Origin of the sequence: Luteibacter sp. (genome assembly GCF_036500425.1) — a bacterium.
Taxonomy (GTDB): domain Bacteria; phylum Pseudomonadota; class Gammaproteobacteria; order Xanthomonadales; family Rhodanobacteraceae; genus Luteibacter.
Window position 1 is genome coordinate 1 of record NZ_DASYCB010000029.1, and the last position, 57,671, is coordinate 57,671.

46 protein-coding genes (1 of these 46 running past the window's edge) are annotated in these 57,671 nt (G+C 65.5%); 16 read left to right on the plus strand and 30 right to left on the minus strand.

Annotation, left to right across the window (positions count from 1 at the left end; translation table 11 throughout):
* Nucleotides 1-110: 110 nt before the first annotated feature.
* The gene (locus VGN46_RS07230) at nt 111-467 is read right to left on the minus strand and encodes a DUF6249 domain-containing protein (protein WP_331642187.1); all 357 of its coding nucleotides are present in this window, start codon (nt 465-467) and stop codon (nt 111-113) included.
* A 120-nt stretch (nt 468-587) separates the two neighbouring features.
* Here VGN46_RS07230 and VGN46_RS07235 point away from each other — a divergent pair, with 120 nt between their 5' ends.
* A complete protein-coding gene (locus VGN46_RS07235) occupies nt 588-1,157 on the plus strand; it encodes an RNA polymerase sigma factor (protein ID WP_331642189.1) in 570 nt (189 codons plus the stop codon).
* On the plus strand, nt 1,154-1,552 hold the full coding sequence (locus VGN46_RS07240; RefSeq protein WP_331642191.1) for a hypothetical protein: 399 nt from the start codon (nt 1,154-1,156) through the stop codon (nt 1,550-1,552). The genes VGN46_RS07235 and VGN46_RS07240 overlap by 4 nt, the downstream gene beginning before the upstream one ends.
* Before the next feature lie 3 nt (nt 1,553-1,555).
* Here VGN46_RS07240 and VGN46_RS07245 read toward each other — a convergent pair whose 3' ends face one another.
* On the minus strand, nt 1,556-2,341 hold the full coding sequence (locus VGN46_RS07245; protein ID WP_331642193.1) for an AMP nucleosidase: 786 nt from the start codon (nt 2,339-2,341) through the stop codon (nt 1,556-1,558).
* 200 nt (nt 2,342-2,541) lie between these two features.
* On the opposite strand from VGN46_RS07245, the gene VGN46_RS07250 reads away from it, so the two are divergent.
* Nucleotides 2,542-3,486 (plus strand): DegV family protein, encoded by a 945-nt coding sequence (locus VGN46_RS07250; RefSeq protein WP_331642352.1) that lies wholly within the window; start codon nt 2,542-2,544, stop codon nt 3,484-3,486.
* Nucleotides 3,487-3,488: 2 nt separating this feature from the next.
* Nucleotides 3,489-4,127 carry a DUF4124 domain-containing protein gene (locus VGN46_RS07255; protein ID WP_331642195.1) on the plus strand — a complete coding sequence of 213 codons (639 nt, stop codon included), beginning with the start codon at nt 3,489-3,491 and terminating at the stop codon, nt 4,125-4,127.
* Here the strand turns inward: VGN46_RS07255 and VGN46_RS07260 are convergent, their stop codons facing one another.
* Nucleotides 4,128-4,910, minus strand: a complete 783-nt coding sequence (locus tag VGN46_RS07260; protein ID WP_331642197.1) for an SDR family oxidoreductase — start codon at nt 4,908-4,910, stop codon at nt 4,128-4,130.
* A 150-nt stretch (nt 4,911-5,060) separates the two neighbouring features.
* On the opposite strand from VGN46_RS07260, the gene VGN46_RS07265 reads away from it, so the two are divergent.
* Entirely contained in the window at nt 5,061-5,276 is a 216-nt protein-coding gene (locus VGN46_RS07265; RefSeq protein WP_331642199.1) for a hypothetical protein, read from the plus strand.
* A gap of 6 nt (nt 5,277-5,282) precedes the next feature.
* Here the strand turns inward: VGN46_RS07265 and sppA are convergent, their stop codons facing one another.
* Together sppA and VGN46_RS07275 are read right to left on the minus strand one after the other, a co-directional pair.
* On the minus strand, nt 5,283-7,208 hold the full coding sequence (gene sppA / locus VGN46_RS07270) for a signal peptide peptidase SppA (protein ID WP_331642201.1): 1,926 nt from the start codon (nt 7,206-7,208) through the stop codon (nt 5,283-5,285).
* A gap of 52 nt (nt 7,209-7,260) precedes the next feature.
* The gene (locus VGN46_RS07275; protein WP_331642203.1) at nt 7,261-8,646 is read right to left on the minus strand and encodes an MATE family efflux transporter; all 1,386 of its coding nucleotides are present in this window, start codon (nt 8,644-8,646) and stop codon (nt 7,261-7,263) included.
* A 91-nt stretch (nt 8,647-8,737) separates the two neighbouring features.
* Between VGN46_RS07275 and VGN46_RS07280 the strand changes: the two genes are divergently transcribed.
* The 4 genes from VGN46_RS07280 (at nt 8,738) to VGN46_RS07295 (ending at nt 14,416) form a co-directional block, all read left to right on the plus strand.
* Nucleotides 8,738-9,901, plus strand: coding sequence for a DUF3667 domain-containing protein (locus VGN46_RS07280; RefSeq protein WP_331642205.1), 1,164 nt, complete (start codon nt 8,738-8,740; stop codon nt 9,899-9,901).
* 370 nt (nt 9,902-10,271) lie between these two features.
* The gene (locus tag VGN46_RS07285; RefSeq protein WP_331642207.1) at nt 10,272-12,446 is read left to right on the plus strand and encodes a primosomal protein N'; all 2,175 of its coding nucleotides are present in this window, start codon (nt 10,272-10,274) and stop codon (nt 12,444-12,446) included.
* An 88-nt stretch (nt 12,447-12,534) separates the two neighbouring features.
* A complete protein-coding gene (gene tal / locus VGN46_RS07290; protein WP_331642209.1) occupies nt 12,535-13,491 on the plus strand; it encodes a transaldolase in 957 nt (318 codons plus the stop codon).
* Between the two features lie 214 nt (nt 13,492-13,705).
* Nucleotides 13,706-14,416 carry a TylF/MycF/NovP-related O-methyltransferase gene (locus VGN46_RS07295; protein ID WP_331642211.1) on the plus strand — a complete coding sequence of 237 codons (711 nt, stop codon included), beginning with the start codon at nt 13,706-13,708 and terminating at the stop codon, nt 14,414-14,416.
* 90 nt (nt 14,417-14,506) lie between these two features.
* On the opposite strand, the gene VGN46_RS07300 is transcribed toward VGN46_RS07295, so the two are convergent.
* The 7 genes from VGN46_RS07300 to rpoH form a co-directional block, all read right to left on the minus strand.
* Nucleotides 14,507-15,904, minus strand: a complete 1,398-nt coding sequence (locus tag VGN46_RS07300; RefSeq protein ID WP_331642213.1) for a coniferyl aldehyde dehydrogenase — start codon at nt 15,902-15,904, stop codon at nt 14,507-14,509.
* A 99-nt stretch (nt 15,905-16,003) separates the two neighbouring features.
* Entirely contained in the window at nt 16,004-17,434 is a 1,431-nt protein-coding gene (locus tag VGN46_RS07305; protein WP_331642215.1) for an efflux transporter outer membrane subunit, read from the minus strand.
* Nucleotides 17,421-18,593 carry an efflux RND transporter periplasmic adaptor subunit gene (locus VGN46_RS07310; protein WP_331642217.1) on the minus strand — a complete coding sequence of 391 codons (1,173 nt, stop codon included), beginning with the start codon at nt 18,591-18,593 and terminating at the stop codon, nt 17,421-17,423. Before VGN46_RS07310 ends, VGN46_RS07305 begins: the two co-directional genes overlap by 14 nt.
* Nucleotides 18,583-21,786 (minus strand): efflux RND transporter permease subunit, encoded by a 3,204-nt coding sequence (locus VGN46_RS07315; protein WP_331642219.1) that lies wholly within the window; start codon nt 21,784-21,786, stop codon nt 18,583-18,585. Before VGN46_RS07315 ends, VGN46_RS07310 begins: the two co-directional genes overlap by 11 nt.
* A gap of 95 nt (nt 21,787-21,881) precedes the next feature.
* Nucleotides 21,882-23,252 (minus strand): HAMP domain-containing sensor histidine kinase, encoded by a 1,371-nt coding sequence (locus VGN46_RS07320; RefSeq protein ID WP_331642221.1) that lies wholly within the window; start codon nt 23,250-23,252, stop codon nt 21,882-21,884.
* Nucleotides 23,230-23,913: a response regulator transcription factor gene (locus VGN46_RS07325; RefSeq protein WP_331642223.1), complete on the minus strand. Its 684-nt coding sequence runs from the start codon at nt 23,911-23,913 to the stop codon at nt 23,230-23,232. The genes VGN46_RS07320 and VGN46_RS07325 overlap by 23 nt, the downstream gene beginning before the upstream one ends.
* 77 nt (nt 23,914-23,990) lie before the next feature.
* Complete coding sequence (gene rpoH / locus VGN46_RS07330; protein ID WP_331642225.1) at nt 23,991-24,851, minus strand: RNA polymerase sigma factor RpoH; 861 nt, start codon at nt 24,849-24,851, stop codon at nt 23,991-23,993.
* A gap of 346 nt (nt 24,852-25,197) precedes the next feature.
* Here rpoH and VGN46_RS20330 point away from each other — a divergent pair, with 346 nt between their 5' ends.
* The gene (locus tag VGN46_RS20330) at nt 25,198-25,596 is read left to right on the plus strand and encodes a type II toxin-antitoxin system PemK/MazF family toxin (RefSeq protein ID WP_414675234.1); all 399 of its coding nucleotides are present in this window, start codon (nt 25,198-25,200) and stop codon (nt 25,594-25,596) included.
* 409 nt (nt 25,597-26,005) lie between these two features.
* Here VGN46_RS20330 and VGN46_RS07335 read toward each other — a convergent pair whose 3' ends face one another.
* The 6 genes from VGN46_RS07335 to VGN46_RS07360 all read right to left on the minus strand — a co-directional run bounded on the left by VGN46_RS07335 (nt 26,006) and on the right by VGN46_RS07360 (nt 31,486).
* The gene (locus VGN46_RS07335; RefSeq protein WP_331642227.1) at nt 26,006-26,410 is read right to left on the minus strand and encodes a hypothetical protein; all 405 of its coding nucleotides are present in this window, start codon (nt 26,408-26,410) and stop codon (nt 26,006-26,008) included.
* A gap of 25 nt (nt 26,411-26,435) precedes the next feature.
* Nucleotides 26,436-27,134, minus strand: coding sequence for a uracil-DNA glycosylase (ung, locus tag VGN46_RS07340; protein WP_331642229.1), 699 nt, complete (start codon nt 27,132-27,134; stop codon nt 26,436-26,438).
* Complete coding sequence (locus VGN46_RS07345) at nt 27,131-27,970, minus strand: response regulator (protein WP_331642231.1); 840 nt, start codon at nt 27,968-27,970, stop codon at nt 27,131-27,133. The genes ung and VGN46_RS07345 overlap by 4 nt, the downstream gene beginning before the upstream one ends.
* Nucleotides 27,971-27,983: 13 nt before the next feature.
* Nucleotides 27,984-28,964, minus strand: a complete 981-nt coding sequence (gene ftsX, locus VGN46_RS07350; protein WP_331642233.1) for a permease-like cell division protein FtsX — start codon at nt 28,962-28,964, stop codon at nt 27,984-27,986.
* A complete protein-coding gene (ftsE, locus tag VGN46_RS07355; protein ID WP_331642235.1) occupies nt 28,961-29,638 on the minus strand; it encodes a cell division ATP-binding protein FtsE in 678 nt (225 codons plus the stop codon). The genes ftsX and ftsE overlap by 4 nt, the downstream gene beginning before the upstream one ends.
* Nucleotides 29,639-29,719: 81 nt before the next feature.
* A complete protein-coding gene (locus tag VGN46_RS07360) occupies nt 29,720-31,486 on the minus strand; it encodes a DEAD/DEAH box helicase (protein WP_331642237.1) in 1,767 nt (588 codons plus the stop codon).
* A 418-nt stretch (nt 31,487-31,904) separates the two neighbouring features.
* Between VGN46_RS07360 and trxA the strand changes: the two genes are divergently transcribed.
* The 3 genes from trxA (at nt 31,905) to VGN46_RS07375 (ending at nt 35,727) form a co-directional block, all read left to right on the plus strand.
* A complete protein-coding gene (gene trxA / locus VGN46_RS07365) occupies nt 31,905-32,231 on the plus strand; it encodes a thioredoxin TrxA (RefSeq protein WP_331642239.1) in 327 nt (108 codons plus the stop codon).
* A 154-nt stretch (nt 32,232-32,385) separates the two neighbouring features.
* On the plus strand, nt 32,386-34,173 hold the full coding sequence (gene rho / locus VGN46_RS07370; protein WP_331642241.1) for a transcription termination factor Rho: 1,788 nt from the start codon (nt 32,386-32,388) through the stop codon (nt 34,171-34,173).
* Between the two features lie 183 nt (nt 34,174-34,356).
* On the plus strand, nt 34,357-35,727 hold the full coding sequence (locus tag VGN46_RS07375) for a glutamate--cysteine ligase (RefSeq protein WP_331642242.1): 1,371 nt from the start codon (nt 34,357-34,359) through the stop codon (nt 35,725-35,727).
* Nucleotides 35,728-35,838: 111 nt separating this feature from the next.
* Here the strand turns inward: VGN46_RS07375 and VGN46_RS07380 are convergent, their stop codons facing one another.
* The gene (locus VGN46_RS07380; RefSeq protein ID WP_331642244.1) at nt 35,839-37,260 is read right to left on the minus strand and encodes an OmpP1/FadL family transporter; all 1,422 of its coding nucleotides are present in this window, start codon (nt 37,258-37,260) and stop codon (nt 35,839-35,841) included.
* A 229-nt stretch (nt 37,261-37,489) separates the two neighbouring features.
* Here VGN46_RS07380 and VGN46_RS07385 point away from each other — a divergent pair, with 229 nt between their 5' ends.
* Nucleotides 37,490-37,792, plus strand: coding sequence for a YcgL domain-containing protein (locus VGN46_RS07385; RefSeq protein WP_331642246.1), 303 nt, complete (start codon nt 37,490-37,492; stop codon nt 37,790-37,792).
* Nucleotides 37,793-37,860: 68 nt separating this feature from the next.
* Complete coding sequence (locus VGN46_RS07390) at nt 37,861-41,319, plus strand: ankyrin repeat domain-containing protein (protein ID WP_331642248.1); 3,459 nt, start codon at nt 37,861-37,863, stop codon at nt 41,317-41,319.
* A 36-nt stretch (nt 41,320-41,355) separates the two neighbouring features.
* On the opposite strand, the gene VGN46_RS07395 is transcribed toward VGN46_RS07390, so the two are convergent.
* From VGN46_RS07395 to VGN46_RS07430, 8 genes are all read right to left on the minus strand, one after another.
* Nucleotides 41,356-43,164, minus strand: coding sequence for a monovalent cation:proton antiporter-2 (CPA2) family protein (locus tag VGN46_RS07395; RefSeq protein WP_331642250.1), 1,809 nt, complete (start codon nt 43,162-43,164; stop codon nt 41,356-41,358).
* A 109-nt stretch (nt 43,165-43,273) separates the two neighbouring features.
* Nucleotides 43,274-44,263: a porphobilinogen synthase gene (hemB, locus tag VGN46_RS07400; protein WP_331642252.1), complete on the minus strand. Its 990-nt coding sequence runs from the start codon at nt 44,261-44,263 to the stop codon at nt 43,274-43,276.
* A 182-nt stretch (nt 44,264-44,445) separates the two neighbouring features.
* Nucleotides 44,446-45,216, minus strand: coding sequence for a heme ABC transporter ATP-binding protein (locus VGN46_RS07405; RefSeq protein WP_331642254.1), 771 nt, complete (start codon nt 45,214-45,216; stop codon nt 44,446-44,448).
* Nucleotides 45,213-46,250: an iron ABC transporter permease gene (locus tag VGN46_RS07410; RefSeq protein WP_331642256.1), complete on the minus strand. Its 1,038-nt coding sequence runs from the start codon at nt 46,248-46,250 to the stop codon at nt 45,213-45,215. The genes VGN46_RS07405 and VGN46_RS07410 overlap by 4 nt, the downstream gene beginning before the upstream one ends.
* On the minus strand, nt 46,247-47,083 hold the full coding sequence (locus tag VGN46_RS07415; protein ID WP_331642258.1) for a heme/hemin ABC transporter substrate-binding protein: 837 nt from the start codon (nt 47,081-47,083) through the stop codon (nt 46,247-46,249). Before VGN46_RS07415 ends, VGN46_RS07410 begins: the two co-directional genes overlap by 4 nt.
* On the minus strand, nt 47,080-48,153 hold the full coding sequence (locus tag VGN46_RS07420; RefSeq protein WP_331642260.1) for a hemin-degrading factor: 1,074 nt from the start codon (nt 48,151-48,153) through the stop codon (nt 47,080-47,082). The genes VGN46_RS07415 and VGN46_RS07420 overlap by 4 nt, the downstream gene beginning before the upstream one ends.
* Nucleotides 48,154-48,166: 13 nt before the next feature.
* Nucleotides 48,167-50,485, minus strand: coding sequence for a TonB-dependent hemoglobin/transferrin/lactoferrin family receptor (locus tag VGN46_RS07425; RefSeq protein WP_331642262.1), 2,319 nt, complete (start codon nt 50,483-50,485; stop codon nt 48,167-48,169).
* A gap of 154 nt (nt 50,486-50,639) precedes the next feature.
* A complete protein-coding gene (locus VGN46_RS07430) occupies nt 50,640-51,734 on the minus strand; it encodes a sn-glycerol-3-phosphate ABC transporter ATP-binding protein UgpC (protein ID WP_331642264.1) in 1,095 nt (364 codons plus the stop codon).
* Between the two features lie 224 nt (nt 51,735-51,958).
* Here VGN46_RS07430 and glk point away from each other — a divergent pair, with 224 nt between their 5' ends.
* Nucleotides 51,959-53,002: a glucokinase gene (gene glk / locus VGN46_RS07435; RefSeq protein WP_331642266.1), complete on the plus strand. Its 1,044-nt coding sequence runs from the start codon at nt 51,959-51,961 to the stop codon at nt 53,000-53,002.
* A gap of 167 nt (nt 53,003-53,169) precedes the next feature.
* On the opposite strand, the gene VGN46_RS07440 is transcribed toward glk, so the two are convergent.
* From VGN46_RS07440 to secB, 3 genes are all read right to left on the minus strand, one after another.
* Entirely contained in the window at nt 53,170-56,184 is a 3,015-nt protein-coding gene (locus VGN46_RS07440; protein ID WP_331642268.1) for a DEAD/DEAH box helicase, read from the minus strand.
* Between the two features lie 119 nt (nt 56,185-56,303).
* Nucleotides 56,304-57,341 carry an NAD(P)H-dependent glycerol-3-phosphate dehydrogenase gene (locus tag VGN46_RS07445; protein ID WP_331642270.1) on the minus strand — a complete coding sequence of 346 codons (1,038 nt, stop codon included), beginning with the start codon at nt 57,339-57,341 and terminating at the stop codon, nt 56,304-56,306.
* Between the two features lie 3 nt (nt 57,342-57,344).
* Nucleotides 57,345-57,671 carry the 3' portion of a protein-export chaperone SecB gene (gene secB / locus VGN46_RS07450; RefSeq protein ID WP_331642272.1) on the minus strand. 165 nt of this gene lie beyond the right edge of the window, so the window shows 327 of its 492 coding nt (coding positions 166-492); its start codon lies off the right edge, out of view — the gene reads right to left on this strand; the stop codon is at nt 57,345-57,347.

Sequence of the window (57,671 nt, forward strand, 5' to 3'; positions counted from 1 at the left end):
CAGCCGCGCCACCTTGCAAAACTCCCCAGATCGCCGCCCGCTCCCTCGGGCGGCTTTTTTTCGTTTTGCAACGACGCGACGGCGGAAGCGCGCTCCTACACATGCGTCGCTTAGGTGCGGGGGATCAGGGGCGTCGCGGTCGGGATGCGGCGGGAGATGGCGTAGTAGATGAGGTTGCCGATGCCGGTGCAGGCGGCGAGGATGGCGACCACGCCGGGGTTCAGTTCCTGCCAGCCGGCGGCCTGGATGATGCCGAAGCCGGCGGCGACGAGGACCAGGACGCAGCCCCAGCGGAGGGCCGAGTGGCGGCGCTGATTGACTTCTTCCTCAAACCACTGCCGCTGAAGGTCGCCGGTGACGCCGGCCTGGATCATCTTCCCGCGGAAGCGGGCTTCGACGATCCATTTGATCACCAGGGCGATCGAGACGAACAGGCTGATGGGGACAAGGACTTCTACGGCATCCATGGCGGGGCTCCAGTTAAGAGGTGGGTGTTGGCATCATGGATACGGGCAAGCCATGACCGGTTGCACTGCAACCGTTCGCCCGGTCGGTGTATCTCCTATCCGCATGGAACATGCCGCGACATGAATGAGGACCGGATCCTGGTGGATGCCGTACTGGCGAATGCGCCAGGGGCGTTCACGCGCCTGGTGCGGACCTACCAGGGCCTGTGCTGGCATATCGTGCAGCGCATGGTGCGCCACCCGGATGATGCGGCCGAGCTATGCCAGGAGGTGTTCCTGCGCGTGCACCAGACCCTGCACCAGTTCCGCCACGAGAGCCCCTTGCGGGCCTGGATCGGCCGGGTGGCGTACCACGTGGCCCTGCGCCACCTGGAACGGAAGCGCATCGCCATCGTGGACCTGGGCGGGGACGAGGACGGCATGGCCTTCCTCGAGAACCTCGGCGATGGCGCCGACCTGGAAGAACGCATGGGTCAGGACCAGGTCGATACCCTGCTCCACGCTGCTATCGACGCGCTGCCACCCGTGCAGCGCACCGTGCTCACGCTTTACCATCTGGATGAACTCTCGATCGCCGAGATCGCCCAGGTAACGGGCATGGCCACGGGTACGATCAAAAGCCATTTGTTCCGGGCTCGCCTGCGCCTGCGCGGCGAACTGGAGCCCCGCATGGGAGTCACAGCACCATGAAAGACATCGATTTCCGCACCGACCGCGCCGCCGAGGGCGAGTGGCAGGCCCAGCAACGGGGCGATGGCCCGTATGCCGCGGTGGCACGTGCGGCCCGCCAGGGCATGGAACCCGCGCTGCCTGCGGATTTCGCCGAACGGGTCGCCGCTACCGCCCAGGCCCGGGCGCGCGCCTTGCGCCAGCCGGCTCGGCTGGAGACCTGGCTGATCGCCGGGTTACTCGTCGCCATGCTGGGCGGCGGCGTGGCGGCCATGGCCGCGGATCCCCGGGTACTGGAGGCGCTGAGCCCACGGGGTGCCCTGGCCCAGCCATGGCTGCTCGGCCTGGCCGCTTGCGCGGCGGTCACGCAAGGCGTGGCCTGGCTGCTGCGCCCGGCCAGGTGGCCGCGCGGCTGAGGCTTACTCGTTCTCGCTCTCGAAGCGCAGGTGCTTCACGCTGCGGCCGTGGCGGCGCACCAGTTTCAGGGCTTCCACACCCACCTTGATGTGCTTCTCGACGAAGTTGGCCGTGACCGTGGCATCGCTGGCTTCGGTCTTCACGCCCTCGGGGATCATCGGCTGGTCGGAGACCAGCAGCAGCGCGCCGCACGGGATGTGGTTGGCGAAGCCGGCCGCGAAGATCGTGGCGGTTTCCATATCGATCGCCATGCTGCGGGTCTTGCGCAGGTATTCCTTGAACGCCTCGTCGTGCTCCCAGACCCGGCGATTGGTGGTGTACACCGTGCCGGTCCAGTAGTCGTGGCCGAGGTCACGGATCATGGTCGAGACCGCGCGCTGTAGCTGGAAGGCTGGCAGGGCGGGCACTTCCGGCATCAGGTAATCGTTGGAGGTGCCTTCGCCGCGGATCGCCGCGATCGGCAGGATCAGGTCGCCGATGGCGTTCTTCCGCTTCAAGCCACCGCACTTGCCGAGGAACAGGGCGGCCTCCGGCTCGATGACGCTGAGCAGATCCATGACCGTGGCAGCGTTAGGGCTGCCCATGCCGAAGTTGATCAGGGTGATGCCATCGGCCGTGGCGTTGGGCATGGGCCGGTCGCGGCCACGCACTTCGACGCCGTTTTCTTCGGCGAAGCGCTCGACGTAGTGGCCAAAGTTGGTCAGCAGGATGTGCTTGCCAAAGCCATCCAGCGGCGTGCCCGTATAGCGCGGCAGCCAGTTGGAGACGATTTCGTTCTTGGTTTTCATGGGGAGCCCGGTGCGATTGCGCCGGCGGAAGGCGGGACCCAGGGGGCCTGGCCGGCGCGGTTACCGGCGACGCCACGCCGGCAAGATGCCAAATTCATTCGCGCAAGTGTAGCATCCGGCGCTGCGGGGTGGGCAGGGCGCAATGGGTGCCCGGGACGCCGCCAGGCCTTGCCGGGCCTGACTGGATGGGGGAAGACCCGATGCGGATCGGTGTGGCAATTGATGCAGCGGTCGACGTGCCGCAGGACTTCGTGGAACGTAATGGCATCGCCGTGATGCCGATCATCGTCAAGGTGGATAACCAGAAGTTCAAGGACGACCGCGACCCTTCGGAGATCCTTCGTTTCCGTAGCCAGAACCTGGGCAGCAAGAGCCACTCGGCCGAGACCGAAGCCAGCACGGTTGAGGATGTGCAAAACCTCTTCCTCGACCGCCTGGTGAAGGACTACGACTGCGTGGTGTGCCTGACGATCATGGCCACGCGCAGCCCCATCCACGACAACGTGATCAAGGCGAGCTTCGCCATCCTCAAGAATTACCGGCCCGTGCGCGAGGCCGCCGGCATCTCCGGCCCGTTCCTCATGCGCGTCGTCGATACCCGCAACATCTTCGCTGGCGCGGCTCCTGCCGTGGCCGAGGCCGTGCGCATGATCCAGGCCGGCAAGTCGCCGGCCGAGGTGCGGGAACGTGCGGCGCATATCGCCGATTGCTCGTACGGTTACATGCTGCCGCGCGACCTGAACTACCTGCGCTCACGTGCGCGCAGCAAGGGCGATCGCAGCGTCAGCTTCCTAAGCTCCATGCTCGGTACCGCGCTGGATATCAAGCCGATCTTGCGCGGGTACCGCGGTGAAACCGGGCCGGTAGGCAAGGTGCGCGGCTTCGAACACGGCGCACAGGTGTTGTTCGACTACGCCTCGAAGCGCATCCAGGCAGGGCTGCTCGTGCCCTCACTGTCGCTGAGCTATGGCGGCGATCTCGACGACATGCGCAACCTGCCCGGCTACACGTCGCTGGTGCGCAACTGCGGCGATGCGGGCGTCGAGATGCTGGAAACGCCCATGAGCATCACCGGCATGGTCAACGTGGGCGAAGGCGCGATGACGCTGGGGTTTGCTTCCGAAGAACACGTGGCCGAGTTCTGATCATGCGCGCTGGTTGTGTTGCCGCGTTACTGCTCGCATGGCCCCTGGCGGGCGTGCGGGCGGAAACCGTGTACAAGTGCGTGGCCGGCGGCCAGACGATCTACCAGCAAACGCCTTGCGCGAAACAACAGCAACAAGAGGTGCTGCAGCTCACCGACTCAGCACCTGCCGACGGGCGCGTGGCACCCATGCCCACACCTGCACCCGGCCAGCTCACGGTGACCGATGAAACACCACCAAGGCCACCTGCGCCGTTGCCCACGCTTTACCTCTGCGTGCGCGCGACCGACGGCAAGACATACACCAGCAGTAATGGTCACCCGGATCAGTACGCTGCGCCGCTAGGCGTGCTCGGTGCCGTCGACAATGGCCTGGCCAACACGTACGGCAACCGTCATGCCGCCGTCTCGTCGTTTCCCGAACTCAATCGCGGCAAAGGCAATGCCGCCGCGGTGGCGACCAGCAACTACGTCTGGGTGCAGGACCAGTGCCGCGCCATGTCGCCGGCCGAAACCTGCGCCGCGCTTCGCAATGACAACGACGCCAATCAGAAAGCCATGCGCAACGCCTTCAAGAGCGAACGCGCACCCCTTGACGCCAAGGATGCGGCGTTACGCGCGCAGCTTCAGGGTTGCGGTTAGTCAGAACCCGTAGCGCAGGAACCCACCGTCCACGCCAATCACTTCCCCGGTGATATAGCTGGAAGCAGGCAGGCACAGGAACGCCACCGCACCAGCGACTTCTTCCGGCTCACCAACACGACCCATCGGCGTGCGGTCCAGCACTTCATCAAGGTAATCCGTATCGGCCAACGCGGGATCGGTACGTTGCGTGCGGATGTACCACGGCGCCACCGCATTGACGCGGATGCCGTCTTCACCCCATTCGCAGGCGAGGTTGCGCGTGAGCTGGTGAATCGCTGCCTTGCTCATGCCGTACGGTGAACCGGTGCGTACGTGCTGGATGCCGGAGACCGAACCGATGTTGACGATAGCGGCATTCGTGTGTTCCACGAGATGCGGATGCGCTAGCCGGCACATCTCGTAGGTGGAAAATACATTGAGTTCGAAGATGCTGCGGTAGTCGTCTTCCGTATACGCAAGCGTGGATTTGACGATGTTGCCGCCGACGTTATTCACGAGGATCGACAGCTCGATCTCCATGTCGTTGACCCAGTCGAAGACGGCAAGGCGGTCTTCGTGATCGGTCAGGTCGGCAGCCATGGCGAGGATATCAACCTCGGGGCATTCATCGGCGAGCTCTTGTGCGGCTTCGTCGAGTGCATCCTGGTCGCGCGCGACCATCAGCACATCGGCGCCGAGGATGGCGAGTTCGCGGGCACAGGCAAAACCGATACCCTTGCTCGCGCCGGTGACCAGGGCCGTACGGCCATCGAGCCGCCAGGCGGCCAGTCGTGGATGCATCTGATAGTCCTCCATGCCGCGATCCTACCGTATGCTGGGGGCATGGATGCCACGACCCCGCTGGGCGCAGGTCGACGGTTTCTACGACGCCCGATTGCGTTGACGCCCGCGTGGCGGGAGACTCGCGCCCTACCTCATAAGGACCGACGCATGATCCGCCTAGCCCTGCCGCTGGCCTTGATCGCCACCTGTGCCGCCTGCTCCAAACCGCCGCAACCCGACCAGGCACCACCTGCACCCCAGGCACGTGTCGAAACGCCCTGGGACAGCATGGAGGCGCAGAAGAAGAAAGCGCAGGACGTGCAGAAGGTCGTGGATAAGCAGGCTGAGGATCAGCGAAAGGCGGTCGAGGCGCAGTCGCAGTAAGCCGCGTTACCGAGGCGAACAGAAGCAGTAAGCATAAACATGCGGCTTACCCGCCTCCGCACCGCGGAACAGCGCGAACTCCGGGGCCAGCTTCGGCAGCTCGGCCACCCATGACGGCAAGTGATAGCCCCACGACACAACAACACGTGCCTCGGTGCTGTCGCCGACGCTGGTGAGGAAGCGTTCAAACGCGCCCATCGGCTTCTCGGCGTAACGCACGTTGTAGTCCTTGCCGAGCCCGGCCTGCTGCGCGGCATCGCGCACCGCATCGTCCAGGCTGCCCAGCCGGTCGACCAGCCCGCGCTGCAATGCCTGCTCGCCGGTCCACACACGGCCCTGGGCGATGTTGTCGATGGCAGCGAAATCCTTACCGCGCGCACGCGCCACGCCACCGACGAAATCGCGGTAGCCCTTGTCGATAATGCTCTGGATGAGGATGCCGACCTTGGGATCGAGCGGGCGCGTCATGTCGAACGCACCTGCCAGCGAGCTCGTGCCGACGCCATCGCTCTTCACACCCAGCTTGGCCAGGGTATCCGGCACGGTGAAGAACATGCCGAAGATACCGATCGAGCCGGTGATCGTGTTCGGCTCGGCATAGATCCGATTGGCGTTCATCGAGATCCAGTAGCCGCCGCTGGCAGCCACGTCACCCATCGAAACGACCACCGGGATCCCGGCCTCGCGGGTGAGCTCCACCTCGCGACGAATCTGCTCGGCGGCGTACACCTCGCCACCCGGCGAGTTCACGCGCAGCACGAGGGCGCGCGTGCGCCGATCATGGCGCACGCTGCGGATCAGCGCCGCCGTGGAATCGCCACCAATCGTTCCCTGCGCCTGCTTGCCGCCGGTAATCTCGCCTTCGGCCACCACTACAGCGACCCCGGGTGAGGTTTGCAGCATGTCGACGGTGTTGAGGCCGCGGTCGGACAGGTAGGTGCCCAGGTCCACGTTGCGGAAACCGATGTCCTTGCGGCCAGCCGGCACACCATCCTTGCGCAGCATGCGGACGAGGTCCTGGTCCGTCGCGATGCCATCGGCGAGCTTTTCGTCCACCGCCAGCTGCGCGAGGCTGCCCTTGGCATCACGTACACGCTCGGCGAGGCCATCGATATCCGCGCGAAGTTCGGCGGCATCAATATGGCGCAGCTTCGCGACCTCATCGATCCAGGTGGTCCACAGACCACCCAGCCAATAGGCATCCGCTTCCTTCGATTCGGGTGAGGCATGGTCGAGGATGAACGGCTCGGCGGCGCTCTTGAACTGGCCGACGCGGAACAGGTGCACCTGCACGCCGATCTTGTCGAGCAGATCCTTGTAGAAGAGCCGGTAATTCGCGAGACCGGTAGCGATCACGCCGCCCTGAGGATCCACGTAGATCTTGTCCGCGTGCGCGGCCAGGTAGTACTGGCCCTGCTCGAGATTCGCGCCCCAGGCGATCACCGGCTTGCCGGCAGCACGGAAGCGATCGAGCGCGCCACCGACTTCGCGCAGCGCGGCGAACCCGCCCGCTTGCAGTTTGTCGGTGCGCAGGAGGATGCGCGTGATCCGGTCATCCTTCGCCGCGGTGTCGATCGCACGGACGAGGTCACGCACCTGCACCTGCTTCACCCCATCGCCCGACATGCGCGAGAACGCGCGCGAGACCGGGTCGGCGCTGTACTGCTCGACGAGGGCGCCATCGGGCGCCAGCACCAGGACGGTCTTGTCTTCGATCTTGTCCGCGCGGCTGCCAATGAACACCAGCAGGAAGAAGATGCCGATCACACCGAAGAAGAGCACGTTGAGCACGACGAGCCGCGTGATGTTCAGGCCGCGACCCAACCCACGCAGGAACCGGCCAAAGCCGTTGCGACGGGGCAGGGGCACCGGCGGCACGGGCGACGGGCGTCCGGGCAGGGGCGGCGGCGAGGTGTTCAGCGGATCCGACATCGTAGGCTTTCCTAGCGGGTTACGCGCAGCGTAGCGCGTTGCCCGGCCGGCATCACGTGTGGAAAGGCACGGGCGCGGTGCCGACGTCTTCGGGCCAGGCGGCCCGGCCGCTGGTTCGCCAGAACCTTGCGAAAAGGAGGACCGCGGCCACGCTGAGGCCGGCGACCAGGCCCATCCACATGCCGCGAGCGCCAAGGCCGCGGTCGAAGGCGAGGAACCAGCCCACCGGCATGCCGACGATCCAGTAGGCGAACATGGTCAGTGCCATCGGCACCCGGGTGTCCTTGAGACCGCGCAAGGCGCCGTTGGACGCGACCTGAATGCCATCGGCGAACTGGAAGACGCCGGCCAGCAGCATCAGCTGCGCGGCGGTCGCAACCACGGCGGCATCGCTGGTGTAGAGGCGCGCGATCGACGCGGGCAACAGCACCATGATCCCTGAGGAAAACAGCTGCGTCACCAGCACCAGAAGCAAGCCCGAAAGGCCCGCATAGCGCACCCCCTGGGCATCGCGCCGACCGGCGGCATTGCCCACGCGCACCGTGATCGCCATGGAAACGCCGAGCGGGATCATGAAGGCGACCTGCGCCACGTTGAGCGCCACGTGGTGGGCCGCGGAGACGGTTTCACCCAGCCGGCCGATCATCAGGGCCACGGCGACGAACAGCCCCGCTTCCATCAGCAGGGTGACCGCCATCGGCAGGCCTACGTGCAGCAACTGGCGAATCTGCACCCAGTCCGGCGGCGCCATGCGCCGGCGCAGGTTGAGATCACGGTAATTGCGGTGCAGCAGCACGTACGTGGCAAAGCCAATCAACTCGAGCCACAACACCGTAGCCGTGGCGATGCCGCTACCACGCGCGCCCATGGCCGGCAGGCCGAGCTTGCCGTACATAAGCACGTAACCCAGCGGCGCCAGCACCACGGTGCCGCCGAGACTGAAATACATGGACGGGCGCGGCATCGAGAGGCCGTCGGAAAGTCCGCGCAAGGCGAAATACACCGTGAGTGCGGGCGCCGCGAAGGCGATGGCGTGCAGGAACGCCGTGACATCCGCGCGCATCGATTCCACGACATGGAACAGGCCCATGAGCGGTGAGGCGTGCCAAACGGCCACGCCAAGCACCAGGCCGAGCACCAGCGCGATGTAGAGCGCCTGGTGGAATACGGGGCCGATCTCGCCGCGCCGGTTCGCGCCATCCAGTTGGGCGACGGTGGGCGGTACGGCCATCATGGTGCCGATACCAGCGACGATCGCCAGCACCCAGATGTTCACGCCCGTGACCACCGACGCCTGCGTATGCGCGCCCTGGTGGCCGGCCAGCACCGCGTCGACCACATTGGGGCCAACGGAAGAAAGTTGCGCGGCGATGATCGGCAGGGCCAACCGGGTGGTGGCGCCGATCTCGCGTCGCGCGCGGGCGCGGTCGATGGGCATGGGGGGAATCGGGACCAAGGGGCCGCCCATTGTAACCGGGCCCATGCCATCATCCGCACCCAGAAGGGGACAAATACGGGGAAGTGAGCGGATGAACGAACTCAAGCCGTCGCCGGCATTGCTGTGCGCGAATTGCGAAGCGCCGCTCCAGGGCGAGTTCTGCCATGAATGTGGCCAGTCGATCCACAGCGTGCTCAAGCCTGTGTCGCACATGCTCGAGGATGCCGGCGACATCTTCTTCCATATGGACGAGCGCATCGTCCATACCGTACCGCCGCTGTATACGAAGCCCGGCTTCCTTACCCTGGAATACTTCTCGGGCCGCCGGGTGCGCTATATCGCGCCGTTCCGGCTGATGTTCGTGTTCTGCCTGCTGTGCTTCTTTTTCATGCACCTGGCGATCAACGGCATCAAGATGGGTGCGAGCGAGAACGGCGAGCGCGATACGTTCGGCCAGTTCGCCGAGGCGGCGACCGCCGATGACGTGCATGAGCTCTACCGGAAGGAGATGCGCACGCTGATTGCCACCCAGTCCGACCTCGCCACCCCGGACGTGGTCAAGACGGGCTTGGGAACGGTGCAAGGCATGGTCCTCAGTGCCGCCAACAAGCGCCTGGCCGAGCTCAAGGCCCCTTCCATCCTGCCACCAGGCAGTGGCGGCGAGGACGATGTAAAACCCTCCCGGTTCACCGTGTTGGGCGACAGTTCGGGGGAGTTTCAATTCCACCTCCGCTGGGCGCCCGATGCGGTCAACGCCCGCCTCAACGCCGGCCTTGCGCGTCTCCAGAGCAATGTAGCGCTGGCGATCAACCCGGGACCGCAGCAGTCGGAGGCGATCCACCGGATCGTGGAAGGCATCTTCGGCGTCCTGCCCCAGACCATGTTCATCATGCTGCCGGTGTTCGCCCTGCTGCTGAAGCTCTTCTATCTGTTCCGGCGGCGGCTCTACGTCGAGCACCTGATCGTGGCCCTGCATAGCCACGCCTTCCTGTTCTTCGCCTTGATGATTCTCACCCTGCTTGGCTTCGCGAAAACCGCGGTCGCCGGGCATGTCCCCATAGCAGGCAGCGTGATCGGCCTGGTCACCTTCGCCATGCTGTTGTGGATGCCGATCTATCTCTTACTGATGCAAAAGCGCATCTACAGACAGGGATGGGGAATGACTATCCTTAAGTATGGATTGATAGGCATGGTCTATTTCTGGCTTCTGATCTTCGCCCTCACCGCTGCCGTCATCATCGGCATTTCCCACTAGGATTTTTTCCTAAGTAGCAAGCGGTTGTGCACAGGCCGCGAGGTCGCTTCGCCTTTGTCAAGGTTTTGCGGACGTCCGGTGAAGCGACTCGGTGTCTCATTTTTAACTTACTGATTTCACGCTATATTTCAGCTTGGTTAAAATGTGTTCAAGATGACCGGCAGGGCCCCACCAAGCCGCTGAAGGCCCGCCATCCGAAGCTCATCCACAGACTTATCCACAGGACTTGTGGATAACCCGGAAAGCCTCTGAAGCACGGGCACTTAGCCCAGATTCCTCTTCTGGGGGACGTCATTCCCTTTCAAGTCCTCGCCACACTGGTTAATCATTGACCAGCGAAATCGGTGGACCCCGTTAAACTAGGCCTCGCATGTCAGCCGTTATTCGCGTCGCCCTACCCGTTCCCCTGCTCACCCTGTTCGACTACCTGCCACCCCTGGCGGGGGTCGCCACGGCGGGCTCACGCGTGCGCGTGCCGTTTGGCCGGGGTGAAATGGTAGGCATCGTCGTCGACCCGGCAGCCGAGGCGGCGGTCGGGGCGAAACGCCTGAAGCGCGCGAGCGAGGTGCTGGATGACGCGCCCTTGCTCGATGCCGAACTGCTGGCGACCCTGGCCTGGGCCGCCGACTATTGGGCAGGTGCACCCGGCGAAGCCGTCACGAATGCCCTGCCGCTGGCGCTGCGTGAGCCAAAGCCGCTGCCACCGACCGGCCGCGAAGTCTGGGCGCTGACCCTGCAAGGTCGCTCGGCTCGCGACGCGCGTAGCCGCAAAGGCGGTTCCGCCGCCCTGCTGGAGGCGCTGCATGACGGGCCGCGCGCCGCCGATGAGCTGGGCTTCGCCCTGCCCGACTGGCGCGCCGCGGCGCGCCGCCTGATTGAAGCGGGGCTCGTCGAGAAGCTGGAGCTGAAGGAAGGCACCCTCCCGGCTTCGCCGGCCCCCGGCCCAGCGCTCAGCGAAGAACAAGCCGCCGCCGTCGCCGCCATGGCCGAAGGCATGGGTACGTTCCAGCCCTACCTGCTGGATGGCGTCACCGGCAGCGGCAAAACCGAGGTCTATCTCGCCCTGATTGAAAAGGCGCTCGCCGCTGGCCGGCAAACCTTGTTGCTAGTCCCCGAGATCGGGCTCGCGCCACAGACAGTCCGCCGTCTGCGCGAGCGGCTGGGTATCGCGATCGAGGTGCTCCACTCCAACCTGGCCGAAGGCGACCGCGCCCGGGCGTGGCTGCGTGCCCGCGATGGCAGCGCGAAGGTGATCATCGGGACCCGTTCGGCGGTGTTCACCCCCCTGCCCAACGCGGGCCTGATCATCGTGGACGAAGAGCACGACCCTTCTTATAAACAGCAGGAAGGTTTCCGCTACCACGCCCGCGACCTCGCGCTGGTCCGCGCGCGTGCGCATGGCGTGCCCGTGGTACTGGGCTCAGCCACGCCCTCGCTGGAGAGCCTGGCCAACGTGGACGCCGGTCGCTACAAGCGCCTGGTGCTGCGGGGGCGCCCCGGGGCGTCGCAGCCGACCCGGGTCCAGATCGTCGACATGCGCGCGCAACGCCTTGACCACGGCCTCTCACCGACCCTGGTGAACGCCGTGGCCGCGTGCGTGGGTCGCGGTGAGCAGGCGCTCGTGTTCCGCAATCGCCGTGGCTACGCGCCGGTGCTGCTCTGTTACGACTGTGGTTGGCACGCGGATTGCCCACGTTGCGAGCGGCCCATGACCCTGCACGCTGGCCGCCGCCGGCTCATCTGCCACCACTGCGACAACACCGAGGCACAGCCCGCGACCTGTCCGGCCTGCGGGTCCGCCAATCTCAGCCCGCAAGGCCAGGGCACGGAGCGCCTGGAAGAGGCGCTGGCCGAACGCTTCCCCGACGTGCCGGTCGTGCGCATCGACCGTGAAACCACGCGACGGCGCGAGGCCTTCGGCGAGATCCTGGACGGCCTGCGTGAAGATAAGCCAGCGATCCTGGTGGGCACCCAGATGCTCGCCAAGGGCCACGACCTGCCTAACCTGACCCTCGTCGCCATCGTCGGCGTGGACGAAGGTCTGCACAGCGTCGATTTCCGCGCGAGCGAGCGCCTGGCGCAGTTGGTCGTGCAGGTCGCCGGCCGCGCGGGTCGCGCCGCGCGCGCCGGCAGCGTGCTGTTGCAGACCCACCACCCGGACCACCGCATGCTGCATGGGCTGCTGCGCGGTGGTTACGCGACCGTCGCGGCCGAATTGCTGGCCGAGCGCCGCCTGCTTGAGCTCCCGCCGTTTTCGCACCAGGTGCTGCTGCGCGCGGATGCCCACGGCCGTGCCGAAGTGGATGCCTTCCTCCACGAGGCGCACCTTGCCATTGGCGCACCCGGCGACCTGCGCCTGTCTGGCCCCATGCCCGCACCCATGCCCCTACGCGCCGGTCGCTATCGTGGGCAGCTCCTGGTCGAGGCCTCGACGCGGGCACGGCTCCACGCGTTCCTGCGGCCCTGGCAGCATGCGCTGATGGGCTTGGCATCGGCCCGCAAGGTGCGCTGGTCCCTTGATGTGGACCCTATCGACCTATATTGAACAAGGTGACCGATACCATCGGATGCCTATCCCCGCTGCCGCCATGGCGCGACAATTCTTTTCCCCACAGGTAACGGAAGCTGCAAACGTGACCAGCCAACTCGAACAACTGCGCAAGCTGACCAAGGTCGTCGCCGATACGGGCGATATGTCGGCCATGAAGACCTTCAAGCCGGAAGATGCGACCACCAATCCTTCCCTGCTGCTGAAGGCGGCCAGCATTCCCGAGTACGCCCCGTACATCGACGAGGCCGTGCAGTGGGCCAAGGCCCAGAGCAACGACCGCTCCCAGCAGCTGATCGATGCGGGCGACCGCCTGGCCGTGCTCGTCGGCCGCGAAATCCTGAAGATCGTTCCAGGGTTCGTCTCGACTGAAGTCGATGCCCGCCTGTCGTTCGATGAAGAAGCCTCGATCGCCAAGGCCAAGCGCCTGCTCTCGCTCTACAAGGACGTGGGCGTCGACACGAAGCGCGTGCTGATCAAGCTGGCTTCCACCTGGGAAGGCATCAAGGCCGCCGAGAAGCTGCAGAAGGAAGGCATCAACTGCAACATGACCCTGCTCTTCAGCTTCGCCCAGGCCCAGGCCTGCGCTGAAGCCGGTGCGTTCCTGATCTCGCCGTTCGTCGGCCGTATCTTCGACTGGTACGTCAAGAATACCGATAAGAAGACCTATACGCCGGAAGAAGATCCGGGCGTGCAGTCGGTGCGCACCATTTACGATTACTACAAGACCCACGGCTACAAGACGATCGTGATGGGTGCCAGCTTCCGCAACATCGGCCAGATCCAGGCCCTTGCCGGTTGCGACCGTCTCACCATCTCGCCGGACCTGCTCAAGCAGCTCGATGAAACCGATGCCGCCCTGCCGGCTGCGCTGAAGGACAACGGCAAGAAGGCCGAGCCGCCGGCGAAGGGCTTGACCGAAGCGCAGTTCCGCTTCGCCAACAACGAAGACGCGATGGCCACCGACAAGCTCGCCGAAGGCATCCGCAACTTCGCGAAGGACCAGCGCAAGCTGGAAGAACTGCTCGGCGCGAAGCTGTAAGCCAACGCGTTCGCCGTGTTCTCAAAGGGCCCTACGGGGCCCTTTTTCTTGCCCGCCTTTTGTAGGAGCGCGCTGGTGTGCGATGGGACTTGCCGCGAGCACCCATCGCCCCCGAAGAGGGGATAAACGCGCAATCTCAGCGCGCTCCTACAACCTTCGCTTTGCTTCCGGGCACCCACGGCATCTGCACGTGTGATCACGGGAGCACCACGCCATGGCAACCATTTCGTCCACCACCCGGCCACAACGCTGGCAGGACAAGCTCCGGCCCGGTGCCTTGCTGCGCTCCGCCCTGGCCCGGCGCGGGTCCATGCAGGCGCATCTCGGCCCCGAGTGGCAGGCGAGCCTGCGCACGATCCACGAAACGCGGGAGATGACCGCGATCCTGCTGACCGACGCGGCAGCGCTGCAGATCATGATCGCCGTGCGGGCGGCGGCGCGCCTGGGCGGCGCCATGGCCGAAGCCGGTGTGTTCAAAGGCGGGAGCGCGCGGCTCATCTGTGAAGCGAAAGGTCAGGCTCCCCTGCGCCTGTTCGATGTGTTCGAAACGCAACAACACGCCTCCGACGTGGCAGCGACTGAGGTGCGAACCTACTTCGGGACGGTGCACGGCAGCATGAGCCTCGTGGAACGCATCCTCGCGCCGTACCCAAATGTCCACTTCCACCCCGGCTGGTTCCCCGCGTCCACCATCGGCGTACCGGACGAACAGTACAGCTTCGTCCATCTCGATATGGATCTCGTGTCGAGCACGAACGCCGCGCTGGACTACTTCCTGCCACGCATGCTCACCGGCGGCATTCTTATCGGCGACGATTACTACGACCCCGGCGTTCGCCAATGTTTCGCTGAGCACTGCGGCCAGGGTGGCTGGACTGTCATGGAACTGCCCTGGGGCCAGGTAATGGTCATCAAACACATGTAGGAGCGCGCTGAGATTGCGCGTTTATCCCCTCTTCGGGGGCGATGGGTGCTCGCGGCGACGTGGATCGCGCGCAAGCGCGCTCCTACAGGGTTAGCGGCGAATCTTTAAGGAGAGGATGCGTTCGATGGCTTTGCCGTAGGGCGGGCGTAGCATCGCGGTGATGTCGAAGCGGGACTGGCGGTAAACCGAGCGCGCGTGGCTGAAGGTGCGGAAGCCATCGAAGCCGTGGTATGCCCCCATGCCTGAAGGGCCGATGCCGCCGAACGGGAGGTTATCCTGCGTGAGGTGGACGACGGTGTCGTTGAGCGTGACGCCGCCCGCGACGATATTGGCGAGTACGTGTTCCTGGTCAGCGCGTCCGTTCCCGAAGTAATAGAGGCTCAGCGGACGCGGACGATCATTGACGTAGGCGATCGCATCATCGAGGCGGCCGTAGGAAACCATCGGCAGGATCGGTCCGAAGATTTCCTCGCGCACTACTGCCATATCCTCCGTGGCGTTGAGCACGAGCGTCGGCGCCATGCGCCGGCTGTCCAGGCTTTCGTTCGTCGGATTCAGTTCACGAACCGTCGCGCCCTTCGCGCGCGCATCTTCCAGAAGTGCTTCCAGGCGAGCCTTGTGCCTGTCGTTGATGATCGATGTGTAGTCCGGGTTGCCGCGAAGCGTCGGAAACATGCGTGCCACGTTGCGCGCCAGGGCCTCGGCGAACGCATCGACCGACGCCTTCGGCACCAGGGCATAGTCAGGCGCCACGCAGATTTGCCCGGCATTGAGCGTCTTGCCGAACAACAGGCGCCGTGCCGCGAGATCGAGATCTGCATCCCGGCCGATGATCGCGGGTGACTTGCCACCGAGCTCCAGCGTGATAGGAACCAGGTTCTCCGCCGCCGCGCGCATCACATGCCTTGCCACCGAGGTCGCGCCGGTGAACAGAAGGTGGTCGAACGGCAACGCAGCGAATGCTTCACCGACGCCCTGGTCACCCGTGACGACGGCGACCTCGCTCGCGTCGAATGCCTTGGCGACCATCGCCTGCATCAATGCTGACGACGTCGGCGTGAATTCGGAAGGCTTGATCATCGCGCGGTTCCCCGCGGCAAGGATGCCCGCGAGCGGTGCGAAGGTGAGGTTGAATGGAAAATTCCACGGTGCAATGACACCGACGACGCCCTTGGGTTGGTAATCCACCCATGCGCGTGCGCCGAGGAGGGCGAGGGGTGCGGGTGAGACGCCACGATAGTCGCGCCGCATCCACGCCCGCACGTGGTGCTTCGCGTGCTTCAGCGGTTCGATCGAGGCGGCCACATCACTGACCAGGGAACCCTGGCGTGAGCGGTGGCCGAAGTCGTCGCTCAGTGCATCGGCGATGTCGCTGGCATGGTCGACCAGCGCGCCAATGGCACGATCCAGGCGATCGATGCGGATACCGGCCGGCGGGGTACCGTCGCGGCGGTGGGCGGCGTGCTGCTGGGCAAGGGTCGTTTCCATGCCCCGATCATAACGGCGACAACCCTGTAGGAGCGCGCTTGCGCGCGATGGGTGCTCGCGTAAAGCCCACCGCGCGCAACCGCGCTCCTACAAGGGACATCAAGAGACCGAGGGCGCCTGCCAGCCGCCGCCTAGCGCGCGGATGAGGGCTACGCTGGCGCGGAGCTGGCGGGTCTCGAGGTCGATCACGCTGCGGCGCGCGTCGAGCTCGGCGGTCTGCGCCTGTACCACGTCGAGGTAGCCTACGGCGCCCTCGCGGTAGCGGTTAAGCGAGAGATCCACCGAGCGCTGGGCCGCGTCGGCGGCGGCGCGCTGATCGGTCAGCGCCGTGCCGAGGTCACGCAGCAGGGTCAGGTTGTCTTCGACCTGGGCGAACGCATTCAGCACCACGTCGCGGTACTTCGCACCCGCTTCGTCCGTGGCGGCCTTGGCCGATTCCACGGCGGCCTTTCGACGGCCGCCATCGAATACGTTCAGCAGTACCGTAGGGCCAATTGCCCAGAAGCGATTCGGCGCGGTGGCGATGCTGCCCCAAGTGCTGCTCTGCCAGCCGCCCTGCCCGTCCAGCGTCACTTGCGGGAAGAAGGCCGAGCGGGCCACGCCGACGCGGGCGTTGGCGGCGGCGGTGCGGCGTTCCGCAGCCGCGACGTCTGGGCGACGCTGCAGCAGCGCCGAGGGCACCTCGAGCGGGATGGTCGGCACCTTCACCGCAGCGTCCTTCGTCTCGAGCGCAAACGTCGATGCACTGTCACCGACCAACACTGCAATCGCATGCAATACGACCGCACGCTGAGCCTGTGCCTGGGTCAGCTGCGATTTCGCGCTGGAGAGCTGGGTCTGCGCACGCGCGACGTCCAGCCCCGAGGCGATGCCGCCCTCGTGACGCGACTGGGTGAGCTGCAATGCCTTCGAGAAAGCGTCGATGCTTTCCGTCAGCACCTTGATCTGGCGATCCTGGCCATTCAGCTGCAGGTAGCTATCGGCAAGCTGCGCCTGCAGGCTGAGCTGCGCCCCCGCGAGGTCTGCTGCGGAAGCCGCCTCTTCGGCGGTGCCCGCCGCCACCGTATCGCGTACGCGACCCCACAGATCCACCTCGTAATCGAGCTGCCCGCCGATGGTGTATGAGTTATACAAAGCCGGCGACGTCGCACCACGCAGCGGCCGTGTATCCGATTCGCGGTTGCGCGTGGCATTAGCGTTGAGGCCGAACGTCGGGAACAGCCCGGCGCGAGCCTGCTTGGTAAAGGCTTCTGCCTGCTGGTAGTGCGCATACGCCGCGGCCAGCGTGGCGTTATTTTTCAGCAGTTGGCCCTGCAGGCCATCGAGGCGCGTATCGCCGTACAGCGACCACCAGCTGGCACGATCGAGATGATCGGCGGGCTTCGCTTCAACCCACGGTGAATCGGTGTTCGCGAACTGCGCGGCAACGGGTACGTCGGGCGCCTTGTACGTCGGCGCCATCGAGCACGCCGCGAGGCCCGCCGAGAGCACGAGGCCCGACAGTACGCGCAAGGGTTCAAGCCTTGCCATTGCCACCGTCCTTCTTCGCCGGGATCACACGCACGGTATCGCCATCGGCGAGGCCATCGGGCGGGCTCTCGATCAGGCGATCGCCTGCGGCGATGCCCGAGGCCAGCTGCACCGTCTTGCCGAAGTCCTGCGCGATGACCACGTCCTTGAAGGTGACCTTGTTCTGCGTATCGACGATCGCCACGCGCAGACCGCTGCCGTCATAGACCAGGGCACTGGCAGGTACGCGGAATAGTGCGGTATTGGTCGGGAGATCGAACGTCACGCTGGCATAACCACCCGGCAGCAACTTTCCATCGTTGTTATCGACCGAAACCTGGACCAGGGTGGTGCCGCTCGCTGCATTGATCGCGGACGAGCTGGATTCCACCTTGCCTTCGAAGGTCTGGCCCGGGTATTCCGGCACGCTGAGCTTCACCGTCGCGCCCTGCTTGATCGACGGCGCATAGTTCTGCGGGACGTTCACATACATGCGCAGCTTGTGCGTATCGGAGACGACAAACAGTTCCTGGCCACCACCGCCGGCATTGATCAGTGCGCCGACGTCAGTCTCGCGCGCCGTAACCACGCCGTCGAACGGTGCGACGAGCTTCGCGAAGCCCTTGGTCGCCTGAATGCGCTCCAGGTTGGCTTGCGCCGCCGCGGCGAGCGCATGCTTGGCATCGTAGTCGCCAGTCTTCTCGTCGACTTCCTGCTTGGACACCGAGTCGGAATCGCGCATGGACTGCCAGCGCTTCGCCGTCGTCTGGGCCAGCGCTTCGTTCGCGCGGGCGCTGGCGAGGTCGGCCTTCGCCTGCAACAACTGCTGGTCGAGGTCGGGCGTCTCGAGTTCGCCGAGCACGTCGCCCGCCTTTACCTTCTGGCCGATGTCGTACTTCCACGACTTCAGGTAGCCGCTGGTACGGGCGTAAATCGGGGCACGTGCATACGCCTGCAGGCGACCTGGCAGGTTCAGGTCACCACCGCCCTGGCTGCCCTCGGGCGTGACCAGGGAAACCGACGGCGTGGCCTGCTGGTCGGTCCACTCGCGCAGCTTGTGCGAATCGTTGGCGCGCGTGGCGACACCGGCGACGACGATGGCGAGCACCACGATGGCGGCGATGACACCGGCCAGGCGGAGGCGACGCGGGGCGGGGGTATGGAGGGTATCAGGCGACATGGATGGGCTCTCCGGAAGCGTTCGCCGGGATTTTCGAGGCGTGGCCACGACGGCCATGGATGATGTTGAAGACCACGGGTACGAACAGCAGCGTGGCGGTCGTTGCGAAAATGAGGCCGCCGATCACGGCACGGCCCAGCGGTGCGTTCTGCTCGCCGCCCTCGCCCATGCCCAGGGCCATCGGCAGCATGCCGATGATCATGGCCAGGGCGGTCATCAGCACCGGGCGGAAGCGGACGAAACCACCTTCCGAAGCGGCGAGGAAAGCATCCCCGGTGTCGGCGAGACGTTCGCGGCAGAAGCTCACCACCAGGATGGAGTTGGCGGTCGCGACACCCATGCACATGATGGCGCCGGTCAGCGCGGGCACCGACAGTGTCGTATGCGTCGCGAACAGGATCCAGATGATGCCGGCAATGGCCGCAGGCAGCGCGGTCACGATCACGAACGGATCGGCCCACGACTGGAAGTTCACAACAATCAGCAGGTAAATCAGAACGATCGCGCCGAGCAGGCCGAGGATCAGGCCGGTGAAGGCGCTGTTCATCGTCTGCACCTGGCCGAGCAGCGCCGTGCTCGATGCCTTCGGCAGCTCCTTTTTGTGGGCATCGAGGATCTGCTGGATATCGGCGGCCACGCCACCCAGGTCGCGATCCTGCGTGGTGGCGAAGATCTGCACCATCGAATTGATGTTGTACTGGCTGACCACGGTGCTGCTGGTCGAGCGCGTGAACGAGGCCAGGCCACCGAGGATCTGCGAGCCGGCCGTGCCGCTACTCGGGCTGATCGGCACGTTGGCAAGATCCGGCAAGGTATCGATCGCATATTGCGGGGTCTGCATCACGATCGGATACGACACGCCGTTCTGTGGATTGAGCCAGAAGGTCGGCGCGATCTGGCTGGAACCCGCCAGGTTAACGCCAAGGCTGTTGGTGACATCGCGCTCGGTGATACCGACTTGTTGCGCACGGCTGCGATCGACATCCACGTTGAACGTGGGGCTGGACTGCGATTGCTGGATGCGCGCATCCACGACGCCGGGCACGCGGCGGATCTCGCGCAGCAGGGTGCTGGCGTACTTGTAGTTCGCCGCCACGTTGGGGCCACGAATCTGCAGATCGATCGGCGCAGGCGAACCGAAGTTCAGGATCTGACTGATGATATCCGCGGGCGGGAACGAGAACGTCGCGGTCGGGAACAGCCGGGGCAGCGTTTCGCGCAGCTTACGCACGTACTCCGCCGTCGGCCTGTGATCTTCCTTCAGTGAAATCTGCAGGTCGCCATCGGCTGAGCTCACGGTACCCGTGTTGTTGTAGGTGTTATTGATGCCCGACGACGACAGGCCCATGTTGTCCACCACGGTACCGAGCTCTTCGGCCGGGATGACCTTACGCACTTCCTTCGTCACGGCGGCGAACAGGTTGGCGGTCTCTTCCACGCGCGTGCCGGCGGGTGCACGGACGTGCATCAGGATCTGGCCCGAATCCACGGAGGGAAAGAAGTTCCGGCCAAGCATCGGCACCAACGCAAACGAGAGGATCACGAAGGCCATGAAGCCGATGACGAACGGCTTGCCGTTGCGCAGGGCGAGCTCGAGCAGGCCGTGGTAGCCCTGGCGCAAAGCCTCGAAGCGCTTCTCGAAGCCACGCTGGAAACGTACCAGCGGGTTGCGCGAGACCTTGCCATGCTCGCCATGCGGATCGTCGATCGAATGCGGATGCAGCAGGTACTTCGCCATCGTCGGCACAAGCGTACGCGACAGGATGAACGAGCAGATCATCGCGAACATCACCGACTCGGCCATCGGCACGAACAGGAAACGCGCGACGCCATCCAGGAAGAACATCGGCACGAACACGATGCAGATGCAGAGCAGCGAGACGAAGGCGGGCGTCACGATCTGTGCGGCGCCGTCGAGGATAGCGGTCTCCACGTCCTTGCCGTGTTCGAGATGCCAGTTGATGTTCTCGATGGTCACCGTGGCGTCATCGACCAGGATGCCTACCGCGAGCGCGAGTCCACCCAGCGTCATGATGTTCAGCGTTTCGCCGAATGCCGAAAGCATCGCGATCGCGCCGAGGATGGCGAGCGGGATCGAGGTCGCGATGATAACCGTCGAGCGCCAGCTACCAAGGAACAGCAGGATCATCAAGCTGGTGAGCGCGGCGGCAATGACACCTTCGCGGGCCACACCCGCGATCGCGCCGCTGACGAACAGCGACTGGTCGCCGATCGGGCTGATCTTCAGGTTGTCCGGCAGCGAGTCTTTCATCGACGCCACCCGGTCCTTGATGCCCTGGATGATCGCCAGGGTCGAGGCCGAGCCGTTCTTCAACACCGTCATCAGCACCGAACGGTTGCCGTCGACGTGCACGATATTGGTCTGCGGCGGCGAGCCATCGCGCACATGGGCCACATCGCGGATGAACACGGTGGCGCCGTTGACGACTTTCACCGGAAGGGCGCCAAGCTCGTCGACCACCGAGGGCGAGTTGTTGAGCTGCAGCGTGTACTCGTAATCACCGATCTTCTGCGTACCCACCGGGGTGATCAGGTTCTGCGCGGCGAGCGCGTTCGCCACATCCTGGGCCGAGAGACCGCGCGCCTGGAGCGCAGCGGGGTCGATATCAATCTGAACCTGGCGCGTCTTGCCACCGAACGGGAACGGGATCGCCGCGCCGGCCACCGAGGTCAGCTGCGGGCGGATCGCGTTGAGGCCGAGATCGGCCAGGTTCTGTTCGGTGAGGCCATCGCCGGACAGCGCCAACTGGATGATCGGCACCGTCGATGCGTTGTAGTTGAGAATCAACGGCGGCGTCGTACCCGCTGGCAACTGCTTCAGCAGCGTCTGCGCCACGGCGGTGACCTGCGCGTTCGCGGTGCGGATATCGACGGTCGGCTGGAAGAAGATCTTCACGATGCCGAAGCCGTTGATCGAGTTCGCCTCGATGTGCTCCACGTCATTCACGGTCGTGGTTAACACGCGCTCGAACGGCGACGACACGCGACCCACCATCTGGTCGGGCGGCAGGCCGGTGTACTGCCACACCACCGCGATCACGGGGATCTTGATGTCGGGGAAGATATCCGTCGGCGTACGCATGGCCGAGAGCGGACCCACGATGAGGATCAGCAGGGCGAGGACGACGAAGGTATAGGGCCGCGTGAGGGCGACCCGAACGATGCCAATCATGAGGGGGACGATTTCCGAGCGCGATGTTGCGTCGCGGAAGATTTTGCCCCCGCCGGATCGTGCGGCGTAGTTAAGATTTATTTAGGCGTTTTCGGCTACGCCGCGGGACACGTCACCGAGAACACCGCGCCTTCGTCATTTCCGCCCACGGCCAGCGAGTAGCCATGCAGTCGGACGATCGCGCTGACGATGGCGAGACCCAGCCCACAGCCAGGCTTCGTGCGCGTCTCATCGCCGCGGTAGAAACGGCGGAACACCGCTTCACGCTCACCGACGGGAATGCCGGGGCCGGTATCTGCGATCTCGACACGGGCATCGCCGGTGGGATCGGTGAGGGCGACCAGGCGGATAGCGCCCCCGTTCGGGGTGAACTTGATCGCATTGCCGACCAGGTTGGCGAATGCTTCGAACATCAGCTGCGGATCGCCACGTAGCGGCGGCAGCCCGCCTACAGTCAACTCGAAGTGCTGCTGCCGGTCCTCGGCAAGCGGAGCGTAAAACTCGTGCACGTTCCGCAGCACCGCGCCGAGATCCATGTTCTCGAAGCACGCGCTGCGCTGGCGATCCTCCAGCTCCGAGACGCGCAAGAGCGCGCGGAAGCGGGCCAGCACGGTATCGATTTCTTCGACGGCCGCCTCGAGTTGCTCGGCTGCCGGAGTGCCTTCGAACTGCTGCTGCACCCGATAGAGCCGCGTGCGCATGCGGGTCAGCGGCGTGCGCAGGTCATGGGCGATGTTGTCGGTAACACCTTTGACTTCACCGAGCAGGCGCTCGATCTCGCCCAGGGTGGTATTCACCGTTCCCGCGAGCAGGTCGACCTCATCGCCTGCGCGGCTGACCGGCAAGCGGACGCTGAGATCACCTTCGCGAATGGGCTCCATGGCGCGCTGGATCTCACGCACGCGTCGCGCAGGGCGACGCGCGATAAGGATACCGCCGAGCACACCCGGGATAAGCGTCAGCGAAAGGCCCCACAAGGCACCGCGGCGAATGATCGCGCCTAGCCCGTCGATCACGGCGCTCTCCTTGACCACGACCAGGCGCTGGCCGTTCGGCAAGGTGCTCGCCAGCGCACGCGTACGTCGTCCGTCACCCGCAGGGTGATCTTCGACCCGTGCTTTCACCGCGCGAGCAACGCCATCCTCATTGAGGTTGACCGGGATCTTCTCGATGTTGCCGGCAATCCGGTGACCCTTGGCATCAAACAAGCCGGCCGCCATGAATCCCGTGGCATCAATGGCGCCCGCCGCATCCACGGTATCGGGGAGCCGGCGCGGGTCCGTGCGTTCGAGATAATGCAGGCGCGCAGCCAGCATGCCATCCACCACATTGGTGAGATAACGCGACGACTCCCACTGGACCACGCCCAGCAGCACCACGCACCAGATGGCGAACAGCGCGCCATAAATGATGATCAGGCGCGAGGTGGCGGAACGCCAGGCGTCAGTCAGCGGGCGCAAGGACATACCCCGAACCGCGTACCGTGCGGATAAGTGGCACCTGGCCGGTGCCGTCGATCTTGCGGCGGAGCCGGCCGATATGGACATCGATCACGTTGGTGCCGGGATCGAAATGGAAGCCCCACACGTGCTCGAAGATCATCTGCCGGGTCACGACCTGGCCGGCATTGCGTATCAGGAATTCGAGCAGACGGAATTCGGTGGGCAAGAGGGTGAGCACCACGCCGCCGCGCACGGCGTGGTGCTTGACCAGGTCGAGCTCGAGATCCTCGACGCGGATTCGCGTCTCACCGGCTTCCGGGCGGCGGTGCCGGCGCAACAGCACCTCCGCGCGTGCCGCGAGTTCGTCCGGCGCGAACGGCTTGGTGAGGTAGTCGTCCCCGCCGGCACGCAGCCCACGGACGCGTTCGTCCACATCGGACAGCGCGCTGATCATGAGTACGGGCGTCTCGACGGAGCGCTTGCGCAATTCGGAAACCACATCGATGCCGTCCATGCCGGGCAGCATGCGGTCGAGGGTGATGATGTCGTAACCGTTCTCCAGCGCACGTGCGAGCCCGTCGCGGCCGTTGGCGACCCACTCGGCGCTCAGGCCGTGCGCACCGAGCTCCGCGACAATGTCGCGTGCAGTGACTTCATCATCTTCGATGACCAGGGCCCGGGGCATCCTTCTCACTCCACGTTCAAGACAACGGAAAACGGCCCCCGAGGGGGCCGTTCCGGATGTTACGCCGTTCGCAGCCCTCAGGCGGCGATGGCGACGCGCATCTTCTTCATGGCATTCGCCTCGATCTGGCGGATGCGCTCGGCCGAGACGCCGTACTCGTCAGCCAGGTCCTGCAGGGTGGCCTTGTTATCTTCGGCCAGCCAGCGGCGCTGGATGATGTCGCGCGAACGGGCATCGAGGTTACCCAGGGCAGAACCCAGGGCGCTCATCTGATTGCTCGAGGCGTCAGCTTCGGCCAGGTTGTCGTACGGATCGGCACCTTCATCGACCAGGAAGGCGGCCGGTGCCGGCTTCTCGTCGTCATCGGCATCGGCCGGGGCTTCAAAGCCCACGTCACGACCTGACAGGCGCGATTCCATCTCGCGAACCGTCGCTTCCGGCACGCCCAGGTCATGGGCGACCACGCGCACTTCCTCGGCATTCATCCAACCCAGGCGCTTCTTGCTCTTGCGCAGGTTGAAGAACAGCTTGCGCTGGGCCTTGGTCGTGGCGACCTTGACGATGCGCCAGTTTCGCAGGATGAACTCGTGCATTTCGGCGCGGATCCAGTGGACCGCAAAGCTGACGAGACGCACGCCCTGGTCCGGATCGAAACGCTTCACCGCCTTCATCAGGCCGATGTTGCCTTCCTGGATCAGGTCGGAGAGCTGCAGGCCATAGCCGTTGTAGCCGCGGGCGACGTGCACCACGAAGCGCAGATGGGACATCACCAGCTGGCGGGCCGCATCGAGATCGGCTTCGCCGTGGAACCGCCGCGCAAGCGCCTGCTCCTCGTCGAGGCTGAGCACCGGGATGCGATGGACGGCCGCGATGTAGGAATCCAGACTGCCAACGACGCTCGGTAGCCCGTAGTTACGGGTGGCGAGGGCTTGGGACATGTTTGGAACCTCCTGAAAGTCTCGGTGCAGGTTAGCAGTCCCATGGTGGGAGTGCTAACCCCTGCCGAAGTTCAAATTGGTTAGCTGTACTCAATGGTACAGAAATACCCCCTTGGTGTCCAGTGGGGGCCAGGGGGTATTCAGGAGGCAGACGGCCGGGCGGGGATCAGCGGCCGTGGGGCCGAGCCTATGTGCCCGTCCGGTAAAGGAAATGGTGTCGAAACACACCTATCTCAAGCCCTCGAAGGCTGTAGGCGAAGGTGGGCGTACCAGCAAGGCGGAAGCCTACGGGACGCCGCGAACAAAGCCGACTGAAGGCCAGGCGCCCGCTCTCTAGGCTGGCCGGATGGAGTTTCGATCCCGCATCCGGCCAGGTACCGTCCTCATCTGCGAGTTTCCACCCAAGGACCAGATCCGGCAGGGGGAAATGACCAAGGTGCGGCCTGTCATCGTGGTGAACCGGCGAATGGCCTCTCGGAAGGGTCTGGTGAACGTCGTTCCCGTGAGCATGACCGCGCCACACTCGCCGTCGCCATGGCATGTTCTCGTGCCTACGGCAGCCATGCCCGCAGGATGGCGCGAACGCCCTGGCGGGCGATGGGCTAAATGCGACATGGTCGCCACGGTCAGCGTTGAGCGTCTTCGTATATCGACGCGGTACGCTCGCACACCCATCTCCTACGTCGATGAGCAAACGCTCCGCGATATTCGTGCTGCGCTCGGCTACGTCTTCGAGGTTCTTTAAGAAAATCGCATTCTTGAGCCATGTCTGATTGCTTGGAGCGCCGCATAGCGATATGGTTCTCGCGTCGATCGGCAACACCGATCAAGACCTCACCATCGTCGTCCGGATGACCGGTGAGGCGGGCCACGTCACGATGACAAGTATGTGGTTGCTAAAGCCTGCGAGCCTCGGCCGCAGGCTTCTGTCACTAAACAATCGCGCGTACGATTCAACGCGTCTATCGGCGGGAACGCCGATTTCCAAGACTTCGATGCAGCGTTCAAACGGGATCGAGGCGGGCCGAAACACGATGACAAGTGATTCGGTTGCTACTTAGCCCGCGCGCTTCGGCCGCGGGCTTTTGTCTTTCAGGCTTTGAGTCAGGCACGGCATGGCTGTGGCACATCGATGGGCTCATCTTCCCTTCTGATCATGGCTTCGACACATGAACGTCACAGATGTCGGTGACGCGAAGTTCGATCATCCGACCCTCCCGCTGGATAACGCCGGTCCACAAGGCATCGATGCGCTTCCCCCGCTTCCCTGGAGGGAATGCATCGACTGCGGTACTTACTTCGGCACCCGCGCCAGCGCTAAAGCTACTGGGGACAATGCCCTGCTTTGGGCACGCTTCATCGAGCAGTACGGTGTGTTCCAGGCCATCGCTCCGGATCATCGCCCGGAAAGTGACCGTCTGGCCTTCCGCGGCCTCCGGGTGACTGACGATGTCGCACAGACGCCACTGACCACGTGCGTCGGCTCCGATGGTCCGGCACGCCGCCAGAGGAAGCAGCGTAAAGAAAAACGCGGCCGCGACGCACGGACGGGGCATCATGGGCTGTCCGTGTCATTTTGCATTTTCAGCCAAGGTCCTCTCGTGACGGTAGGGACCAATCGATCGGCAGCTTGCCACGTGAGGCCAGGTAAGCGTTCGCCGTTGCGAAATGCCCGCAGCCCATGAAACCCCGGTGCGCCGATAGAGGCGAGGGATGCACGCTGCGCAGGATGCAATGACGCTTACCGTCGATGAGCTGGCCCTTCTTCTGCGCGTGGCTTCCCCAAAGCATGAAGACGAGGCCTTCGCGTTCGCGGTTCAACGCATCGATCGCGGCATCGGTGAAGCCTTCCCAGCCGCGCCCCTGGTGCGAAGCCGCCTGCCCCGCCTCCACGGTGAGCACGGCGTTGAGCAGCAGCACGCCACGATCCGCCCATGGCGTGAGGCAGCCGTGGTCAGGGCGGGGGATATCGAGGCAGCTCTCGATTTCCTTGAACATGTTCTGCAACGACGGCGGCACGCGTACGCCGGGGCGAACGGAAAAACTCAGGCCATGCGCCTGGCCTGGCCCGTGGTAGGGATCCTGGCCGAGGATGACGACGCGGACCTTGTCGAACGGCGTGTGTGCGAACGCGTTGAAGATCTCCGGACCGGGCGGATAGATCTCCTTGCCGTGCGCCTTCTCATCACGCAGGAAAGCTGAGAGCGCGAGCATCTCGGGCCGATCCAGATAATCGCCGATGCGCTCCTTCCACGAAGGCTCGAGCTTGACGCGATCGTTCAATGTTCCGCCTTCGCACGTAGGTGCAACGCCACGCGCAACTGGAACAGCAGCTTTGTGATGAGCAATTTCTCTTCCACCGGCTTCTCGACCAGATCGTTCGCACCCGCGCGCAGCAGCGCAGCCTGGTTCGCTGGGTTCTCGTCGCCGGTCATGATCAGCGTGGGCAGCTTGCCCTTGCCGTAGCCGAATTCATTGCGGATGCGCTCAACCAGATCGCCGCCGGTCAGCTCGCCCTTAAGGCTGACGTCGGTGAGCACGATATCCGCACCGACCTTGCCCTCGGCCTTCGCGGCGCGCAGGAACTCGATCGCATCTTCCGCGCTGATGACGTGATGCACGGTAAGCCCGTACTTCTCCATCATGCGACGCGTGGCCAGCGCGACCACGCGGCTGTCTTCGACGTAGAGCACCTCACCTTCCGCGCCACCCTCGGGGCGCACGTAGCCACGGATGAATTCCGCGAGCGCCTCGAAGCCGAGTGACTTATCGAAGTAATCCGTGACGAACTCACCGAGTTCGCGGCGGTGCAGACGCTGCTCGACATCGCCTGATACGACGACGATGGGCATGTAGATCTGCGGGCCCGCTTCGCGTACGAAGCGCGCGACATCCAGCCCGTCCATGTCGGGCAGGCGCAGGGCCACGGTGACGAAATCGAACACCCCGCGCTGCAGTTCCATCTGCGCTTCGGCACCGGTGCCCACGCCAACGATCTCCACGCCGGGCACTTCCGCCGCCACCACGCGCGAAATCAACGAACGGACCACCTTGGAGCCGTCGACCAGCAAGATGCGTGGCGTGGCGCCAGCGACGCCTGATCCGATATGCGATGCCACCCCCAGCCTCCCCTCAACCCGCCGCGACGCGGCGGATCTGTCGTGCGCTGACCAACCGCGCGCCGAGCCAGCCGAGGATGGCGGACGCGAGCGGCACCGAAAGAAGCAACCAGACGGGCAGGCCGCCAAACTGCACGCTGCCATCGTAAGCGGCGGCGAGGCGACCGACCGGGCCGGCCATGGCGAGCTCGATCATCACCGCAAGGACCACGGCGAGGATGCCGGCAAGCAGACCGAGCCAGATACCGGTGTAAAGATAAGGCCGCCGTACGAACGGCCGGCTGGCGCCGATCAGGAGCAGCACGCCGATTTCTTCGGCGCGGCTCTGGATATCGACGCGAATGGTGTTGCCGACCACCAGCAGCGCGGCCACGCCGAGCAACAGCGCCAGCAGGATCGTGGCGCGCGCACCGACACCCAGGATCGCATCGAGCCGCTGGCGCCAGGCACCCGTGTCCTGGACCAGATCGACGCCGGGCGTCGCCTTCATCGATTCGATCAGGCGACTGGCATCCTCGGCGGAGAGATTCGGCTTGGGCTGCACGGAAAGAACGTAGGGCAACGGGTTCTCATCGAGCGATTGCAGCGCACCGGAGAAGCCCTGCACTTCCGCCAGCTCAGCCAAGCCATCCTTCGGCGTGCGCACGGTGATTTCCTGCACCTCCGGCCGGCCGCGCAGGGCCGACGCCGCGGTTTCCGTCATGCCCGCGTTCTGGCCGGGCTTCATGAAGGCACTGATGGTCTGGTTGCGGCCGAGGGCATCGCCCATGCGCTCGACGTTGCCAAGCAGCAGGTAAAAGGCGAGCGGGAGCGCCAGGGCCACGCCCATGACGGCGACCGTCAACAACGTGCCCAGCGGGCGAGCGGCGAGGCGGCGCCAGCTGATGGAAAGACTCCAGGCGTGGTGTTCACGCCAGGCGCCGATGTGATGCGGCGTGGTGCGCCGGGTCTTTTCCGGCTCGGGGGCGCGGCGCGACTCGCGGGCGGTGTTCATACCACCTCCGTAGCGGGCACGTCGGCCACGAGTTTGCCATGGTCGAGGACCACGACGCGTTTCTTCATGCGCTTGATCAGCATCAGGTCGTGGCTTGCGACGAGGACGGCGGTGCCTACCGCCTGGAATTCGGCGAACAGGCCCATGATCTCCATGGCCAGCTGCGGATCGAGGTTACCGGTGGGCTCATCAGCGATGAGCACGGCAGGCTTGGCGACAATCGCGCGGGCGATGCCGACGCGCTGCTGCTCACCCGTCGAGAGAGTCACCGGCAGCTGCTTTTCGTAGCTGAGCAGGCCGACCTTTTCCAGGGCAGCGCGCACGCGGCGGGCCCGCTCCGTCGGCGACACACCCGCGATGACCAACGGGAGCTCGACATTGGCGAAGACGCTGCGATCGAGCAGGAGGCGATGGTCCTGGAAGACCATGCCCAGCTTGCGGCGGATCCGGGGGACGTCAGATGAGCGGACGGTGCTGAGCTTCTGGCCGTCGAGGGTGACGACACCGTGGGTCGGGCGCTCGATCATGGCCAGCAGCTTGAGCAGGGTGCTCTTGCCGGCACCGGAGTGCCCGGTGACGAATGCCATCTCACCGGCATCGACCTGGAACGAGACATCCGTAAGGGCCTGGTGGTCGCCCTCGTATCGTTTGCTCACCAGATCGAAACCGATCACCGCGCTACCCGTTGGCCCGTGAATCCTAGAGGATAAGGGATGCGACGGGTGTTTGCGGTGGTCGGTTTCGCGGTTCCTCGCTTATTTTCCGCCGAAGATGCGACCCAGGCGGCGGAAGAAGCCTTCTTTCTTCACCGGGGTGGCAGCCGGGGCCACGGTGGTGGCCGGGCGGGCAGCGGCGACGTGGCGCGAAGGACGGCGGCTTCCGTTTGTGCCGGCACCCTCATTGGCGCCTGAACGCGGCGTCGCAGCCGTGCTCGCGTCCTGGATCCGGACGTTCTGCGTACCCTCGGCGCCCTCGCGGCGGCCGCGGCCACGACCGCCACGGCGGCGGCGCTTCTTGGTGGCCGATTCGGCGGCCATCGCCTCGGCGGCGGCCGGCAGTTCGGCCACGGTCTCGGCCACGACCACGGTCTTCACCGGTACTTCGGTCGAGTTGGCGGCGGGGGCATCCTGACGCGGGCGGCGCTCGCGGCTTTCGGAGCGCTCGCCGGAACGCGAGCCGGGACCGGAACGCGAGCCCGGGCGCGAGCCCGAACCCGAACCCGAACGCTGACCATCGCGGCCGCGCCCCCCCTTCTCAGGCGGGGCGCCACGGGTCGGTACGTGGCCGCCGGTGTCGTTCGGATCGTCCACTTCATCCTGCACGCCATCGGCACGCGGGCGCGCCGCCGGCATCACCAGCATCCGCGCGTCGATCGACGCGGTGGGAATCTTCTGGTTGATATAGGTCTCGATGTCCGGCAGACCCATTGCGTACAGGTCGCAGGCGAAGCTGATGGCATCGCCTTCAGCCCCCAGGCGCGCGGTACGGCCGATACGATGGACGTAGTCCTCGGCATCCTGCGGCAGGTCGTAGTTGAAGACGTGGCTGACCGCCGGGATGTGCAGGCCACGGGCGGCAACGTCGGTTGCCACCAGCAAGTCGATCTGGCCATCCTGGAACCGCTGCAGGAGCTTCTGGCGCTTGACCTGCGGCACGTCGCCGGAAATGGCGCCGACGCGGAAGTTGTGGCGCTTCAGGCGATCGGTGATGCGCTCGGCGGCGGCCTTGGTATTCACGAAGATGATGCTGCGCTCGGCCTTGCTCTCCTCAAGCAGGTTCAGCAGCAGCGGCATCTTTTCTTCCTTGGACGGGAAGTAGACGACCTGGCGGACGCGATCGGCAGTGACGTTCTCGGTTTCCACGACGAGCTTTTCCGCTTCGTGCATATGCTCATAAGCCAGCTCGAGCACGCGGTGGCTCAGGGTCGCGGAGAACAGCAGGACCTGGCGCTTTTCGCGGGCCGGCAGGCGGCGGAAGATGAAGCGCACGTCCTTGATGAAGCCAAGGTCGAACATGCGATCGGCTTCGTCGATGACCATGACTTCGACACTGCCGAAACCGAAGACATCCTGCTTGTAATAGTCGAGCAGGCGGCCCGGCGTCGCGATGATGATGTCGCAGCCGTCGCGAAGCTGCTGGCGCTGCTTGTCGTAGTCCACGCCGCCGTAGATCAGGGCGCTACGCAGACCGGTCGCCTTGCCGATCGTCTGGAAGTCCTTTTCGATCTGGATGGCGAGTTCGCGGGTGGGCGCGATGATCAGGGCGCGCGGATCGGAATCCTTGCGCCCCGCCGCAGCCGGGTTCCTGAGAAGGCGATCCATCAGCGCTACGAGGAACGCGAAGGTCTTGCCGGTGCCGGTCTGGGCCTGGCCGGCGACATCGCGGCCCGTGAGGGCCATGGGCAGGGTCAGCGCCTGGATCGGCGTGCAACGGGTGATGCCGGCAGCGGCGAGACCCTGGTGCAGCAACGGGTGGAGGTCGAGGTTTTCGTAGAAGACGTCGGTAAGTACGGTCTGGGACATGATGGGCCTGGAAACGTGCGCCGCGGATACGCGGCGCCGCCCCTGTGGCAAGCAATGCACACGGGACGGTGGGTTGGTCCGGCCGGCGTCACGGGAGGGTCGCAGACCCCCGGTTGCCAGCCCGGCGGCGTGTCGACGCGCCCGGCGCACGGTGGCCGGAGGCGGTGGTGACCGGCCCGAGGGTTCCCGCTGGCATAGCTGAACCGGCTGCGCGAACCGGTTTACCTATGTCAACGGAAACCATCCGCTGGCACCTTGAATCGCTTGTATCGCGCCCCTAGTTCGGTTGGAATGAGGGCCACCGGCCGCAATGGCCAAGACCTTCGGTTCCGGTTGGACCCGCGACATGGGGCTCCTAAGTGTAGCCGATGCCAGCGTCACGGTCGTCAACCCCCTTTAACCCGCTTTGGAGACCACGGTGAGCGACAAGATCACCCACACCAGCGACGCCGCCTTCCAGAAGGACGTCCTCGATTCCGACACCCCTGTCCTGCTCGATTTCTGGGCGGAATGGTGCGGTCCGTGCAAGGCCATCGCGCCGGCCCTCGATGAACTCGCCGGCCAGTACGAAGGCAAGGTGAAGATCGTCAAGATCAACATCGACGAAAACCAGCAGACCCCGCGCCAGTTCGGCGTCCGTGGCATCCCCACCCTCATGGTGTTCAAGGATGGCAAGGTCGCTGGTACCCAGATCGGTGCCGTGAGCAAGGGCCAGCTCGACCAGTTCATCCAGAAGTCCATCTGAAGCCCGTCAGGCTTCTTGGCCGCCGCGTGGGGCGCTTTACCTTCCGCCCCACGCGATGCTAGGCTCTAGGCGTTCGCCCCGGGACACCTCGCTGTCCCCCATGCCGCGAACCCTCCCACCTTCTTCTTTTAACGGCGCCCCGTGAGGTTTGCCCGTGTCCGATATCGAAACTAAAGACTCCATCGACGCCAAGGGCGCCGGCGACAAGCCTGCGGCCGAACCGCGTCCACGCAGAACCCGCAAGGCGCCGGCTGCCGAAGCACCTGCGGTAGAGACGAGCGCTCCAGCACCGGCTCCCGCACCGAAGCCGCCGGCACCGCCCACGCCGCCGCCGCTGCCGCCAGTGCCCACACCGCAGACGGAGATGCAGCTCAATCACCCGCCAGCTTCCAGCGAAGTTCGCCAGCCGCAGGAATCGCGTGAAGGCGGCCCGTCACAGGGTGGCCAGTCGCAGGGTGGCGGCCAGTCGCAGGGCGGCCCCCGTGAGCGAGACGGCCGCGGCCGTCGCCGCCGTAACGACCGCAACGACCGCAACGACCGCGGCCCGCAGCAGTCCCGCCAGGGCGGCGGCAACTCCGGTGGCAATGGTGGTGGCAACTACCAGCACCAGCGCAACAACAATAACAACGGCTATCCGGTCGACGACGACGAGAATGCCGATGCCGGCAGCAACGATCGCCTGATCAACCTGACCGAACTCAAGCGCAAGAACTCGATCCAGCTCCTGGAGTTCGCCGAGTCGCTGGGTATCCGCGAGGGCGTCGCACGCCAGCGCAAGCAGGATGTGGTGTTCAGCGTCCTCAAGGCGCACGCACGCTCCGGTGGCGGCATCTGGGCGGAAGGCGTGCTCGAGATCCTGCAGGACGGCTTCGGCTTCCTGCGCTCGGCCGATGAGTCCTATCTGGCCGGCCCGGACGATATCTACGTCTCGCCCAGCCAGATCCGCCGCTTCAACCTGCGCACCGGCGATTACATCACCGGTCGCGTGCGCCACCCGAAGGAAGGCGAGCGGTACTTCGCCATGCTCAAGGTCGACGACATCAACGGCGATCCGCCGGAGGCGTCGAAGAACAAGCTCCTGTTCGAAAATCTCACCCCGTTGTTCCCGCGTAAGTCGTTCAAGCTCGAGCGCGGCAATGGTTCCACCGAAGACATCACCGGCCGTATCCTCGACCTGGTGGCGCCGATCGGTCGCGGCCAGCGCGGCCTTATCGTCTCCCAGCCCAAGTCGGGTAAGACGATGATGCTGCAGAACATCGCGCAGGCCATCCAGTACAACCACCCCGACGTCCACCTGATCATGCTGCTGATCGATGAACGCCCGGAAGAAGTGACGGAAATCGCCCGCACCGTTCGCGCCGAAGTCATCAGCTCCACCTTCGACGAGCCCGCCGTGCGCCATGTGCAGGTCGCCGAGATGGTGATCGAGCGCGCCAAGCGCCTGGTCGAGCACAAGCGTGATGTCGTGATCCTGCTCGATTCGATCACCCGCCTGGCCCGCGCCTACAACACCGTGGTCCCGAGCTCCGGCAAGGTTCTCACCGGTGGTGTCGACGCCAACGCCCTGCAGCGCCCGAAGCGCTTCTTCGGCGCCGCACGTAACGTGGAAGAAGGCGGCAGCCTCACGATCATCGCCACGGCGCTGACCGACACCGGCTCCAAGATGGACGAGGTGATCTACGAGGAGTTCAAGGGCACCGGCAACATGGAAGTGCACCTGTCCCGCCGCATCTCCGAGAAGCGCGTCTACCCGGCGATCGACATCAACCGCTCCGGCACCCGCCGCGAAGACCTGCTGATCGATCCGGACCTGCTCGCCAAGATCTGGATCCTGCGCAAGCTGCTCCACCCGATGGATGAACTGGCCGCCATGGAGTTCATGCTCGACAAGATGAAGAACACCAAGTCGAACGACGAGTTCTTCAACTCGATGAGGCGCTGAAGTCCAGTAATGGCACGTTGAAAGGCCGCCCCTCGGGGCGGCCTTTTTTCTTGTCCGGGGCGCAGGCGGCTGTCGTTGGCATTTGCTACGCTCCGCGGCGGGCATGACACCTTTTCCCGGGCGGCATGCGCCCCCATGTCGGGGCGGCTACGGCCCCTGCCGTCCCTTGCCAAGGAAAGTGAAGTGTCCATTCCCAGCGCCGCCAAGAGCACGCCCATCGGCGACCGTAACGATCTGGTTGCCAACCTTGCCGAGGGCGAAAAGCCGCGTGAGCAATGGCGCATCGGTACCGAGCACGAGAAATTCGGCTTCTACACGGATGACCTGACCCCGCCGCCTTTCGAAGGACCGCGCCCGGGTATCCGGGCCATCCTCGAAGGGCTGGCCGAGCGTTACGACTGGTCGATCGCCCGTGAAGGCGACACGCCGGTCGCACTGACCAAAGGCAAGGCCAACATCACCCTTGAGCCAGCCGGCCAGCTGGAGCTTTCCGGCGCGCCTCTGGAGTCGATCCACCAGACCTGCGACGAGGTGAGTGAACACCTGGCAGAAGTGCGCTCGGTCGCCGACCAGTTTGGTATCGGCTTCCTCGGCATGGGCTTCCAGCCGAAGTGGCGCCGCGACCAGATGCCGTGGATGCCCAAGGGCCGCTACAAGATCATGCGTGAGTACATGCCCAAGGTCGGCTCGCTCGGCCTGGATATGATGACCCGCACCTGCACCGTGCAGGTGAACCTGGATTACGCGACTGAAGCCGACATGGTGAAGAAGTTCCGCGTGGCACTGGCCCTGCAGCCGATCGCCACCGCGCTCTTCGCCAACTCGCCGTTCACCGAAGGCAAGCCCAACGGTTTCAAATCGTTCCGCTCGCAAGTCTGGACCGATACCGACCCGGACCGTACGGGCATGCTCGACTTCGTGTTCGAAGACGGCTTTGGCTACGAACGCTACATCGATTACGTTCTTGGCGTGCCGATGTACTTCAGCTACCGCGATGGCAAGTACGTCGACCTGTCGGGCCAGGATTTCCGCAAATTCATGCGCGGTGAGGTCGCTGCCCTGCCGGGCGTGAAGCCCACGATCAAGGACTGGGCCGATCACCTGACCACCGCGTTCCCGGAAGTGCGCCTGAAGCAGTACCTGGAAATGCGTGGCGCCGACGCCAGCCCGTGGAACCAGCTGTGCGCCCTGCCCGCGTTCTGGGTCGGCCTGCTCTACGACGATGTCGCGCTCGATGCCGCGTGGGATCTGGTCAAGGACTTCAGCAAGATCGAACGCCATGCGCTGCGTGATGGCGTGCCGAAGCATGCGCTTGACCTCAAGTTCCGTACCCACACGGTGCGCGAGCTCTCGCTCGAAGCACTGAAGATCGCCGAGCACGGCCTCAAGCGCCGTAACGTACTCAGCTCGCGCGGCGCGGATGAATCCATCTACATCGAGCCGCTGCTGGAGATCGCGCTGTCGGGCAAAACCCAGGCCGATACGAAGCTCGAGCAGTTCCATGGCAACTGGAACGGCAGCGTGGATCCGTTGTTCAAGGAATACGCGTACTGAGCTGACCTGCCTTGTAGGAGCGCGATCGCGCGCAAGCGCGCTCCTACAGGGCATAAAAAAACCTCCCCGTCGCCGGGGAGGTTTTATTTCAGCACCTGTTCGCTTAAGCGATCAGAACTGGTACTTGGCCGACAGGCTGAGCAGGTTGCCCTTGTCGTCGTTCTCGCCGATGAGCTTGTCCTGCGTCGAGCTGACGGAACCAGCGATGTGCGCCTTGTTCACGAAGATGTGAGCGTAGCCGGCGTTGATCTCGAACCGCTCCGACACCTTGTAGCCGGCACCGAAGGCGAGCCACTTGCGGGTCGAATCCGGCACGCGCGGCGAGCGGGTATCGTCATAAGTCGGGGTGGTGTCGACTGCGATACCGCCACGGACGGTGAACTTGTCGGTGACGTAGTACTCACCACCCACCGACGCGAACCAGCTGTTGTTCCACTCGTAGACTTCGGAGGTCGGCGGCTGGTTCGGGTTCGAGTAGTTGACCGTGAGGTTCTTGAACGAATCCCACTTGGTCCACGACAGGTCGAAGCCGAGGCCGAACTTCTCGTCCTGGTGCCAGAAGCTCGCGGTAGCGACCGACGGGGTTTCGAAGCCCGCGGTGCCATTGGTGTGCGTGAACGGCGGCTGGCCCTGGAACAGGCTGGAGAGCGCCGGGTTCGACAGCAGGGCCGACACGTTGCTCGGCACGGTGAAGTTACCGGTGCCTTCCAGGTGGTGCTTGATCGCGCTGCGGTAGTTCAGCGCGAAACGATCCTGCGCGGTGAGCTTCCACAGGGCGCCGAGCTGCCAGCCGTAGGCCCAGTCATCACCCTTGATCTTGGCGACGCCATCGCTGCCCGGGGGCACGACGGTGCTGATCAGGCGCAGGTAGGTCGGCGCGGCGGCGGCCGGGATGGCGCCCGCGGCCACGCCCTGCTGCAGCAGGCCGAGCGCGGCGCTGTTGTAGTTGATGGCGCTGGTCAGTTCGGCAGTGGTCTTCTGCGCGATGAAGCTGGCGCCGAGCGAGAACGAATCGCTGACGTCAAACGAAGCCGACAGGGTGGCGTCGTACGACTTGAAGTCGGACTTGATGGCGTTATAGCGACCCTTCCAGTCGGAGTCGTACTCGGTCTTGAAGCCGAACGGCGCAGTCAGGCCAAAGCCGACGTGGACGCGATCGCTCACCTTCGAGGCGATGTAGAAGGCCGGGACCGGGATCGTGGTGCCGGCGTCGCCGCCGTTACCGCCGGAGATGGGGCGGCCCTGGGCATCCGTGGAGGTGCCGTGGAACTTGGTGCTGAAGTTGATGCCGGTGACGTCGGCCTGGAAGGTGTTGCCATCCAGCATGGTCATGGCGGCCGGGTTGTTCACGATCACCGAGGCATCGTCACCCGCGGCGGTCGAGCCGGCGAAAGCGCGGCCGAGGGCCTTGGCGCTGTTTTCCTTCAGCTGGAACGCGCTGGCGTGTGCAGCCTGCGGAGCCACGAGCGCGCCGGCAATGGCCAGCGAAAGGGCTGCGACGGCCAGCGGGCGGGTATGAAGTTTGATCTGCATGCGAAGCGGCTCCTGCTTATTGTTCTGACGGGATCGAACGGGGCGGAAAACGGAAAGTTTAGCCGTTTTCATACGCGCGTTTAACAATCTGGGGTCGAACTCTGGCCGAGTTGACGAATATTTTGCAAGTGCACCCGCAACAAACCTGAAACAGGCCACAGTTACAGGCCCTCGTGGCCGGCCCCGATCCAGTAGACTGTGCAACCACGCCGCCGCGAGACCTGCCGTCATGCACTGCTTCGTCTACGCTAGCCTGCGCAAGCCCGATACTTATGTGTGGCTCTCCCGTCGGGAGGGCTTCGACGTGCTACCCGAGCCCCTGGTTCTTCTGCTCGGCGAATTCCGCTTTGTGCTCGAGGTGGAGCTGACCGCGCAGCGCAAGCTGCCTCAGGAAGACACTGAGAAAGTTCTTGCCGCGCTCAGCAGCCAGGGCTGGCATCTTCAGGCGCCATCCAACGAAACGCTCAGCGTCTGCAACCAGCCGAACCTGAACCGGGAAATCGACCCCGACGCGTCGCTCGTCCGGGCCTGACTGGCCGAAACCGTGCATGGGTGAAACGTGCAACCCGGGTTAACGCGACGTTACCGCGTGCCTGTGTCGTGGTCCGTATACTCGCGCGCATGGCCAATCCCAAACGTCGTCGACCGCCGCTGATCAAGGCGCTGCCCTGGTTCCTGCCCGCCCTTGCCGCTGTCGCGTGCGCTGGCCTCACCGCCTCCCCGCTGGCGCTTATCCCGCTATTGCTGGCCAACACCCTTGCCATGGCCGCCGTGTGCCACGCCATCGGTTTCGACCCCGAGACGAGTTACCTGCGCACCGCCCTGCGCCGTGGTTCGGCCTATGTGGTCATGTTCACCGTCTATACCTTCGTCGTGTTCGTACTCGTGGCCTGGCCGTTGCTCAAGCTCACCCAGGCGCCGAGCCTCAGCTACGCCCTGCTGCTCGCCGCCACCCTGGTGGCCGCATTGGGCGCCCTGTGGCGGGTTTGGCCGGCGTTCGGGCTGGTTTACCTGTGGGATGACGCCTACCCGGAAAGCAGCGGCGATGGCTCCTGGATCTTCACCGCCATGGCGAGGTCGCTCAGCTTCGGGCGCCATCTTTCCGCCGAAGAACGGTTCTTCACGCATTTCCTGCCCGCGGCACTGAGCCTGCTCGTACTGGCGTTCTGCGCGGTTGCCCTGTCGGGGCTCTATGGCGTTTTCCCTGCGGAAATGCGCATCGCCGCGCTGGGCATTTACGCCGTGGTGCTGATCCCCACGTGCACCCTACTCATCGCAAACCGAACCTTGCGCACCTTGCTCTGCGACCGCCGCGGGCATATCCGCACCGCACGCGCCGAGGCGCGACGCGAACCGGCCCTCAGCGACGCACACCACGTGCCGGCCCCTTCGCCGATCCCGGAACTCTCCACCGAGGAGCGTCAGCCGGAAATCCGGGATGGCGCCCTGCTTGCGGCGATCCGTTCCGGTGACGTGGCACGGGCTGTCGCGCTGGTCGATGCAGGTGCCAACCCCAATACCGAGGCCGAGCCCGGTGATCGTGACCAGCGGCCCGTGCTCACCCTGGCCGCGCTTTCCGCGGATACCCGCCTGCTGCGTGCGTTGATCGCACGCGGCGCCGACGTCAACCGCGCCCACCACGGCGTGACCGCGCTACTGGCCGCTTCCCGCGATAGCTGGCATGGCCGGCCGGACGCGGTGCTCACGCTGCTATCCAATGGCGCCAGCGCCACGGCGACCGACGCCGAAGGCAATACCGCCCTTCACGGTGCCGTGCTCAGCGCCGAACCCATGGTCGCCGCGATGCTGCTCGACGCGGGCGCGGCGGTCGATGCCGTGAACGCCGCGGGCGAAACACCACTCGCTATCGCTTGCCGTGCGGCCAACTGGGCACTCGCGCGCTTCCTTCTGGAGCACGGCGCGAAGCCGGCACCGGTGGGTGCCGAGCCCGCGCTCGCCGCCGCGGCGAGTATCACGGACGACGATGCCGAAGGGATCAAGGTGGTCCTGCGCCACAAGGCGCCAGTGAACGGCGCGAACGCACACGGTCGCACGGCGCTTATGGGTGCCGCCGCCGAAGGCCACGAGCAGATCGCCCGTGCACTGCTGCAGGCCCACGCCAACCCGAACCTTGCCGACCGGCACGGCACCACGGCGCTGATGGAAGCCGCACGCGCAGGCGCCACTGGCATCGTGCAGATGCTCGCCGAGGCGCAGGCCGATGCCTCACCCCGCGATAGCCACGGCCGCGATGCGCTCACCCTGGCCTGCCAGTCGCCGCGCGCGCAGGCCGCTACCGTGCGCGCCCTGCTCGCCATGGGTGCGCAGCCGAAGGAAACGGGCGCCGATGGGCGCAGCGCGCTCGACCACGCCGCCGCGGGCGGGCGCTGGGATTTCGTCGCCTTGCTCGACCCGGAAACGCCGCTGCCGACATCGCTAAGCGAATCCGTGCTGCCCGAAGCCGGCGCGGATTCGCCCCTGCATCTGCACGACGCCTTGCGCTTTGGGCACTGGGCAGTGGCCTCCACGTTCGCGACCAAGGTGCGCGAGTGGCCGGTGGAGGAGCTGGCCACGCTCTATGTCGACCTTGCCGGTCCTGGCTTCGATGCCGCGCGTGCCTGGTTGTTCGATCACGGCTTGCCCGCCGAAGCGCGCCTGGCGCGACCTGCGGACGATACGGAAGACAGCCCCGGCCGCCGCCTGTTCGATGCCCTGCTACCGCAACTCCCCCAGTCCGCCGATGCCCTGCTGCAGCTGATGCACGCCGGTGCAACTCCGGCGGGCACCGGGTTGCTCGGCCAGGCCATCTGCCGGCTCGATGGCACGGATGAACGCCTGACCCTCGCCATGCTGGAGGCCGGTGCCGATCCGTTTGGCCCCGACGCGCGCGGCCGCACACCCGTACACATGGCGGCAGCCACGGGGGCGGCGCGCTTGCTCAGCGCCCTGCTCGCCCGCGGCCTCGATCCGAACGTGCGCGATGCAGGTGGGCGAACCCCCTTGCATGCCGCCCTGGAACATGGCGGTGATGCGCTGCCGCTGGTTCGCCTGCTCGTCGCGAACGGCGCCGACCCGGAGGCTGCCGACGTCAATGGTGAAACCCCCTACGGCCTCGGCATTGGCCATGGCGACGTCGAGCGTTGGCTGAGTTGGCCTCTCTGGCCCCTGCCCGGCCGGCCGCTTCGTGCCTCCGATCTCCCGGCGGCTGCCGCTGCGGGCGATACCCAGGCCATCGATCGCCTGCTGGAACTGGGCTTCGATGTCGACACGCGTGACTCGCAGGGCGCCACCGCCCTGCTTCGCGCAGCGGGTGCGGGCCAGGTCGATGTCGCGAGCCACCTGCTCGATGCAGGTGCCGATGCCGCGACAGGCGCGCCATCGGGTGTGACGCCACTGGCTGCCGCGGTCAATGCGCGCCGTGACGGTGTCGTTGAGCGGCTGCTTGCCCACGGTGTCGCGGTCGATCAACGCCTGCCCGGCGAGACGACGGCACTGATGATCGCCGCTGCGCTGGGTTATCCGGATATCGTTGAACGCCTTCTCGCCGCCGGCGCTGATGCCAATGCGGAAGACGCACACGGCCACACCGCGATCCACGCGGCCGCCCAGTACTGTTTCGGCGACAGCGACAGCCTGCGCGCGCGCCGCCTGCTCGATATGGTGATCGGCAAGGCAGCGGACCTGAACAAGGTCGACAAGGACGGCGCCACGCCACTCCTGCTGCTTCTGGGTGCGCACATGCGCCCGGGCGTCTCCGCCGATGCCACCCACCTCGGTGCGCTGGTCCCCGTCTTGCTCGATGCCGGCGCGAAAATAGAACATGCAGACCACCGCGGCGTCAGCGCACTGCATGCGTGTGCCATGCATGCCTTGTTGCCGCCTGCACGCGTGCTCCTGCAGCGCGGGGCCAACCGCAACGCGGCGGATGCGTTTGGGCGAACCGCGGGGGATGTCGCGCGGCACCTGGGCTATGTCGATATCGCGCATGAGCTTGGGGTCCGCGCTAATGCGATTCCCAGTGTGCGGCAGACGTTGCGGCAGCCGGCGCAGCCCGAGTAAAAGCATCGCGCGCAAGCGCGCACCTACAGGGGTGCGCTATTTTTCTTCGGCGCGTTCGCGTTCTTCGGCAGCGTCTGCTTCGAACAGGTGTTGCAGATCGTTGAGGGCTTCTTTTGAGCTTTGGACGAGTGCGGCGTCGTCGTCGTAGACGAGGTATTGCTGGCGGAGCACCTGCTCGTCGAGCTTGCGGAAGCGGGCGATCCGCGCTTCGACGACCTCAGGCGGCATATCCAGCGCCTCGAGCACGTGCCGCGTCATCATCAGGCTGGAATAGAAGGTCTCTCGCACGGGATCGTCCACGCCGATATCCATCAGGCGGAAGACGTGCTGGCGATTGCGTGCGCGCGCCACGATTTTCAGATGCGGGAACTGGCGTCGGACTAGCCGCGCGGTACGCAGGTTGGCTTCCGGATCATCGGTAGCGAGCACGAACACCGCCGCCTTGTCCGCCTGCGCGGCGCGCAGCATCTCCGGGCGGCCCGGGTCGCCGAAGAACAGCGAAGTACCGCCGAAGCGGCGCGAGGTTTCCACCTGCTCCACCGAGCTTTCCAGCGCGACGAAAGGGATGCCCTGGGCGCGCAGCACGCGCGCCACGATCTGGCCCATGCGGCCAAAGCCCGCGATGATGACCCGCGGCGTATCGGTTTCGATCTGGTCGAAGGCGCGATCGGGCTTGCGTGCGCGCTCGTGCACCAACCGCGAGGCGAGCAGGACCAGCAGTGGGGTAAGTGCCATCGACAGCGAGATCGTCATCACCATCAGGCCGCGTTGCGGCTCGGTAATGATGCGTTGCTGCTGCGCGAGGTTCAGGACCACGAAGGCGAATTCACCACCGCTGGCGAGAATGGCCGCCAACCGGACCGAATCCGCGTTGGTCAGCCCACCGACGAGGCGACCCAGCGGCATGATCAGCAGCGCCTTCACCGCCAGCAGCGCGGCGACCATGCCGATCACGACCCATGGCTGGGCGTACAGCAGCTGCAAGTCGACCGACATGCCGACGCTGATGAAGAACAGGCCCAGCAGCAGCCCCTTGAACGGCTCGATGTTCGATTCGAGTTCGTGGCGGTATTCCGAATCGGCCAGCAGCAAACCGGCGAGGAAGGCGCCCAGGGTGCTGGAGAGACCGGCCAGCTCCATGAGCCATGCCGTGCCCATCACGACCAGCAAGGCGGTGGCCGTGGATACCTCCGCGCTCTTGGCGCGGGCAACGAAACGGAACACGTGGCGCAGCACCAGCCGGCCGCCGATGATGACACCGAAGATCGCGGCCACCACGCGGGCAATGCTCATGATGTCCGGTGCGTGCGTATCGCGGGCCAGCGCGCCGCCCAGCAGGGGCACGGCGGCGATCAGCGGAATGGCGGCCAGGTCCTGGAACAACAGGATCGCGAAGGCCTGGCGTCCGTATGCCGTTCCGGCCTCCTTGCGTTCCGCGAGGATTTGCAGGCCAAAAGCGGTGGAGGACAACGCCAGGCTACCGCCGACGATGACGGCGGCCTTCCAGGTCAGCCCGAACAGGTAGTAGCCGATGGCGCCCAATGCGAGGGCGCAGACGATGACCTGCAGGGTGCCGCTACCGAAGACCGCACGGCGCATGACCCAAAGACGCGAAGGCGAAAGTTCGAGGCCGATGACGAACAGCATCAACACCACGCCGAAATCGGAGATGGTCGCCACACCCTCGGTGTCGTTCACCAGGCCGAGCATGGAAGGGCCGATGACGACGCCAGCCAGCAGGAAGCCCAGGACCGCACCGAGACGGAAGCGCTTCGTCAGCGGGACGGCAATGACCGTCGCCAGCAGGAAAACGACCGCCGTTTCGAGGAACTGATGTCCGTCCATCCCGTGACTCCCGGAAAACTGCCCCGGATTATGTCATGGGCGAGAGCGGCCAGTTTGGATGAAACACCCGTTCGACCCATGTAGGAGCGCGCTTGCGCGCTCCTACAAGTCAGGCTTTCAGCCAGCGGGCGACATCGACCGCGAAATAGGTGAGGATCGCATCCGCGCCAGCGCGCTTCATCGCCACCAGCGATTCAAGCACCACGGCCTTCTCATCCAGCCAGCCGTTCTGCGCGGCGGCCTTGATCATCGCGTACTCGCCACTCACCTGGTAGACGAAGGTGGGGGCGCCGAAGGTTTCCTTCACCCGCCGCACGATGTCGAGGTACGGCAGGCCAGGCTTCACCATCACCGCGTCAGCGCCTTCGGCCAGGTCGAGCTCGACCTCGCGCAGCGCCTCGTCGCTGTTGCCGACATCCATCTGGTAGGTGTGCTTGTTGCCCTTGCCGAGATTCGCGGAGGAACCCACCGCGTCGCGGAACGGGCCGTAGAAGCTGGAAGCGTACTTGGCCGAGTAGGCCAGGATGCGCGTATGGATATGGCCGGCGTCTTCCAGCGCGTCGCGAATGGCGCCGATGCGGCCATCCATCATGTCGGAGGGCGCTACGAAATCCATGCCCGCCTCGGCCTGCGCCAGCGACATCTTGATCAGCGCCTCGACCGTGGGCTCGTTCATCACGTAGCCCTCGGCATCGATCAGGCCATCCTGGCCATGCGTGGTGTACGGATCGAGCGCCACGTCGCCGATAAGTCCCAGCTCCGGGAAGCGCTTCTTCAGTTCGCGCGTGGCGCGCTGGAACAGGGCATCGGGGTTCCACGCCTCGCGTGCATCCTCGGTCTTCGCCGCGCCATCCACCGAGGGGAACAGGGCCAGCGCGGGGATACCCAGCGCGACGCACTCGGCGCCCAGCTTCACGAGCTCATCGATCGAAAGCCGCTCCACGCCCGGCATGGACGGGACCGGCTGACGCACGCCCTCACCTTCCACCACGAACGCGACCATGATCAGGTCGGCGCAGGTAAGGACGGTTTCGCGCATGAGGGCGCGTGAGAAGGCGTCGCGGCGCATGCGGCGCATACGGACAGCGGGAAAGGTCATGGGACGTGCCTGTGCGTGTGGCGATCCCACCATTTTACGCCCCACCGGCCAGCCCGTGGGCGTCAGGTCGTCGCAGCCCGGCACAGCGACCCGCCTTCGGATGTGGGGAGCCCACCCTGGAGGTTTGGGGACCCTACCCTTCGGATGGTAGGAGCCCACCTTGTGGGCGACGCCGTTCGCGACTAGGCCACGTCGATACCGACACTACGCCCCAGCGGAATCCCGTAAATCTCCGACAGCAGCGACGTATCCAACGCCTCCGCCGGAGGCCCATGGCGCAGCAGCGCACCCGACGCCAGCACTGCCACCTCGTCCGCATAGCGCGCCGCAAGGTTCAGGTCGTGCAACACGGCGATCACCCCCAGGCCCAGGGCCGCGCAGACACGCGCCCGGCGCAGGATGAAATGCTGGTGGGCAATGTCCAGGCCCGCCTCCGGCTCATCCAGCAACAGCCAGGCCCCTTCCGGGCCGCCGCCCCAGACCTGTGCCAGGACGCGGGCAAGCTGCACGCGTTGCTGCTCGCCACCCGACAAAGCGGTATAGCGGCGATCACGCAGCTCCCATGCGTGCGCGGCCCGCAGTGCCGCCGTGGCGATCGCCTCGTCACGAACCGCATCGGGTGCATGCGGGCTACGCCCGAGCAGCACCACCTCACGCGCGGTGAAGCCAAAGGCGAGATCCACACGCTGCGAGAGCATGGCGCGCCGTCGCGCCAGCGCGCGTGGGTCCCACGCTGTCAGCGACACGCCATCAAGACGCACGTAGCCCGTATCGGGCCGGACCCGGCCGGCCAGCACGCTGAGCAGAGTGCTCTTGCCCGCACCGTTCGGTCCAACCAGCGCCAGCAACCGGCCCGGCGATGCGGCCAGCGACACATGCCTGACGATCGACCGCCCCTGCCGAACGACGCCGACACCTTCTGCGATCAGCTGACGATCCGCGGCCGGGCTCATGACAGCACCTCGCCGGGGCGCCGACGCAGCAGCAGCCAGAGGAAGAAGGGGCCGCCGACCAACGCGGTGAGCACGCCGATCGGGAGTTCGCCCGGTGCCACCACGGTACGCGCGAGCGCATCGGCGGCGACGAGCAAGGTAGCGCCGCCCAACGCCGATGCCGGCAGCAGGAAACGGTGGTCAGGGCCGCAGGTCATACGCAGCAGGTGCGGCACGACGAGGCCGACGAAACCGACCACGCCGGTAAAGGCGACGGAAGCGCCCACGGACAGGGCCACCAGGCCGACGAGTAGCGGTTGCAAGCGCTCAGGGCGAAAGCCGAGTAGCGCGGCCTCGCTGTCGCCGAGCAACAAGGCGTTCAGCGCTGCCGCCGCGCGGGGCAGCAACAGAAGGGGCAACACGATCCACGGCACCACGATGCCAAGACGTCCCCAACTGGCCCCGCCAAGGCTACCCAGCGACCAGAACGTGAGATCGCGTAGCTGGTTCTCATTGGCGAGATAGGTGAGCAGGCCGACCCCGGCCATGGCGATGGCGTTGATCGCCACGCCCGCGAGCAGGAGATTGGCAACACCGGGTCGCCTGCGGCCGATGAGGAAGACCAGCGTCGTCGCCACGAGTCCGCCGACGAACGCCGACGCCGCGATGATCCATGAGCCGGATTTTCCGCCAAGGACGATAGCGCCGACCGCACCCACGGCGGCGCCAGCGGAGACGCCAATCAGGCCGGGATCCGCCAGTGGATTGCGAAACAGTCCCTGCATGGTGCTACCGCCGGTCGCCAGCGCAGCGCCCACGACGATGGCCAGGAGTAACCGCGGCAGACGCAAGCCGAGCACGATGCCGTCATCGCCGCGTGCCGCCTCCCCACTCAACCAGCGGACCACCGCACCGACGATATCGCCCGGCGCGATAGTCATCGCGCCACGCGAAAGACTCCACGTCGCCGTGGCGATGAGCAGCAGCGCCAACGCCCCGAGCAAGGCCCGGCGACTGGCGCGACGCCGCGGCAACGACGCGGCCACGCTGTTCACGGTGCCGCCCAACGGGCCTGCAGTGCGGCAGCATTTTCCGCCGTGCGTGGACCGAAGCCGAGCAGCGCCTGGCCTTCCACGAAGTAGATGCGCTTCGCCTTGCCAGCCGGGGTATCGGCGACACCTGGCAGGCGCAGCGCCCCATCGACACCGCCTACCGAAGCCTCCTGCTCTTTCATCAGGAGGATCGCATCGGGCTGCATGGCGACCAGCGCTTCCGCCGATACCGCTTTGTAGCCAGGCACCTCGGCGGCGGCATTGACGCCGCCTGCCAGCACGATCGCTCGATCGGCGGCCGTATCATGCCCGGCTGCCATTGGGCTGCCGTTGCCAGCCGACATCAGGTAAACCGCGCGCGGATGCACCGGCATGGCCGCCACGGTCTTCGCCAATGCCGCGAAGCGCGTAGCCACGGTGCTTGCCAACGCGTCCGCCTCCTTCACATGACCGGTGATCACACCGATGCGGCGGATCTTCGCTTCGATATCGGCAGGCGAACGCGACACCGGGAGTGTCTCGATACGCACACCCGCGCCGCGGATCTGCTCCATGGCCGTGGGTGGACCTGCATCGTGGGTCGCCAGGATCAGGTCCGGACGAAGCGCAAGCACTCCCTCGGCACTCAACTGGCGGACGTAACCCACGTCGGGCAGCGTGTGCGCGGCTTCCGGCCAGGTACTCGTGCTGTCGACGCCAGCGAGCTGGTCCTGCGCATGGATCGCGTAAATGGTTTCGGTCACGTCGCCGCCCAGCGAGACGATGCGTGTAGCAGCACCGGCCACGCACGGCAGTGCGGCGATCACTGCGGCTAGGAGGATACGACGCATGTTCATGCTGCCACCTCCACCGTCGCGAGCAATGCGCGCCAGTCATCCCGCTCGGGAATGCCCGGCTTGCGCTTGCCGAACAACTGCACGATCTGCGTCCCATCCGCCGCATACAGCTCGAGCGAGGTGACCATACCTTCGGGTACCGGCTTCCGGACGATCCAGCTGCTGACGATGGCATCCGTGCGCAGGTGTAGGTTAAAGCCGGGATCCATCACATTGATCCAGGGCCCGGCCATCACGATGTTGCTGACCGGCCCGGTGTGGATCTGCACCACGCCCGGCGAGCCCACGAAGACCATGAGCGGCGTGCCGGACGCCGCGGCGCCATCGAGGACCGTACGGATTGCCGCATCGTCCACGCGCGTGGCGAACTCGCTGCCGACAACACGCAAGGCCTGGGTCCGGGTGACCTTGTGCTTCTTCAGCATGGCGAAGAAATCATGCGGATCGCGTAGCCCACGCCAGTGCTCGCGCAGTGACGCCACGTCAACGGCCGTGTCGGCCAGTTGCTCGGGAAGCGGCTCATCCACGTTCACGATATCGATCAATGGCGACTGCACGGCAGCCGTGTAGCGGTGCAGAAGCGCACGCCACGCAGAGCGGTCGGTCTGTTCCGTGAGGTAGACCTTGTGCACCGCCTTGCCGTCGCCATCGAAGAACTGCAGGCTCTCCAGATCACGGCCGCGCGAGCTTTCTTTCACGGCGAAGCCGTAGCGCCAGTGCCGCAGGAACAACCGCAGGTCGATATCCTCGGCCAGCACGATGCCCATGACGCCACCGATGTCGACCTGATCGTACTGGCCCGTCTTCTCATGAACGCAGTACTCGTTGCGGGTGAGTGCCATGACGTGGCCCAGCGCGGGCAAGTCACGGATGATCGCGGGTAATTCGCCTTCCAGGCGAGTCACTCCATCGCCGACACGGCTGGCGACGAGCGCGCCCTCGCTAACACCGAGCCGTTGTGCGGCATCGCGGGCGCGCAGGCCCGGCTCCGTTTCGCGCAAACGACGGTAGCCGTTGAGGAGTGCCGGGATGTCGATGCGCGGTGCGGTAGCGGTCTGGATATCCTGCATGGCAAGGTCTCCTTCAGAAGGTGTAACGGGCTGAGACGACGAGGGCACGGCCCGGCATGGTCAGGCGTTCAATCTGCGCGTTGCGGGCCTGGGCATCGTCGACGCCGCCACCCGTGGCGACGTTGGTGAGCACACCGCCGTGCAACGAACCCCAATCCCAGTACTTGCGGTCGGCGATATTCGTGACGCCGGCCATCAGCTCGAGCGGTTCCCATGGCTTCCAGTGCGCATACAGATCGAGCGTGGCGTAACCCGGCGCGCGGAACGTGGTCGTGGCATCGAGGCGCGACTTACGCTGCACGCCCTTGCCGACGAGTTCCGCGCCCCAGTCCTTCGCGTCATACGCCACACCGAGCGTCGCGGTCAGCGGATCCACGCTATTGAGCGGCGACCAGCCACCTTCGTAGGTCTTCTTGTCGCCCTTCGATGCGGCGAGATTGCCCTCGACGCGCCAGCCGGCCAGCGACTCGCTGAGCGAACCGAGCATCAGGCCACCCGACGCTTCCACGCCCTTGATGGTCGCCTTCGGGAAGTTCACCGCCTGCATGACGATCAGCAGGTTCTGGTTGATCGCCCACTGCGGCCACTCACTGCGCGGCAGGGTGAAGCCGCCGAAGATGAAGTTGCGATAGCGGTTGTAGTAAGCGCTGGCGCTGAAGTAGCCGAGTTCGCCGTTGCCGCGCACACCGATCTCGATACCCTTGCTGGTTTCCGGCTTGAGGTTCGGATTGGGCACGATGCCGTAGAGGCGCGCCGTGCCCCAGGCGACGGCAAGCTCGTTGTACAAGGGCGGACGGAAGCCCTGGCTGTAGTTGCCGAAGAGTTCGATATGGTCGTTGACCGACCAGGTGACGCCGAGCTTCGGCGAGAAGCGGTTCTTCTTCACCTCATCCAGGCCGTTCTGCACAAACGAACTCTGATAGTACGGATCGTTCTGGTCGGGCTTGAACGCGTAGTGATCCCAGCGCACACCTGGGGTGATGCGCAGGCGGCCGTCGAGCAGCGCGATCTCGTCCTGGGCGAACACCGCATAGCGATCCGTGTCGTTGCGCGGGAAGAAACGCAGCGGGTAGTTCTCGGGCATGTACGGCGAGCTGCTCGAGGTGATACCCGTGGCGATGTTGGTGCCCTGCCCGCCCAACTGGCCGGTCGGCGTGGTGCGTGAGGCCTCGATACCGTAGGCGATGTGTTGTTGCACGCTGCCGGCGTCGATCGTCTTGCCAAAGGTCAGGTGCCCGCCGAACAGCTTCTCCTGCAGGTCGCTCAGGTACAGGCGGTCGTAGGTCGCGTTACGCGTCGGCACGTTAGCCAGCGTGCGGGTCTGCGATTCCGTTTCGGATTTCTGCCAGTACACATCCCATTCCAGCGTATCGGCGATACCCATGGCGATCGTCGGGAAGCGCTGACCGACGGAAACGCGCTGGCGCGTGGCGCGATCGTTCGCGGTATCGGTGAGCAGGCGCGTGGTGCCGGCCTGGCCTACGGCGCTGAGGACGTTGGTATCCACGTTGTTGCGGTAGAAGTCCACGGTGACGCGATCCTCGCGGCCGCTACCCGCCACGTGTACGTACTTCGCCAGCAGGCTGGTGGTATTCGAGGTCAGCGGATCGGGGCGTGTGCGCGTGAAGTTCTGCGTCGCGACATCGCCCTTGTTGCCCAGGTCATGACCTTCGATATGGTTGGCCACGATCACCAGGCCGTTGTCCGGGCGGCCGCCGGCCAGGGTCAGTGACGTGCCGAGCGAGCGGTCGGCGCTGTCGTAACGCTCACGCACCGAAACGTAGGTGTCCTTGCCGTTCTTCAGGTAATCGGCCGGGTCCTTGGTCGCGTAGCGAACGGTGCCGCCCAGCGCTTCGGACGGATTCAGCGAGGATGCCGGGCCGCGGGTGATTTCGACGGCTTTGAGCGTATCCGGATCGACAAAGCTGCGGCCCGCCCGCATGCCGGTGGTGGAAAAGCCGAACGAGCTGGATGCCGGCACGCCATCGGTAAGGATCGAGACGCGATTACCGTCCAGGCCGCGGATATTGAAGCTATCCAGGCCCCAGCGGCCCGCCGTGCCGACCACGGAAACGCCAGGCTCGTACTTCACGAGGTCGCGGATGTTCGCAACGAGGTGGCGATCCATCTTCTGCCGGTCGATCACCGTGACGGTCGCCGGCACGTCGAAGCGCAGCGACGAGCCGATGGCGGTGACAGTGATGCGCGGCAGGTCGTCAGCGGCCGTCGCCGCGACCGGGGTAGCGGGTGCATCGGCCGCTTGTGCGGCGGTGGCGCAAAGCAGCGCCGCGCCCACCGCAGAGGCGAGCAGGGTCTTCCTGGATGTGAACACGTGAATCGTCCTTCGCTAGGATCGGGAGCTTGCGAAGGAGGACGTGCCTCCGGGCTGGCGGCCGGGGTTATCGGGGAGTAGGTTGCCGCCTCTTCAAGGGCGGTCGAAGGTCATGTTATTGCGAATAGCTCGCATTCGCAATATGCGATGATACTCACACCTTCAGGCGTTCGGTCGTTTCCGGGTCAAAGAAATGAAGCCGCCCGGCGTGGAAGCCCAGGCCCACATCGGTACCCGGCTGGATCGACGAATGCGGCGGCACGCGCGAGACCAGTTCTTCGCCGACATGGCGCATGTTGAGGAACACTTCGTTGCCGACGGGCTCGACGACTTCGACATGCGCGCGCAGGCGCTCGTCGATACCGGCGTGATCGGCGACGGTCAGCAGGTCTTCGGGACGCAGGCCGACGATCAGCGGCTTGTCTACATAAGCGGCGAGCGCAGGTGAATCCATCCCAAGCGTGATGCTGCCTTCCTTCATCACCAGACGCAGGCCATCTTCGCGACGCAGCGTGCCGTGGAACAGATTCATGGCCGGGCTGCCGAGGAAGCCTGCAACAAACAAGTTGGCCGGTGTGTTGTAGAGATTCATCGGCGTGTCGAGCTGCTGGATCACGCCGCCGTTCAACACGACGATGCGCTGGCCCAGGGTCATCGCTTCGATCTGATCGTGGGTGACATAGACCATGGTCGCGCCGACACGACGATGGATGCGTGCGATTTCAACGCGCGTGGAGAGGCGTAGCTTCGCATCGAGATTCGATAGTGGCTCATCCAGCAGGAACACCGACGGATCGCGCACAAGAGCGCGACCGAGCGCGACGCGCTGGCGCTGGCCGCCCGAGAGCGCGGCGGGACGATGGTCGAGGCGCTCGTTCAAACCGAGCATGTCCGATGCATCGGCGACGCGGCGATCGATCTCCGCTTTGTCGGTGCCGCGCAGGCGCAGACCGAAGCCAAGGTTTTCGCGCACCGTCATGTGCGGATACAGCGCGTAGTTCTGGAACACCATGGCGATGTCGCGATCTTTCGGCGCTACGTCGTTCACCACGCGGTCGCCAATCGTCATGGTGCCGCCAGTGATCGATTCCAGGCCAGCGATCATGCGCAGCAAGGTGGTCTTGCCACAGCCCGAAGGGCCGACCAGCACCAGCAGCTCGCCATCGGCGATCTCGAAGCTCGCTTCTTTCAAGGCCACGTGACCGTTGGGGTAAACCTTGCGCACCTTGTCGAGGCGGACCGCTGCCATCAGAACTCTCCGGATTGTGTCGGGGCCTGCCCGCGAATGCGTGCCAAGGACCCGGCTGATGGGGTATTCTGCCAACGTAATCGTTTACGTCAAAGTGTCGGACCCACGGCCCCCATTCAGGACTCCCCGGCCGTGTCAACGGAGTGAAGAGCAAACCCTCACTAGACGACAGCCCCCGCAAGAGGCAACCTTGCGGGCTTCCGTGACACGACAGGTTTCCCATCATGGCTAACGTTAGCGCCGCGGCGCCGACCCTGCTCGCCGACCTCGGCGGCACGAATGTCCGGTTTGGCATCGCCCATCCGGAAGCGGACCACCCCCTGGTCCAGGAAAGCATCCGGCGCTACCACGTGAAGGACTACGCCTCGCTGGCCGATGCCGCGAAGCAGTACTTCAAGGAAACCGGCCACGAGGCGCAGCGCGCCATCATTGCCGCCGCCGGCCGTATCGATAACGGCGAAACGGTGAAGGTCACCAACAATCCCTGGGCCATTTCCGCGCACAAGCTCGCAAAGGAACTGGATCTCGAGTGGGTCCATCTGGTGAACGACTTCGCCGCCCAGTCGATGGCGGTGATGCTGATGAGCCCGGATAAGGTCATTGATGACAAGGGCACCACCGAGCTGATGCAGGTCGGCAACGTGGCCGTGCCGCGCATCGGTGCGAAGGATGAACAGACCTTCGTCGTCGTCGGCCCGGGCACCGGCCTCGGCGTCGGCGGCCTGTTGATCCGCGGTGACAAGGTCAGCGTGCTGCAGACCGAAGGCGGCCATGCCGGCTTCGCCGCGCACAGCGCCGAAGACATCGAGATCCTGAAGGTGCTGAACCTGCGTTACGGCCGCGTCTCGAACGAGCGCCTGATCAGCGGCGGCGGCCTGCAGAACCTGTATACCGCGATCTGCGAGATCTCGGGCCAGAAGCCGGACGAGAACATCACGCCGGAAGAAATCACCAAGCGCGCCACCGACGGCACCTGCCCGATGTGCCAGCGTGCGGTCGAAACCTTCGCCGGCATCTTCGGCAGTGTCGCGGGCGACCTCGTACTCACCCTGGGCGCATGGGATGGTGTTTACCTCACCGGCGGCATGACCCCCATCCTGATCCCGTGGATCCAAAAGCACTTCCGCGAGCGCTTCGAAGCCAAGGGCCGCTTCCGCGACACGATGGAACATGTACCGACCCAGGCGATCATGAACCCGGAGCCGGGACTGATTGGTGGTGCGGCGCTGGCTATTGTCGAAGCGGGTGGGACACCACTTCGTCGCTGACGTTGGTCGCGCGCAAGCGCGCTCCTACAAAGGAAGACGCCGCGGTGGGGTGCACCGCGGTTTTTTGGACTGGGGCTATCGCGCGCGAGTGCGCTCCTACAAAGGCCTGCGCAGGTCTTGTGTAGGAGCGTGCTTGCACGCGATGGCTGGCGGAGCGGTGAGGCGGGTCAGCTCGACGGGGCGAGCAGTGCGTCGAGATCACTTTCGTCGAAGCTCAGGCGCTCACGGCTGCCGCCGCCTTCGAGAACCGCATCAGCGAGCTGGGCTTTGCGGGCTTTCAACTCTTCGATGCGCTCCTCCACCGTGCCGGCCGTGATCAGGCGATAGACGAATACCGGCTTGTCCTGGCCGATGCGGTGGGCACGATCACTGGCCTGCGCTTCGGCGGCCGGGTTCCACCACGGATCGTAGTGAATGACGGTATCGGCGCTGGTGAGGTTGAGACCCACGCCGCCAGCCTTGAGCGAAAGCAGGAACAGTGGCACCTCGCCATCCTGGAAACGCTGCACGGGCTCGGCGCGATCACGCGTTTCGCCGGTGAGCGTGACGTAGCTGAGGCGGCGTCGATCCAGTTCGCTGGCGATGAGCTTCAGCATTTCCGTGAACTGGCTGAAGAGCAGCACGCGGCGGCCCTCGGCAAGCAGGGCGGGCAACATATCCATCAGCAATTCGAACTTCGCCGATTCACGTACGCCGCGCGCCGCTTCGAGTTTGACCAGACGCGGATCACAGCAGACCTGGCGCAGTTTCAGCAACGCATCGAGCACCACGATGCCGCTGTGCGCGATACCACGCTGCGCGATGACCTCGCGCAACTCTTCGGCCAGTGACAGGCGCAGGCTTTCGTACAGATCGCGCTGGCGCGGCTCCATGACCACGCGACGGGTGATCTCGGTCTTCGCTGGCAGTTCCGAGGCCACCTGCGCCTTCGTCCGGCGCAGGATGAAGGGTGCGATGCGCCGGTTGAGGCGCTCCTGCACATCGGTGTCCTGGTGTTTTTCGATCGGTGCGCGGTAATGGCGGCGGAACGCGCCTTCATCACCCAGCAGGCCGGGCACGGCGAGATCGATCTGCGACCACAACTCGCCCAGGTGGTTTTCCAGCGGCGTGCCGGTGAGGCACAGGCAACGCGGGATCTTCAACGCCAGCAATGCGCGACGCGCCTGCGTGCGGGGGTTCTTCACCTGCTGCGCCTCGTCGAGCACCACCAGCGAGAACGGTTGTTTCTTGAGCGCCTCGACGTCACGCGGCAACAGCGCGTAAGTGGTGAGGATGACGTCGTTCTCGGCCATGCGGGTGAAGGTTTCCGCGCGCTGAGGTCCGTGTAGCGCGAGCAGGCGCAGGCTCGGCGCGAACCGTGCCACTTCGGAGGACCAGTTCGGCACAAGGCTGGTCGGCACCACGACGAGCGCAGGCGCGTCGAGCTGACCACTTTCCTTCAGTGCGAGCAGGTGGGTGATCAGCTGCAGCGTCTTGCCCAGGCCCATATCGTCGGCGAGGACGCCGCCCGTGCCCGCTTCGGCCAGCGCGTTCATCCAGCGCAATCCATCGCGCTGGTAACCACGCAGCTCGGCGTGCAGCGCTTCGGGCACGGCATCGCTGGCGCGCTCCGCGGCTTCGCGCAGGCGTTTGGTGAAACCGCGCAGGCGCTCGGGCGCTTCGAACGAACCGCCGCTGGGCAACGCCTGGACGAGTTCTTCGAGGCGGCCGGCCTGTACGCGCGGCAGGTGCAACTGCTGGCGGGGCTTTTCCAGGTATTCGGCCAGCGGCGCAAGCAGGTCACGCAATTCTTTCAGGCGAACCGGCACACGGCGGCGATCGTCCACCGGGGCATACCACACCGAATCTTCCGCCTCGCCCGGCATGGGGCTGAGGCTGAGCTGGTGCTCAGCGAGTGCCTGCGCCACGGCGGGCAGCAGGTTCACGCGGCGGCCTTCCACTTCGATACCGATCTCGAGATCGAACGCGCGATCGGCATCGTCCTCGCGGGCCTGGCCATACCAGTGCACCGGGCCTTCCAGCACTTCGAACGGGAAGCTCGGTGCGTAATCGAACATGAAGCCATCGGCTTCGAGCTTCGGCCGCAGCGCCAGCCAGCGTGCCGGTGTGTTCACCTCCAGCGCACCCGCGTAACCCTTGCCCGGGAATAGCCAGGCGTCTTCCGGCAGCGTGTCGGCCATATCCCAGGGAAGGCCTTCGGTATCCACCGCGGGATTGAGGCCGGCGGTTTCCAGGGTCTCCATGCTGGCCAGCTCTTCCGCGCGGCGCCGGGTGATCTCCAGCAACACACCATTGCGCACGCGGCGCACCAGTGGCTCGCCGCCACGACCCGGCAGGCGCTCGCCTGCGTAGTCGAACGAGAGGCGGCCATAGGCCAACGGCGGCGTGCCAGCGGCCAGGCGGGCGTGCCGGGTCAGCGCATGCAGGGTCAGTACCGGGCGTGGCGAGACCTCGGCGCGACGCATCTCCGCGAAGATCTGGGGTTCGGGCACCCGAGAACCGAGATCGGAATCGCCCATGCCCGCGACAAATGTGCCGGTGCTTTCGGGCGGCAGCGGCGGGAGGTCGAGCCAGGCGCTCTCGACCGGATCGCTTTCCAGTGGGCCTACTTCGGCGTGTTCGGCATCAAGGAACCACAACGTGCCCACCCGAAACAGGCGCTGGCTGGAGGGGACATCCGGCAGCAGCTTCTGGCCGCCATCCTTCTCCACGCCCCAGCGCCAGCGCAGCGCATGCGGCGCGCCCCGCGAGAGGCGCAGGCCGGCCACGCCACCGAAGAAGCACGGCGCGGAATCCAGGACTTCGGCCAGGAGCTGGTCGCCGAGCTGGCCCGCAAAGCGCGCGTAACTACGGCTCTTGCGCAAGGTCTGCGGCAGGCCGAGCACCGTGGCGGCCAGGCGCTTCTCGGTCACGCTGAGAAGGGACTCAGGAAGATGGCGGCTATCCAGCGGCAGGGGACGCGAGAAACGGCCGTCCTCGCCCTGGGTGAGTAGCACCGGCGCCACGTCCAGCCGCGCGGCCGGCTCGTGGTCGTCGTTCACGCCCTCGAGGAAGAAGCCCAGGACGGTGCGATCCGCCGAGGGGGCCGCGTTGGGCGTGATGCCGCCCAGGGCGCGCTGCCACGCGACGGGGAGGTCACCCGCCAGGTCGGTTTGTCTGCGCTTTTCGTCCGGCTGATGCATCCGTGTCGGTCTCGCCTGCGCGACCAAAACAGGAAGCTTAGCAAAGGGACCGTGATGTGCCCGTAGGACTTTTTACCCAGGACCGGCCCGGTTCAGCGAACGGCGATGTCGGCGGGAGCCTACACCCGCCGGTTGGCGAAGAGATCGACCGGATATTCAGCCTTCTGCTCCCGCCCCATCAGCCGCCGCACGCCCTCTTCCGGCGTGACTTTGCCGTGGAGCACATCGCGGACCGCAGCGGAAATCGGCAGATCCAGGCCGTGGGCGACCGCCAGGCGATCCACTTCATCCGCGGTGACCACGCTTTCCACCACCTGGCCGATCTGGCGAACGGCCTCCTGCAGCGGAATGCCCCGGCCCAGCGCGAGGCCAAGCCGGCGGTTACGGGAAAGATCACCCGTGCAGGTCAGGACCAGGTCGCCCAGGCCGGCCAGGCCCATCAGGGTCTCGGCGCGGGCACCCAGGGCGACGCCCAGACGGAGCATTTCGTTCATGCCACGGGTGATGAGGCCGGCACGGGCGTTGAGGCCAAGCTCCATGCCATCGGCCACGCCGGTGGCCACGGCAAGTACGTTCTTCATGGCGCCACCGAGCTCGGCACCGAGGATGTCATTGCCGGTGTACGCGCGAAAATTCGGCGCATGGAGCAGGACCGCCAGCTCCTTACCGAAGGCCTCGTCGGTGGCGTGCACCGTGACGGCGCTGGGCAGGCCGGCCGTGACCTCACGCGCGAACGACGGGCCGGTGACCACCGCGGCCGGATGGCCGGGCAGCTTTTCGTTCACCAGCTCGTGCAGGAAGCGGCCGGTCCCGGTCTCGAAACCCTTGGTAGCCCACGAGATGCGGGTGCCCGGATCGAGCATCGGGATGATCTCGTCGAGCACCGATGCAAACGCATGGCTTGGCACCACGATGAGTACGATGGCCGCGCCGCGAACGGCTTTGGCCAGGTCGGCTTCGTAGGCGAGCTCCGGCGGGAGATCGAGATCCGGCAGGTAACGCAGGTTGCGCCGCGCCGAGGCCATCTCGGCCAGGGCGGCGGCGTCACGTCCCCACAAGCGCGTGGGGACGTCGTTGCGCGCCAGCAGGGCGGCCAGTGCGGTGCCCCAGGACCCGGCGCCGAGGACGGCGACGGTGGGTCGGGAAGGCGCGGTCACGGCTTAGCTGTTGAGCGTATAGGTACCAGCGCCTTCGACCTGCTGGCGCTGCTGCTCGGCGTACAGGGCATCGAAGTTGATCGGCTGCAGGAGGAACGGCGGGAAGCCACCTTCCTGGATCATGGCCGAGACCATCTGGCGGCCGTACGGGAACAGCAGGTTCGGGCAGTACGAGCCCAGGATGCCGTCACGATCTTCGTCGGTGAAGCCGCCGATGCCGAAAATGCCGGCCTGGTGCACTTCGGCCAGATAGGCCGTGCGCTCGCCCAGGGCGCAGGTGAGCGTCAGCGACAGGACGACTTCGAACAAGTCGTTGCCGAGGTCGACGGC

Excerpts from the sequence above, each read along its gene's own strand:
- VGN46_RS07230 (WP_331642187.1), bottom strand. The coding sequence starts at position 467 with ATGGATGCCGTAGAAGTCCTTGTCCCCATCAGCCTGTTCGTCTCGATC.
- VGN46_RS07235 (WP_331642189.1), top strand. The coding sequence starts at position 588 with ATGAATGAGGACCGGATCCTGGTGGATGCCGTACTGGCGAATGCGCCA.
- VGN46_RS07240 (WP_331642191.1), top strand. The coding sequence starts at position 1,154 with ATGAAAGACATCGATTTCCGCACCGACCGCGCCGCCGAGGGCGAGTGG.
- VGN46_RS07245 (WP_331642193.1), bottom strand. The coding sequence starts at position 2,341 with ATGAAAACCAAGAACGAAATCGTCTCCAACTGGCTGCCGCGCTATACG.
- VGN46_RS07250 (WP_331642352.1), top strand. The coding sequence starts at position 2,542 with ATGCGGATCGGTGTGGCAATTGATGCAGCGGTCGACGTGCCGCAGGAC.
- VGN46_RS07255 (WP_331642195.1), top strand. The coding sequence starts at position 3,489 with ATGCGCGCTGGTTGTGTTGCCGCGTTACTGCTCGCATGGCCCCTGGCG.
- VGN46_RS07260 (WP_331642197.1), bottom strand. The coding sequence starts at position 4,910 with ATGCATCCACGACTGGCCGCCTGGCGGCTCGATGGCCGTACGGCCCTG.
- VGN46_RS07265 (WP_331642199.1), top strand. The coding sequence starts at position 5,061 with ATGATCCGCCTAGCCCTGCCGCTGGCCTTGATCGCCACCTGTGCCGCC.
- sppA (WP_331642201.1), bottom strand. The coding sequence starts at position 7,208 with ATGTCGGATCCGCTGAACACCTCGCCGCCGCCCCTGCCCGGACGCCCG.
- VGN46_RS07275 (WP_331642203.1), bottom strand. The coding sequence starts at position 8,646 with ATGCCCATCGACCGCGCCCGCGCGCGACGCGAGATCGGCGCCACCACC.
- VGN46_RS07280 (WP_331642205.1), top strand. The coding sequence starts at position 8,738 with ATGAACGAACTCAAGCCGTCGCCGGCATTGCTGTGCGCGAATTGCGAA.
- VGN46_RS07285 (WP_331642207.1), top strand. The coding sequence starts at position 10,272 with ATGTCAGCCGTTATTCGCGTCGCCCTACCCGTTCCCCTGCTCACCCTG.
- VGN46_RS07295 (WP_331642211.1), top strand. The coding sequence starts at position 13,706 with ATGGCAACCATTTCGTCCACCACCCGGCCACAACGCTGGCAGGACAAG.
- VGN46_RS07300 (WP_331642213.1), bottom strand. The coding sequence starts at position 15,904 with ATGGAAACGACCCTTGCCCAGCAGCACGCCGCCCACCGCCGCGACGGT.
- VGN46_RS07305 (WP_331642215.1), bottom strand. The coding sequence starts at position 17,434 with ATGGCAAGGCTTGAACCCTTGCGCGTACTGTCGGGCCTCGTGCTCTCG.
- VGN46_RS07310 (WP_331642217.1), bottom strand. The coding sequence starts at position 18,593 with ATGTCGCCTGATACCCTCCATACCCCCGCCCCGCGTCGCCTCCGCCTG.
- VGN46_RS07315 (WP_331642219.1), bottom strand. The coding sequence starts at position 21,786 with ATGATTGGCATCGTTCGGGTCGCCCTCACGCGGCCCTATACCTTCGTC.
- VGN46_RS07320 (WP_331642221.1), bottom strand. The coding sequence starts at position 23,252 with ATGTCCTTGCGCCCGCTGACTGACGCCTGGCGTTCCGCCACCTCGCGC.
- VGN46_RS07325 (WP_331642223.1), bottom strand. The coding sequence starts at position 23,913 with ATGCCCCGGGCCCTGGTCATCGAAGATGATGAAGTCACTGCACGCGAC.
- rpoH (WP_331642225.1), bottom strand. The coding sequence starts at position 24,851 with ATGTCCCAAGCCCTCGCCACCCGTAACTACGGGCTACCGAGCGTCGTT.
- VGN46_RS20330 (WP_414675234.1), top strand. The coding sequence starts at position 25,198 with ATGGAGTTTCGATCCCGCATCCGGCCAGGTACCGTCCTCATCTGCGAG.
- VGN46_RS07335 (WP_331642227.1), bottom strand. The coding sequence starts at position 26,410 with ATGATGCCCCGTCCGTGCGTCGCGGCCGCGTTTTTCTTTACGCTGCTT.
- ftsX (WP_331642233.1), bottom strand. The coding sequence starts at position 28,964 with ATGAACACCGCCCGCGAGTCGCGCCGCGCCCCCGAGCCGGAAAAGACC.
- VGN46_RS07360 (WP_331642237.1), bottom strand. The coding sequence starts at position 31,486 with ATGTCCCAGACCGTACTTACCGACGTCTTCTACGAAAACCTCGACCTC.
- VGN46_RS07380 (WP_331642244.1), bottom strand. The coding sequence starts at position 37,260 with ATGCAGATCAAACTTCATACCCGCCCGCTGGCCGTCGCAGCCCTTTCG.
- VGN46_RS07385 (WP_331642246.1), top strand. The coding sequence starts at position 37,490 with ATGCACTGCTTCGTCTACGCTAGCCTGCGCAAGCCCGATACTTATGTG.
- VGN46_RS07395 (WP_331642250.1), bottom strand. The coding sequence starts at position 43,164 with ATGGACGGACATCAGTTCCTCGAAACGGCGGTCGTTTTCCTGCTGGCG.
- hemB (WP_331642252.1), bottom strand. The coding sequence starts at position 44,263 with ATGACCTTTCCCGCTGTCCGTATGCGCCGCATGCGCCGCGACGCCTTC.
- VGN46_RS07405 (WP_331642254.1), bottom strand. The coding sequence starts at position 45,216 with ATGAGCCCGGCCGCGGATCGTCAGCTGATCGCAGAAGGTGTCGGCGTC.
- VGN46_RS07415 (WP_331642258.1), bottom strand. The coding sequence starts at position 47,083 with ATGAACATGCGTCGTATCCTCCTAGCCGCAGTGATCGCCGCACTGCCG.
- VGN46_RS07420 (WP_331642260.1), bottom strand. The coding sequence starts at position 48,153 with ATGCAGGATATCCAGACCGCTACCGCACCGCGCATCGACATCCCGGCA.
- VGN46_RS07430 (WP_331642264.1), bottom strand. The coding sequence starts at position 51,734 with ATGGCAGCGGTCCGCCTCGACAAGGTGCGCAAGGTTTACCCCAACGGT.
- glk (WP_331642266.1), top strand. The coding sequence starts at position 51,959 with ATGGCTAACGTTAGCGCCGCGGCGCCGACCCTGCTCGCCGACCTCGGC.
- VGN46_RS07440 (WP_331642268.1), bottom strand. The coding sequence starts at position 56,184 with ATGCATCAGCCGGACGAAAAGCGCAGACAAACCGACCTGGCGGGTGAC.